The organism is Vibrio sp. 14N.309.X.WAT.E.F5 (assembly GCF_030397615.1).
In the GTDB taxonomy this organism is placed as follows: domain Bacteria; phylum Pseudomonadota; class Gammaproteobacteria; order Enterobacterales; family Vibrionaceae; genus Vibrio; species Vibrio lentus.
The window spans coordinates 57,672-115,342 of record NZ_JAPNXR010000014.1; the positions used below are offsets into that span (position 1 = coordinate 57,672).

At 44.4% G+C, this 57,671-nt stretch carries 45 protein-coding genes and 2 tRNA genes; 35 read left to right on the forward strand and 12 right to left on the reverse strand.

The window, feature by feature from the left end:
• Nucleotides 1-164: 164 nt before the first annotated feature.
• The 5 genes from OW495_RS15625 to hemL form a co-directional block, all read right to left on the reverse strand.
• Nucleotides 165-1,847, reverse strand: a complete 1,683-nt coding sequence (locus OW495_RS15625; protein ID WP_017106921.1) for an ABC transporter substrate-binding protein — start codon at nt 1,845-1,847, stop codon at nt 165-167.
• A gap of 708 nt (nt 1,848-2,555) precedes the next feature.
• Nucleotides 2,556-5,945: a response regulator gene (locus tag OW495_RS15630; protein WP_102513043.1), complete on the reverse strand. Its 3,390-nt coding sequence runs from the start codon at nt 5,943-5,945 to the stop codon at nt 2,556-2,558.
• Nucleotides 5,946-6,161: 216 nt separating this feature from the next.
• The gene (rsmC, locus tag OW495_RS15635; RefSeq protein ID WP_102513044.1) at nt 6,162-7,184 is read right to left on the reverse strand and encodes a 16S rRNA (guanine(1207)-N(2))-methyltransferase RsmC; all 1,023 of its coding nucleotides are present in this window, start codon (nt 7,182-7,184) and stop codon (nt 6,162-6,164) included.
• Nucleotides 7,185-7,294: 110 nt separating this feature from the next.
• Nucleotides 7,295-8,380, reverse strand: a complete 1,086-nt coding sequence (locus OW495_RS15640; protein WP_017106924.1) for an AI-2E family transporter — start codon at nt 8,378-8,380, stop codon at nt 7,295-7,297.
• Between the two features lie 320 nt (nt 8,381-8,700).
• Complete coding sequence (hemL, locus tag OW495_RS15645) at nt 8,701-10,008, reverse strand: glutamate-1-semialdehyde 2,1-aminomutase (RefSeq protein WP_017106926.1); 1,308 nt, start codon at nt 10,006-10,008, stop codon at nt 8,701-8,703.
• Between the two features lie 296 nt (nt 10,009-10,304).
• Here hemL and erpA point away from each other — a divergent pair, with 296 nt between their 5' ends.
• The 3 genes from erpA to OW495_RS15660 all read left to right on the forward strand — a co-directional run bounded on the left by erpA (nt 10,305) and on the right by OW495_RS15660 (nt 15,239).
• On the forward strand, nt 10,305-10,646 hold the full coding sequence (gene erpA / locus OW495_RS15650; RefSeq protein WP_004734539.1) for an iron-sulfur cluster insertion protein ErpA: 342 nt from the start codon (nt 10,305-10,307) through the stop codon (nt 10,644-10,646).
• Between the two features lie 344 nt (nt 10,647-10,990).
• On the forward strand, nt 10,991-12,115 hold the full coding sequence (locus tag OW495_RS15655) for an efflux RND transporter periplasmic adaptor subunit (RefSeq protein WP_102513045.1): 1,125 nt from the start codon (nt 10,991-10,993) through the stop codon (nt 12,113-12,115).
• Nucleotides 12,116-12,125: 10 nt separating this feature from the next.
• Nucleotides 12,126-15,239, forward strand: a complete 3,114-nt coding sequence (locus OW495_RS15660; RefSeq protein WP_289887366.1) for an efflux RND transporter permease subunit — start codon at nt 12,126-12,128, stop codon at nt 15,237-15,239.
• Between the two features lie 89 nt (nt 15,240-15,328).
• Here OW495_RS15660 and OW495_RS15665 read toward each other — a convergent pair whose 3' ends face one another.
• Nucleotides 15,329-16,618, reverse strand: a complete 1,290-nt coding sequence (locus OW495_RS15665) for a peptidoglycan DD-metalloendopeptidase family protein (protein ID WP_065110830.1) — start codon at nt 16,616-16,618, stop codon at nt 15,329-15,331.
• A gap of 129 nt (nt 16,619-16,747) precedes the next feature.
• Here OW495_RS15665 and tyrS point away from each other — a divergent pair, with 129 nt between their 5' ends.
• Nucleotides 16,748-17,935 carry a tyrosine--tRNA ligase gene (gene tyrS / locus OW495_RS15670; RefSeq protein WP_102513047.1) on the forward strand — a complete coding sequence of 396 codons (1,188 nt, stop codon included), beginning with the start codon at nt 16,748-16,750 and terminating at the stop codon, nt 17,933-17,935.
• Between the two features lie 425 nt (nt 17,936-18,360).
• Nucleotides 18,361-19,206: a magnesium transporter gene (locus OW495_RS15675; protein WP_102279534.1), complete on the forward strand. Its 846-nt coding sequence runs from the start codon at nt 18,361-18,363 to the stop codon at nt 19,204-19,206.
• A gap of 112 nt (nt 19,207-19,318) precedes the next feature.
• On the opposite strand, the gene dacB is transcribed toward OW495_RS15675, so the two are convergent.
• Together dacB and OW495_RS15685 are read right to left on the reverse strand one after the other, a co-directional pair.
• Nucleotides 19,319-20,737, reverse strand: coding sequence for a serine-type D-Ala-D-Ala carboxypeptidase (dacB, locus tag OW495_RS15680; protein WP_102513048.1), 1,419 nt, complete (start codon nt 20,735-20,737; stop codon nt 19,319-19,321).
• A 260-nt stretch (nt 20,738-20,997) separates the two neighbouring features.
• Nucleotides 20,998-22,014 (reverse strand): porin, encoded by a 1,017-nt coding sequence (locus OW495_RS15685; protein WP_102382969.1) that lies wholly within the window; start codon nt 22,012-22,014, stop codon nt 20,998-21,000.
• A gap of 514 nt (nt 22,015-22,528) precedes the next feature.
• Here OW495_RS15685 and greA point away from each other — a divergent pair.
• A complete protein-coding gene (gene greA / locus OW495_RS15690) occupies nt 22,529-23,002 on the forward strand; it encodes a transcription elongation factor GreA (protein ID WP_017084249.1) in 474 nt (157 codons plus the stop codon).
• Between the two features lie 125 nt (nt 23,003-23,127).
• On the opposite strand, the gene yhbY is transcribed toward greA, so the two are convergent.
• The gene (gene yhbY, locus OW495_RS15695; RefSeq protein WP_004738252.1) at nt 23,128-23,424 is read right to left on the reverse strand and encodes a ribosome assembly RNA-binding protein YhbY; all 297 of its coding nucleotides are present in this window, start codon (nt 23,422-23,424) and stop codon (nt 23,128-23,130) included.
• Between the two features lie 114 nt (nt 23,425-23,538).
• Here yhbY and rlmE point away from each other — a divergent pair, with 114 nt between their 5' ends.
• From rlmE to OW495_RS15780, 17 genes are all read left to right on the forward strand, one after another.
• The gene (gene rlmE, locus OW495_RS15700; protein ID WP_017106934.1) at nt 23,539-24,168 is read left to right on the forward strand and encodes a 23S rRNA (uridine(2552)-2'-O)-methyltransferase RlmE; all 630 of its coding nucleotides are present in this window, start codon (nt 23,539-23,541) and stop codon (nt 24,166-24,168) included.
• Nucleotides 24,169-24,275: 107 nt separating this feature from the next.
• Entirely contained in the window at nt 24,276-26,246 is a 1,971-nt protein-coding gene (gene ftsH, locus OW495_RS15705; protein WP_102513049.1) for an ATP-dependent zinc metalloprotease FtsH, read from the forward strand.
• Between the two features lie 89 nt (nt 26,247-26,335).
• Nucleotides 26,336-27,166 (forward strand): dihydropteroate synthase, encoded by an 831-nt coding sequence (gene folP / locus OW495_RS15710; RefSeq protein WP_102513050.1) that lies wholly within the window; start codon nt 26,336-26,338, stop codon nt 27,164-27,166.
• 22 nt (nt 27,167-27,188) lie between these two features.
• Nucleotides 27,189-28,529, forward strand: coding sequence for a phosphoglucosamine mutase (gene glmM / locus OW495_RS15715; RefSeq protein WP_289887368.1), 1,341 nt, complete (start codon nt 27,189-27,191; stop codon nt 28,527-28,529).
• 278 nt (nt 28,530-28,807) lie between these two features.
• Nucleotides 28,808-29,140 carry a preprotein translocase subunit SecG gene (secG, locus tag OW495_RS15720; RefSeq protein WP_029223252.1) on the forward strand — a complete coding sequence of 111 codons (333 nt, stop codon included), beginning with the start codon at nt 28,808-28,810 and terminating at the stop codon, nt 29,138-29,140.
• Between the two features lie 16 nt (nt 29,141-29,156).
• Nucleotides 29,157-29,241: transfer RNA gene (locus tag OW495_RS15725), tRNA-Leu, on the forward strand.
• Between the two features lie 53 nt (nt 29,242-29,294).
• Nucleotides 29,295-29,371 (forward strand) — tRNA-Met (locus OW495_RS15730).
• Nucleotides 29,372-29,606: 235 nt separating this feature from the next.
• On the forward strand, nt 29,607-30,062 hold the full coding sequence (rimP, locus tag OW495_RS15735) for a ribosome maturation factor RimP (protein ID WP_004734501.1): 456 nt from the start codon (nt 29,607-29,609) through the stop codon (nt 30,060-30,062).
• 35 nt (nt 30,063-30,097) lie between these two features.
• Nucleotides 30,098-31,585, forward strand: a complete 1,488-nt coding sequence (nusA, locus tag OW495_RS15740) for a transcription termination factor NusA (protein WP_065103003.1) — start codon at nt 30,098-30,100, stop codon at nt 31,583-31,585.
• 22 nt (nt 31,586-31,607) lie between these two features.
• Entirely contained in the window at nt 31,608-34,298 is a 2,691-nt protein-coding gene (gene infB, locus OW495_RS15745; protein WP_076672205.1) for a translation initiation factor IF-2, read from the forward strand.
• Between the two features lie 134 nt (nt 34,299-34,432).
• Nucleotides 34,433-34,846: a 30S ribosome-binding factor RbfA gene (gene rbfA, locus OW495_RS15750; RefSeq protein ID WP_017106942.1), complete on the forward strand. Its 414-nt coding sequence runs from the start codon at nt 34,433-34,435 to the stop codon at nt 34,844-34,846.
• Complete coding sequence (gene truB, locus OW495_RS15755; RefSeq protein ID WP_102513051.1) at nt 34,846-35,799, forward strand: tRNA pseudouridine(55) synthase TruB; 954 nt, start codon at nt 34,846-34,848, stop codon at nt 35,797-35,799. The genes rbfA and truB overlap by 1 nt, the downstream gene beginning before the upstream one ends.
• A 218-nt stretch (nt 35,800-36,017) precedes the next feature.
• Nucleotides 36,018-36,287, forward strand: a complete 270-nt coding sequence (rpsO, locus tag OW495_RS15760; protein WP_004734493.1) for a 30S ribosomal protein S15 — start codon at nt 36,018-36,020, stop codon at nt 36,285-36,287.
• A gap of 379 nt (nt 36,288-36,666) precedes the next feature.
• Nucleotides 36,667-38,787 (forward strand): polyribonucleotide nucleotidyltransferase, encoded by a 2,121-nt coding sequence (gene pnp / locus OW495_RS15765; protein WP_009847538.1) that lies wholly within the window; start codon nt 36,667-36,669, stop codon nt 38,785-38,787.
• A gap of 124 nt (nt 38,788-38,911) precedes the next feature.
• Nucleotides 38,912-39,835 carry a lipoprotein NlpI gene (nlpI, locus tag OW495_RS15770; protein WP_099165236.1) on the forward strand — a complete coding sequence of 308 codons (924 nt, stop codon included), beginning with the start codon at nt 38,912-38,914 and terminating at the stop codon, nt 39,833-39,835.
• A gap of 156 nt (nt 39,836-39,991) precedes the next feature.
• Nucleotides 39,992-40,399, forward strand: a complete 408-nt coding sequence (locus OW495_RS15775; protein ID WP_029223253.1) for a MarR family transcriptional regulator — start codon at nt 39,992-39,994, stop codon at nt 40,397-40,399.
• A 94-nt stretch (nt 40,400-40,493) separates the two neighbouring features.
• Nucleotides 40,494-41,831, forward strand: coding sequence for an MATE family efflux transporter (locus tag OW495_RS15780; RefSeq protein ID WP_102513052.1), 1,338 nt, complete (start codon nt 40,494-40,496; stop codon nt 41,829-41,831).
• 85 nt (nt 41,832-41,916) lie between these two features.
• Here the strand turns inward: OW495_RS15780 and OW495_RS15785 are convergent, their stop codons facing one another.
• The 3 genes from OW495_RS15785 to OW495_RS15795 all read right to left on the reverse strand — a co-directional run bounded on the left by OW495_RS15785 (nt 41,917) and on the right by OW495_RS15795 (nt 46,045).
• Nucleotides 41,917-42,795: a U32 family peptidase gene (locus OW495_RS15785; RefSeq protein ID WP_198593171.1), complete on the reverse strand. Its 879-nt coding sequence runs from the start codon at nt 42,793-42,795 to the stop codon at nt 41,917-41,919.
• Nucleotides 42,796-42,813: 18 nt separating this feature from the next.
• Nucleotides 42,814-43,827 (reverse strand): peptidase U32 family protein, encoded by a 1,014-nt coding sequence (locus OW495_RS15790; protein ID WP_016784927.1) that lies wholly within the window; start codon nt 43,825-43,827, stop codon nt 42,814-42,816.
• Between the two features lie 178 nt (nt 43,828-44,005).
• Nucleotides 44,006-46,045 carry a bifunctional diguanylate cyclase/phosphodiesterase gene (locus tag OW495_RS15795; protein ID WP_017108765.1) on the reverse strand — a complete coding sequence of 680 codons (2,040 nt, stop codon included), beginning with the start codon at nt 46,043-46,045 and terminating at the stop codon, nt 44,006-44,008.
• A 215-nt stretch (nt 46,046-46,260) separates the two neighbouring features.
• Between OW495_RS15795 and OW495_RS15800 the strand changes: the two genes are divergently transcribed.
• The 12 genes from OW495_RS15800 to deoD all read left to right on the forward strand — a co-directional run bounded on the left by OW495_RS15800 (nt 46,261) and on the right by deoD (nt 57,529).
• Nucleotides 46,261-46,830, forward strand: a complete 570-nt coding sequence (locus OW495_RS15800) for an SCP2 domain-containing protein (RefSeq protein ID WP_102306421.1) — start codon at nt 46,261-46,263, stop codon at nt 46,828-46,830.
• A complete protein-coding gene (locus OW495_RS15805; protein WP_017106950.1) occupies nt 46,814-47,317 on the forward strand; it encodes an N-acetyltransferase in 504 nt (167 codons plus the stop codon). The genes OW495_RS15800 and OW495_RS15805 overlap by 17 nt, the downstream gene beginning before the upstream one ends.
• 155 nt (nt 47,318-47,472) lie before the next feature.
• The gene (locus OW495_RS15810; RefSeq protein ID WP_102513076.1) at nt 47,473-47,871 is read left to right on the forward strand and encodes a DNA polymerase III subunit psi; all 399 of its coding nucleotides are present in this window, start codon (nt 47,473-47,475) and stop codon (nt 47,869-47,871) included.
• Nucleotides 47,864-48,319, forward strand: coding sequence for a ribosomal protein S18-alanine N-acetyltransferase (gene rimI, locus OW495_RS15815; protein WP_076672201.1), 456 nt, complete (start codon nt 47,864-47,866; stop codon nt 48,317-48,319). Before OW495_RS15810 ends, rimI begins: the two co-directional genes overlap by 8 nt.
• 172 nt (nt 48,320-48,491) lie before the next feature.
• The gene (gene prfC, locus OW495_RS15820; protein ID WP_012604694.1) at nt 48,492-50,072 is read left to right on the forward strand and encodes a peptide chain release factor 3; all 1,581 of its coding nucleotides are present in this window, start codon (nt 48,492-48,494) and stop codon (nt 50,070-50,072) included.
• 98 nt (nt 50,073-50,170) lie between these two features.
• Nucleotides 50,171-50,326, forward strand: a complete 156-nt coding sequence (locus OW495_RS15825; protein WP_009847525.1) for a DUF5363 family protein — start codon at nt 50,171-50,173, stop codon at nt 50,324-50,326.
• Entirely contained in the window at nt 50,307-51,119 is an 813-nt protein-coding gene (locus OW495_RS15830) for a TatD family hydrolase (protein ID WP_102513053.1), read from the forward strand. Before OW495_RS15825 ends, OW495_RS15830 begins: the two co-directional genes overlap by 20 nt.
• Nucleotides 51,120-51,323: 204 nt before the next feature.
• Nucleotides 51,324-52,586, forward strand: coding sequence for a NupC/NupG family nucleoside CNT transporter (locus OW495_RS15835; protein WP_017108773.1), 1,263 nt, complete (start codon nt 51,324-51,326; stop codon nt 52,584-52,586).
• A 519-nt stretch (nt 52,587-53,105) separates the two neighbouring features.
• Nucleotides 53,106-53,882, forward strand: coding sequence for a deoxyribose-phosphate aldolase (gene deoC, locus OW495_RS15840; RefSeq protein ID WP_099165247.1), 777 nt, complete (start codon nt 53,106-53,108; stop codon nt 53,880-53,882).
• A 238-nt stretch (nt 53,883-54,120) separates the two neighbouring features.
• Nucleotides 54,121-55,449, forward strand: a complete 1,329-nt coding sequence (deoA, locus tag OW495_RS15845) for a thymidine phosphorylase (RefSeq protein WP_029225893.1) — start codon at nt 54,121-54,123, stop codon at nt 55,447-55,449.
• 76 nt (nt 55,450-55,525) lie between these two features.
• The gene (locus OW495_RS15850) at nt 55,526-56,746 is read left to right on the forward strand and encodes a phosphopentomutase (protein ID WP_029223260.1); all 1,221 of its coding nucleotides are present in this window, start codon (nt 55,526-55,528) and stop codon (nt 56,744-56,746) included.
• Between the two features lie 63 nt (nt 56,747-56,809).
• Nucleotides 56,810-57,529 carry a purine-nucleoside phosphorylase gene (gene deoD, locus OW495_RS15855; protein WP_065103017.1) on the forward strand — a complete coding sequence of 240 codons (720 nt, stop codon included), beginning with the start codon at nt 56,810-56,812 and terminating at the stop codon, nt 57,527-57,529.
• Nucleotides 57,530-57,671: the final 142 nt, after the last annotated feature.

The following is a 57,671-nucleotide window of genomic DNA, read 5'->3' on the forward strand; positions in this document are numbered from 1 at the left end:
ACACCTTACTCACCCAGATTGTTTCCCTGTTTCTGGATTCAGGTCGCTCCTAGCGAAATTTGGAACGAAAAATCCCCTGACGACTAGCGCCATACTTTCAATAGATAGTGTGGGGATTTTTATAAGCGGCGTAAGAAGTTACGCCGCAAAGATTGAACGATTACTTATTTAACTGGTTTTAGGTCCAGTACATGAAGTAGACGCTCTGGAATACCAGCCCAAATGTTTGGACGGCCTTTTGGATTTTCTTCGTTCCACCAACCAGTAAAGCGAGTTGTGTTGTATTGGTACATGTAAGCACCTGACATCACAGGGATCGTTACTTGGTCTGCAGCGATGATTTGCTGAATACCGTGTGCGATATCTAGCTGTTCGTTCTTGTCAGCTGTTTTGTAGAAGCTGTTTAGAAGACCATCTAGCTTGTCGTTTTGGTAGAAGTGCATCGCGAAACGAGGCATACCATCACCAGATTGAAGTGATGAGTTGTAAGCACTGTTCCAGTACGTGTATGGATCCGCACCGTGGAAGTAGTTTGTGTAAGCTACGTCGTATGTACCTTCAAGCATTGCTTGGTTGTACACAGAGAAGTCTGGCGTACGAGCTTTCGCTTTAATGCCGATTTCGTTTAGCTGTTCTACCGCTAGTTGAACTGTGTTGTTGAAGTCAGTCCAGCCATTTGGCGATTGGATCATTAGTTCGAAAGACTTACCAGATGGAGTATCAACAAAACCATCTTTGTTTACATCTTTGAAGCCAGCGTCAGCAAGAAGCTTCTTCGCACCTTCAGCGTTGTAAGTATTGAAGCCTTTGTACTTATCGTGAGTTTTTTCATCAGACCAAGCTTCAAATGCGTAGCCAAGACCTGATGCGAAATCGTTCACAGTACCGCCACCGTAGAATGCGATGTCGATGATAGTTTGACGGTCAAGAGCCATAGAGAAAGCACGACGGAATTCAACGTTGCTCAATGCTTCATGCTTCGCAGCATCAGGGTGCTTGAAGTTAACGATGAATGCTTGTGTACCTGCTGGCGGGTACCAGTAGTGGTGTTTAGGGCTAGCTGCAGCGTATGTACGATCGATATCTGGAACGAAAGAAGACGTCCAGTCCATTTCACTGTTTACAACTTTACCTAGGAACTGGTCGTTGTTCGCAATTTGTGGAACACGCAGACAGTCAACATCTAGGTTGTCTGCATCCCAGTAGTTCGGGTTAGCACACTGGATGTATAGCTGAGCTGTAAACGTATCGATTTCTGTAAACGGACCAGAACCTACAGGGTTCTCATTGGTAAACGTTGATGGATCTTTAACGTCTTTCCAGATGTGCTTAGGTACTACTGGTACTTTAGCAATCTCGTAAGGTACGTTCGAGTTAGCTTCTGTTAGGCTGAACTTAACTTGGTAGTCGTTCAGTTTTTCTACAGAAGTTACCCAAGAGTTGATACCAGATTGGTCAAGCTCTGGCTTCTCTTTTACAAGGTTGAAAGAAAAAACAACATCATCAGCAGAGAAAGCTTCTCCGTCAGACCATTTAACACCCTTACGAATGTCGAAAACTACGCTCATCAGGTCATCTGACATTGTGAAGTTTTCAGCTAGACGGAACACTGGAGTGTTACCGTGCATTTCGTTAAATACTACTAGCGGCTCATAAAGGAAGTCGGTTGTAGTATGTAGGTTAGTAGCACCAAGGTACGGGTTAAAGTTACGTACGAAGGTAGTGTACTCTTTCGGGTGAATAGTCAACTCACTGCGTTCTGCAGCTGTTGCTACTGATGCAAAACCTGTTGTAGCAGTTGCAATAATTGCTGTTGCTATTGCTGTTTTTTTTATATTGGCAAGCATAGCTGTTCCTTACTATTTGCTTTCATTTCACTAATGGATTGAATGTTATCTGTCGCTAATTATTTAGTAGATACACACTCTAGTTAAAGGCCTACCTCTTCTTCGTTGCTCCAGATTTGTTGCTTCTTCTGAGAAGTGGTAAGAGTGGCCTGTAGGCCTTTGGCAGGAGTAAGAAAACACCTTATCGATGAATTAATCAAACTCGTTTCCCGTCAAAAACGTTAAAAACACATAACCACACGTCATTAACGTCAAAAATGGCTGGTTTGGTGGTTTTTTGCACGCAATTGTTAAGGTGATGTGACTCGCATTTGATTTTGCAATGATGCCTCATGGTTAGTGGTTACTTACATTTTTAGCTTTTTATTATAAGGCTTTAACGTGTGCTGGTGTAATTGTAGATCTCGGTCACTTGCCAGTTTTACGTTAAATTTCCCTAGAAAATTAAATCTGCCGTTCTGTTGTGACTCGCTTCTCAAACTGCAACAAAGAGTCAGAGGAATGTGAAATTCAGCCAAGAATAAGCTTTCAAATAGCGATTGAACTGATGATTGTTTAAGCTTGAGTAACGTGTCATTTTGCTTGTTTAACACAGTGAAATAAGTGTGTTTGAATAGACATTATTGTGCTTTGTTCGTGAATGATATTCACAAAAAAGCCCACACGAGGTGGGCTCCATTATTAAAGTATCGTGATGTTAGTTCAGGATTAGCTGGTCAGCAATTTCTGTAGTTTATCCCTTAGCATCTCGATATGAGTTCTTTCTGGTGTTTGTTCTTTACAGTGCTCTAGAATGAACTCAATAGAACTCAATACCGTTCGCCAGCGAGGCGTTTTAGGTAAGGTTTCAAAGCGTAGGTATTTATCTAAGGTGCGAGTTTGCAGCGTACTGCGATCTAAATAAACACGCCACAAGCCACTCTTCTCTGCGAAAGCAAACTTTGTTTCACCAGTGACTGACTCCCAATAAATGATCGCATTGGTCATCGCCTCAACTAATACTTCGCGCATTAGCTCTTGTTTGTTTTTACCTTCACCGGTTGCCTTATCAGCAAGGCGAGTAAATTCTCCACCGAGTTCTTTCAGTTGTTGCAGTTTATCTTTATCACCTTCAAAGGCGTAGCTTGAAAGCGCCTCAACCGCCGTTTCAAGGTTATTGATACGGTTTGAGTTAACGCCACCACCGACATTGAAGATATACATGGTATCGAGCCCTGAACCTTCAGGTAGTTTAAGAATATCACTTGGTATGCGCTGACGTGTGTCATCAATATAGATATCGATGTCACCACAGTAGTGTGCTTGCTCCACCTTAAGGTATTTAGGTGCAATGATTTCATCGGCCATTGAGCGCTTAAGTTGCTCTTGCCCGCGCCTAAAGAGCTTGGCAGCAGCTTCGTTGGCAAAGCGAATACGTTGGTCTTCTCGAATACAGATGATGGCTTCTGGTGCTGACTCTAATTGTTCTAGCAAGCGTCCTTGAGTTTCTAGTAAGTTCGCCTCAACCATAGCTCGGTGTTTGAGCTCCAGTTGCAGCTGGTCATTCTCAAGGCGTCTCTGCTCAGCTTTACTTGCGGACAAGTGCGCTGTGATTCGAGCCGCCAGTTCCTGTTTGTTAAACGGCTTGGACAAGTAGTCGTTGGCACCCGCTTCAAAGCCACGAACACGGTCTTCTGCTTGATTAAGAGCTGTGAGCATGATGATTGGTAATTGTGCATGATCGTATTGCTTACGCAGTGCTTCACACACTTGATAGCCGCTCATACCTGGCATCATGATGTCGAGCAGAAGTAATTCTGGTTTCTCTTTCTCAATCAACTCGATGGTTTCTGGGCCGTCACACGCGGTGCGAACTCGATAACCTTCCAATTTTAAGAAGCTGTCTAGCACGCGTAGGTTTACCGGCTCATCATCAGCAATGACTAACAGCGGGCCATTCGGGTCTTCACTGATAGCGCTATTTTCTTGCTGAGTGTTATCAATCAAATCCGGCGCTTGGAAGTGTGAGTAGCTCCCTGATTCATTGTAACTATCCAATTCTTCTTGAGTAGCTAAAGGTAATGTAAAGCTGAAGGTTGTTCCAAGCATAGGTTGGCTACTTACGTACAGTGAGCCACCCATTAGCTCAATCAGCTGGCGGCTAATGGACAACCCAAGCCCTGCACCTTGGCGATAGTTACTTGAGTCTTGTCCTGCTTGAATCAGTGGTTCAAATATGTGTTCTAGGTATTCTGCAGGGATACCTTGGCCGGTATCGACAACTTGTACTCGAATGTTGTCGTCGATAACGCTCGCAGAGATAACAATTTTACCTTCGGATGTGTACTTAATAGCATTGCCGACCAAGTTATACATCACTTGTTCAAGTCGTTGTGGATCAGATGAAACTAAACCTAAGTCACTTGGCACTTGGTTAATAATGCGGATTGGCTTGTTGCCTAGCAGGTGATGAGATAGCTCAAGCACTAAGCTGGTGGCCGCAGACAAATCCACGGCTGATTTCTTAATATCTAAGCTGCCATAACGCATCTTGTGGTAATCGAGTAGGTCATCAACCAAGGTTGCCAATCTCTGACCGCTATTGATGATGATATCCAACTGGTACTTCTGGTTGGCAGGAATAGGGCCGTTCGCACCAGATATTAGTGCCTCAGCAATACCAACCATGCCATGCAGTGGGGTTCTGAGTTCATGCGAAGTCGTCGCCAAGAATTCATCTTTCAGTTTATTGGCAAGCTGCAACTCTTCATTTTGTTTTTGAATTGTTTTGAGGTTGTCCTCTAACTCATCATTTTGACTTTTAATCAGCAGCATTTTTTCACGAATAGAACGCTGCATCCTTTCAAAGCTGACCGCTAGGCGACCTATTTCGTCTTTACGCTCGGTATTGATCATCGTTTCATCAAGATCGCCCGCGGAGACCTTCTCGGCAGCCCAAGTGAGTTTTAACAATGGCGAGGTGATGAAGTTCGATAAGTAGTGCGATGCAACGACCACAAGAATGATCGCCGTTAGCATCACAATCACGAAGATCTTTTCTAATTGATGAATACGAGCAAACGCCTCTTTTTCTGGAAGCTCAACGACGAGAGCCCAAGTTGCGTACTTCAATTCAATAGGGGTGTAAGCAGCGATGATCGCCTGATCGAGAGTGTTATCAAACGTGCCTACTGCTGTTTCGCCTGCCAGAGCTTTGTCGACAACATCTAAGCTCAGGTTAATCGATTCTTGAGAGTGAGCGAGGCTGCGAGGTAAGTGGTCACTACCAACAAGAAGTGTTTGAATATTTGAGCTCTTGTTTAGATCCGCAATAAGCTTGGTAATGCCGTTAATAGGCAGTCGAAACATGGCATAGCTGTGCAGATAGCCTTGTTGAACAATTGGCGCACCTAACCATGCCGTCTGTTTACCGTTCTCGTCTTTAAAGTCTGAAACGATAACTGGCGTATAGTCTTCATTAGATTTACGTTTTTCTCTTACGTCTTTTGCTAGTCGTTGAAAGGTAAGGCCTAGATTTGAATCTTTGTATTTACCTGTGACTAAGTTCGTACCGTAATCATCACGCTTAAACACGGAATAAGCGACGTTACCATTAATGTCGACCAGTAGAATGTCATCGAAATCTGAACGCTTAAGCAATTCTTGATATGAGTTATGGTAGCGCTTGTGAAGCAGTCGATAACGTTCGCTGCCAATGAAACTACTCGATTCAGGTAGGATAGATGTTTTGATTTGATCGCTTGAGCCTTGAATGTAGCGTTGTTGAGCATTGCTGCGCGCTTCATCAATATCTAAGCCGAGTCGTTGAAAGGCATTGATTAAACCGTAGAAACGTCCACCACTGGCATTGGCTAGCTCAGAGCGAACGAAGCCCATCACTTGCGACTCTTGCGCCTGTAGGTAATCGACGATTTGTTGCTGCTTAGTATCACGGACGGAAACAAGGTGCGAAGTACTTTGTTCCTGAAGATCCTGACTGTGCGATTGGAGGAAAAAGACCGCGATAAGTGTCACTGGGGTAATACTGAGGACGAGAAACGCCAACATTAAGGTATTTTGAAGGCGCTTAAACTTCTGCTTTCGATAGAATCTAAACATAAATTGGGTACTACTTTCCTTTGATGTACTGCTAAAAGGGGCGAAAACAAGTACAGAGAATAGAATTAATGGGTTCCAATTTAACGAAATTAACGAGTTTTTTTACTTTGACAAGTAAGTGGTATTTAAAGCGTGTGCAAAAGCTCATTTTTATAGGGTTTTGATAGAAATATGAACAGACAGCGCAGAATATGACCCTGCGCTGTGTTAGATAGGCTACTTGTTTGCGTGGTATATCGCGAATTTAGTGGTCTTATTTAGAGTCGCGCATTTTCCAAACGCTTGTTCAATAATAGGTATGTATTTTAAGAAGCTGTTTGCAACAATAATTATCTCACCAGAGCGCTTCAAGTGCTTTGGTGCTTGCGCTAGCAGAGTTTCCGTTGCGCTGTAGCTTGTGTCTAATCCTGAGTGGAAAGGCGGGTTACTGATGATGAACTGATAGTCTTTAGACGTATCAGAGTAAACATCAGAAGCGAAAACTTTGCCCGTTAGACCATTGGCTTCGAGGGTTGCTTGGCTTGATGCGACTGCGAACGCGCTGATATCACACATTTCTAGCTCGATATCAGGGTTACGAGATGCCATAACTGCACCTAACACGCCTGCACCACAACCAAAATCCAGTACTTTGCCTTTTAGTTTTGGCAGAGTATCTAGCAGAAGTTGACTACCGACATCGAATGCACCGTGGCTAAATACGCCAGGAAGGCTTTTAACGGTAAGTGATTGCTCGTCAATACTAACAGTGTAGGTTTTAAACCAATCTTGTAGGTTGAACGCTTGCGGTTGTTCGAAGCACTGACCCCAGTAGAAAGAACAACGGCGCGCTGAATCGTATTTTACGACCTTGCCATAAGGGGCAAACATCTTCTCAATGCTTTTCACGCCTGAGCGGTTTTCACCAACGACAACGATTTCAGTATCTTTACCTAATTTCGCAAACAGCATCGCGAGTAAGAACTCAGCTTCCGCTTTTGCTTTTGGCCAATACAGCATCACCAAGTCAGCTTTGGTTTCTTCGGTGAACTCAGCACCGTAAAAACGTTGAATAGAGCTGCAGTTATCCAATTGGCGGTAATAGCTGTAATTAGACGTATACACAGTGACAGATTCACAATGTTTGGCTAACTCAACAGGGAATAAGTCTTCTGCCTCACCAGCAACTAAAACATGTTTGCCTTCAAAGTAGGCGAGTTGACGCTGAGCAATCTGGCTTGGGGCAATGTAGGCGGACATAGGACACTCTATTGAATCGTTAGCAAAAAATGAGGGCGGATTTTCGCATAATCCGCCCAAAGCTTGAAGTGTTTAATACTCGTTCGCCAACCAAGTTGACGTTGAGTAGGTTAACTCTTGTCTTGCTGGTTCAAAAAGTCTTTAAACTCTTCATCGTAAATATTGAAAAGGACGATCGTAATAGCAAAGATCAGTGGGCCGTAGATCAGGCCGATTAAGCCAAACAATTGAATACCACCCAATAATGAGAAGAAGATCATAAGGGTGTTCATGCCAGCGCTGCCCTGCATTAATAGCGGGCGCAGTAGGTTATCAATCGAGCCCACAATCGCAATGCAGTATACCGTTAGGAAAATAGCCCAAGTGGTATCGCCTGTTAGGAATAAGTACGTGGCTGCTGGAATCCAGATAAGCGCAGTACCAACCACGGGAATGAAGGATGCGAAGCCCATCATCGTACCCCAGAATAGACCAGGGAAGCCCGCAATCCACATACCTAAACCGCCTGCAAAACCTTGCGCTATTGCGGTTAAAAATGAACCCATCACGGCTGATTTAGACACTTGCTCAATCTCGGTTAGCAGTTTGTCTTCTTGGCTGCGAGATAAAGGCAAAATATGACGAACAACGCTGATGATTTTGTCGTGATCTCTCAATAAGAAGAACAAGACAAACAGCATTAAGAAAAAGTCCATTAAGAAGTTAGTCGCATCACCGAGGATCTTCGCACTAATACCCACAAGTTTTGAACCAAAGCTGGTGGCAAATTCTGCGACTTTTTGGGCTATTGCTTTTGGTTCGATATTGTCAAAAGGTAGATAATTGTTCACGAACGATAAAGCTTTCACGACTAAAGGATGCTCAAACAAGGTTTGAATGCCGCCGTGTGTTACCCATTGATATGTATTTTGCGAGAATAACGAGCCTTGCTGCACGATGGCTGCAAATACCGCCAATAAAGGGATGACGATAATGAAAGTGAGGATGACACAAGAAAGTAGAGAGACTACGTTCTCTTTATTCGGTATCTTCTTTTCAAGCCATTCGTGAATTGGAAACATCAGCAACGAGATGATGAATGCCATTACTATGGAATTTACATAAGGCTCGATAAGTAAGAAACAAGCATAAGCCGCCGCGAGTAGGGCAATGATGATTACCCAGTGGCTTGTATTGATTTTGAGTTTTTCTGACACAGTAATGGTCTCTATATTAGCGTTCTGAGTTTATAATGGCTGCAAAACAGAGAGTTAGCAATGAGGAGTTTGCATTATGGGATGTTGTGGTAAAGATAAGAAATGCCAAGATGAAGAACAGCAAACAAAAAAAGAGATCCCTTGGTTTCGAATGTTCCTAGGCACCATTATGTTGCTGGTTTTTCTTTTTTGGGAACGTTAACGACTTTTTAGTATAGGGCTAGCTTGTGTCGTTGAGGTATTTACCTTAAATGCACTGAACCAAAGACTAAAAAGGGCCGCAGTAATGCAGCCCTAAATTCAAACGCTTAGCTAAAGTGTTAGCTGTTTGATTCGTTGCTTTCAGCAGCAATAATAGCGAAACAGCGATCGGCTGCTTCTAATGTTGCATCAATCTCTTTTGAACCGTGAGCAAGAGAGGTAAAGCTTGCTTCGAATGCTGATGGTGCAAGGTAAACACCGTGTTTTAGCATTAGGTGGAAGAAGCGCTTGAAGCGTTCTACATCACACTTGGTTACATCTTCGTAGCACGTTACTGTTTCTTGATCAGTAAAGAAGAAACCGAACATACCACCAACTTGGTGCACTAGCATTGGGATGCCGTGTTTGTCCGCTAGGTGTTTGAAACCGCTTGCTAGTTGTTTAGTTTTCGCAGCAAGACGCTTCTCGTTGCCTTCTTCTCTTAATAGCTTCAGACATGCGTAGCCAGCTGCCATTGCTACAGGGTTACCAGAAAGCGTACCTGCTTGGTAAACCGGACCGGTTGGTGCGATGTATTGCATCACATCTCTACGACCACCAAAAGCACCCACTGGCATACCGCCACCGATCACTTTACCAAGACACGTTAGGTCTGGCTTGATGTTGTAGTAAGCTTGAGCACAACCTTCAGCAACGCGGAAACCTGTCATTACTTCATCAAAGATCAGCAACGCGCCTTCTTGGTCACAGATTTCACGAAGACCTTCATGGAAGCCTTCTACTGGCGGGATGCAGTTCATGTTGCCTGCTACTGGCTCAACGATGATACATGCGATTTCGCCTTTATTTGCCGCGAAGATTTCACGTACAGAATCTAGGTTATTGAACGTTGCCGTTAGTGTCAGCTTCGCAAAATCAGCAGGAACACCTGGAGAGCTTGGTTGACCTAAAGTCAGTGCGCCAGAGCCTGCTTTTACAAGTAGGCTGTCTGCGTGACCGTGGTAACAGCCTTCAAACTTAAGGATTTTGTCACGACCAGTGAAGCCACGAGCTAGACGAATCGCACTCATTGTTGCTTCTGTACCTGAGCTAACCATACGCAGCTGTTCCATTGATGGAACCATTTCAGATACTAGCTCAGCCATTTTGATTTCAGTTTCAGTTGGAGCACCGAAACTCAGACCACGTTGCGCTGCATCAATAACAGCTTCACGGATAACCGCGTGGTTGTGACCTAGGATCATTGGACCCCAAGAGCCAACGTAATCGATATATGCTTTACCATCAGCATCAAAAAGAAGTGGGCCGTCAGCTCGCTCAACGAAGATTGGAGAACCACCTACACCGTTAAAAGCGCGCACTGGAGAGTTAACGCCACCTGGAATAGTTTGCTGTGCCTTTTGATACAGTTCTGCTGATTTGGTCATTGATATATCCTCTTTTGACTGTCGGACCAATTGGCTCGCATTGTACCTATCCCGAATCCAACTAGGAATGCTTTCGCCGATATAATCCCCCGAATCTGGTTGTTTTGTGTGGTTACACGTTTTAATTGTCAGATTCTGGCGAGTTTACAACAGTAAAAGGACCGATCCTGTGGTGAATACTTGAACGTTTCAGTCAGGTATTAGATAATCACCGGAATATAAGAAAATACTCAACAACTATGGTCTCGAATTAGATTTGTATCATGTTGTTTTTGACACAGGTAAGAGAGGTTGTCGTGAGCGAAGTAAACATCCCATTGTCTTTTTCTGATGCAGCAGCTACCCGCGTACAAACGCTAATTGCTGAAGAAGAAAATCCAGAACTAAAACTACGTGTATACATTACAGGTGGTGGTTGTAGTGGTTTCCAATACGGCTTCACATTTGATGAAAAAGTAAATGATGGCGACACTACCATTGTAAACAGCGGTGTAACGCTGGTTGTTGACCCAATGAGCCTACAGTACTTAATGGGCGGCATGGTTGATTACACTGAAGGCCTAGAAGGCGCACGCTTCTTTGTTAATAACCCGAACGCTACAACAACATGTGGCTGTGGTGCTTCATTCAGCGTATAGCATGAACTGAAAAAGCTAAAGCTACATTAGAAATACTGTAAACGCCGAACCTATGTTCGGCGTTTTTGTGTTTATAGACACCTCAAAAAACCGGAGTAAGCTAAGCCTCACGATCGACCGCTTGGCTTTTTCTCCGAAATCGGTACGTACCTCGATATTTAACCTATTATTTTTCAACGCATTCCCTTTATTTTTAGTACACGGCATATTTTTTAAACTGTCGATAGTGTCCAACTTCGTTTAGTTTTGGTCTGTTAAGGTTATCTCTGTGCATATGGAAGTTGCACATAACAGTGCTAAGCCAATTAGCGCGCCTCAAATTACATCGGATAAAAGGATTTGTTATGCCCACTCTATTTCCTAACTCACCACTTTTTCAGAAACTTAAGCAGCCGTGGCTGGTTTCGCTGATTTTAGTGATGTTGTTGTCTATCTGGCTTGGCTTAGGAGTGGGACAAGCGGAAGAGTCGCCTGAGAAAAAAGCGACAGAGATTCCATTGGCTAAGGTTTCCTTTCAAACATTCAGCTCATCACCCACCTTCAAAACAATTGACCTCTATGGACGAACGGCGCCCGACAGGCATGCCCGATTGGGAGCGGAAGTCGCGGGTAAGGTCGTCCGACTGAATGTTGTTAAGGGCGATGCTGTTAAAGCAGGACAAGCCATTGCTCAGATTGATAAAGGCGACTTAGAGATTCAGCTGGAGCGAGCATCTGCGTTATATCGTTTGAAGCAAAAAGAATTTAAAGCAGCGCAGTCTTTGAAGAAAAGAGGTTTGCAAGGCGAGATAGCCTATACCACCGCAGAGGCTTCACTAACGGAAGCAAAGGCCATGAAGCGAAATGCGGAATTGGCTCTAAAGAATACAGTGATTACCTCACCTTTCTCTGGTGTGGTTCAAGATTTGATGGTGGAACTGGGAGATTTCGTTGGTGTTGGCGATCCTGTTGCTGGTGTGATTGACCTCGATCCTTTGGTTATTGAGGCTGATGTCAGTGAGCGTCATATCCAGCATTTGTTAGTCAATCAATCCGCTTTGGTTCGCCTGTTAGGGAGAGAAGAAGCGGAAGGTCGGCTGCGTTACGTCTCTCGAATCTCTTCTGCCTCAACCAATACCTTCCCAATTGAGATTGAAATCGATAACTCAGATGGCCTGTTACCTGCTGGTGTCAGTGCCGAAGTAACCCTAAATCTAGAAACGAGAGACGCCATCAAGGTGACACCTGCCATGTTGGCACTAGATGAGGTGGGTAATCTTGGAGTCAAAACTTTGGTTTCAATTGATGACTCACCAATCGTGAAATTTGTCGGTATTCAACTGGTGAAAGCTGAGCAAGATGGAGTGTGGCTGACGGGGTTAGGTCAGCGTGTCGATATCATCACGGTGGGGCAAGGTTTTGTTCGTGATGGTGACTCGGTGATTGCTGTTGAGCAAGGCGCTGAACTCTCTAACGTAACTGCAGAGTAGGAGATAACCGATGTATTCAATTATTGATGCAGCCTTGTCTCGTGCTCGAACAATGCTCTCTCTGTTGGCGCTTATTCTAGTTGCAGGTGTGATTACCTATATCACGATACCCAAGGAATCGAGCCCAGATATCACCATTCCAATTATCTACGTTTCTGTAGGACACCAAGGGATCTCGCCAACCGATGCGGAACGTTTATTGGTACGACCTATCGAGCAAGAGCTTAGGTCAATTGAAGGTGTAAAAGAGATGACGGCAACTGCAGCAGAAGGTCATGCCTCTGTTGTGTTGGAGTTTAACGTTGGCGTTGATCTTACCAAAGCGATGGCGGATGTGCGTGACGCCGTTGATTTGGCCAAGCCAAAACTGCCTGAAGACAGTGATGAGCCGACCGTGAATGAAGTCACACTCGCTTCAGAGCAACCAGTACTTTCTGTTGTGCTATTCGGTACCGTTCCTGAGCGCACCATAGTGCAAATTGCTCGAGAACTTGGGGATAAGCTTGAAAGCTATCGCCAAATTCTAGAGGTCGATATTGCAGGCGATCGCGATGACATCGTTGAAATCATCGTTGATCCGTTATTGATGGAAAGCTACAGCCTAGATCAAGCGGATATCTATAACCTGATCGCCTTGAATAACCGAGTGGTAGCCGCAGGCTTTGTTGATACGGGTTATGGGCGTTTTTCTGTCAAAGTTCCTTCGGTGTTTAACTCTCTAAAAGATGTGCTTGAGCTGCCTATTAAAGTGGATGGTAAGCAGGTCGTGACCTTTGGTGATGTGGCCACGGTTCGTCGAGCGTTTCGAGATCCAGAGAGTTTTGCTCGTTTAGATGGTAAATCTGCGGTTGTCTTGGATATCAAAAAGCGTGCAGGTGAGAATATCATTGAAACCGTTGAGCTAGTCAAAGCCGTCATGGCTGGCGCTCAGCAGCAAGAGGAATGGCCAAATAACCTGTTGGTTAAATACACTTGGGATGAATCTAAAGATGTGAAGATCATGCTCAATGATCTTCAAAACAATATCTTGTCCGCCATTATTTTAGTGGTGATCGTGATCATCGCTATTCTTGGTGTGCGAACCGCATTATTGGTCGGAATTTCAATTCCAGGCTCATTCCTCACGGGGTTACTAGTTCTATCGGTATTTGGTTTAACCGTAAACATCGTAGTGCTGTTCTCGTTGATTATGGCGGTTGGGATGTTGGTTGATGGGGCGATTGTGGTCACCGAGTTTGCTGACCGGAGAATGCAAGAGGGTGAAGGAAGAAAAGCAGCTTACCAAGATGCCGCTAAGCGCATGGCATGGCCGATAACGGCATCTACTGCAACAACGTTGGCGGCATTTGCTCCGTTACTGTTTTGGCCAGATGTGACAGGCGAATTCATGAAGTTCCTGCCATTAACGTTGATTGCAACCTTAACCGCTTCATTGATTATGGCGTTGTTGTTTGTGCCTGTACTAGGTGGTTTGATTGGTAAACCTCAATACGTATCGCCCAAGAGCCAAGCGCGAATGGTGGCACTGCACAACGGTGATTTCTCACAGGCGACTGGCTTAACCAAGGCTTACTACCACACGCTTTCGCTTGCGATTAAACACCCATTTAAGATTCTCTTCAGTGCGATATTACTCGCGGTTGCAGTTGGTTTTACTTATTCAAAAGCGGGTCTAGGTGCTGAGTTCTTCCCAGAAGTTGATCCGCCATTCTTTAACGTCAAAGTTCGTTCTCATGGTGATCTTTCTATCCAAGAGAAAGATGTCATCATGCGCGATATTGAACAGATGATGCTAAATCATGATGAGTTCGATACTGTTTACACGCGAACGGGTGGGGACGACCAGATTGGTTTGATATCGTTCACCCCTGTGGATTGGCAATATCGTCGCAGTGTTAAAGCGATCATTGATGAGTTAAAGGTACAAACTGATCAATACGCTGGGGTCGAGATTGAATATAAGTTTCCAGATGCAGGGCCTCCGGTTGAAAATGACTTAGTGATTGAGCTATCTGCCAAAACGCCTGAGCAGCTCAATCAGGCGGCTAAGATCGTAAGAGGTTGGGCGGATGGTAATCAAGCACTGACTAATATCAGTGATACTGCAAGCAAAGACGGTATCGATTGGAAGGTGGATATTCGCCGAGACGATGCCGCGCGTTTTGCGGCTGATGCGACCTTGGTCGGCAATACCGTTCAATTTGTAACTAACGGACTAAAGATTGGTGACTACCTGCCAGATGACTCATCAGAAGAAGTCGACATCTTGGTACGCTACCCAAGCGATAAAAGAGATATCGGGCGCTTTGACCAGTTAAGAGTTAAAACACCAGCAGGCTTGGTGCCGATCACCAACTTTGCTCAGATTGTTCCTGACCATAAGCAAGATACCATTAAACGCCTCGATGGTAAGCGTGTGGTGAACATCATGGCGGATATGGAAGAGGGTTATAATCTTGCACTCGAGCTGCCAAAGATTGAGCAAGCGTTGAGTGAATTGGGGCTATCGAGTAGCGTTGAGTTTCGTATCCGTGGTCAGAATGAAGAACAAGAAAACTCTTCAGCCTTCTTACAAAGTGCATTTATGGTTGCTCTTGCGGTAATGGCGTTGATTCTGATTACTCAGTTCAATAGCTTCTATCAAGCGTTCTTGATTCTTAGTGCGGTGTTGTTTTCAACGGTTGGTGTGTTTGTCGGTTTACTTATCTTCCAACGTCCGTTTGGCATCGTGATGTCCGGTATCGGGGTGATAGCACTGGCTGGTATCGTCGTGAACAACAATATCGTGCTGATCGATACTTATAATCAGTTGATTAAACGAGGCTTGGATAAGCGAGATGCGATTCTAAGAACTGGTGTGCAACGTTTAAGACCAGTAATGCTGACTACTGTCACCACCATTTTAGGCTTGATGCCGATGGTGTTAGAGATGAACATCGATCTGATTAACCAGAAAATAGAGTTTGGTGCCCCGAGTACCCAATGGTGGTCGCAACTTGCTACAGCAATTGCGGGAGGGTTGGCATTTGCTACGGTACTAACCTTGGTGATGACGCCTTGTTTGCTGATGCTAGGGCGAGATAAGAAACCCGATATGATCCAAAGCAACGACGATGAACAATAAATACTAGTTCGACGGAAATAAAAAGAGCGCCTTGATGGGCGCTCTTTTTGTTGGCTGTTAGGGTTCTAGCCTAATTGGTTGCTAGCAATCTAATTAGTTGCTAACAACTGGCCGTATCGCTCAAGGTTATTCAATCGAATCTCAGAGTTAGCGATGAAGGTTGCTTTTGCTTTACCGGTTAACGACTTCGATTGCGGCAATTTCACGGTACGCGCATTCTTATGTACGCCATTAACCAAGAATTCATAATGCAAGTGCGGGCCAGTCACACGACCAGTACCACCCAAAGTACCAATGGTTTGGCCTTGTTTTACGCGCTGACCTGTTTTCACCATGCGTCGCTTCATATGCAGGTATTTGGTGATATAGGTGTTGCTATGGCGAATGAACACGTAATTACCATTGAATTGGTTGTAACCTGACTTCTGAACGATACCGTCACCTGCCGCCCAGATAGGTGTGCCAACAGGGGCAGCGTAGTCGGTGCCGCGGTGAGCTCTAACCTTGCCTGTCACTGGGTGTTTTCGGCGTGGGTTAAAGTTCGATGTCACACGACGGAAATCAATAGGAGAACGTAAGAAAGCTTTTTTCATCGCTCGGCCATTCTCATCGAAGTAATTACCGCTTCTATCATCCAATACCGCAGTAAACGAATCACCTTGGTTTTTAAACACAGCCGCCATGATCTTACCGCGGCCAATAACTTCGCCTTCAACCACTTTCTCTTGGTACAAGATTTTGAAGCTGTCGTTCTTACGAATATCCAGCGCAAAGTCGATATCCCAGCCGAAGATGCCAGCTAGTTCCATAATTTGGTTTGCGGTTAGGCCAGCGCTAACGCCTGCATTCCAGAAGTTTGAGGTGATGTTGGCTTCAGCGTAATTGTATTGGTAGGCAACTTCTTTTTTGTCGATGCTAGAGGTAAAAGAATCACCAGATTTAGTGATTTTGAAGCTTTCAAACGCACTAAGTTGTCGTTTTAGCTGAATAAGATCGTTGTTTTCATCAAAACCGAATTGTAATACATCGCCAGGTCTTAGATTAGACAGCTGCTTCTTAATATCGTTATTGGTATTGAGTAGCGTGATCAGCAAGCGGTATGAGAGGCCAATACGTTCGAATAAAACAGAGGTGCTTTCGCCAGAACGAACGGTGTATTTCTCCCAATTAAGCACTGCCGTCGGCGGTGCGTCACTTGAGCTAACAAGTGCAGATGCATTGATAGTCAGTGGGTAATGTTTCCCCACCACTAAAGCGCCCGTATCGTCACGTAAACTGCTGACATCGGGGAGTAAGAAGATCGCGACGAAAATTACGGCACTAAAAAATGCGATAAAAGCCCGGTGCAAAATAGGAAGGCGTGCAAAAATAGACAACATGTTCCGGTTCGTTCTGTAAATATTATGAAAATCGACGACGGAATAGTGTAACTGGTTTCAAAATACATCGCTATTCAAGTAAGATGTCTAATTATTATATTTTTGCCAAATCTGTGGGAGTGAACAAGAATGGCGAGTATTGAAGCTGCACTAGCCGAGATCAAACGTGGCGTAGAAGAACTGATTCCAGAAGACGAACTGATTGCTAAATTAAAAGAAGGTCGTCCTTTACGCATTAAGCTGGGTGCCGATCCAACAGCTCCAGATATCCACCTAGGCCATACGGTTATCTTTAACAAGCTTCGTGCTTTCCAAGAGCTTGGTCATGAAGTGACATTCCTTATTGGTGATTTCACTGCAATGGTTGGTGATCCATCAGGTAAGAACTCAACACGTCCACCGCTAAGCCGTAAAGACGTATTGAAGAATGCTGAGACTTACAAAGAGCAAGTATTCAAGATTCTCGATCCTGCGAAAACGCAAATTCGTTTCAACTCTGAGTGGTTATCTGAGCTTGGTGCTGAAGGCATGATTCGTCTTGCTTCTAACCAAACTGTTGCTCGTATGCTTGAGCGTGATGACTTTAAAAAGCGTTATGCTGGTGGTCAACCGATCGCAATCCACGAATTCATGTACCCACTTCTTCAAGGTCACGACTCTGTTGCACTCGAGAGCGATGTTGAGCTTGGTGGTACTGACCAGAAGTTTAACCTTCTAATGGGTCGTGAACTGCAAAAAGCTGCAGGTCAAAAACCACAAGCGGTACTAATGATGCCACTACTTGTTGGTCTAGACGGCGTTAAGAAGATGTCTAAGTCTGCGCACAACTACATCGGTATCAGCGAAGCACCAAGCGAGATGTTTGGTAAGATCATGTCTATCTCTGACGATCTAATGTGGAGCTACTACGAGCTACTGTCTTTCCGTCCACTTGAAGAAGTTGCGGAACTGAAAGCTGGCGTTGATGCAGGTAAGAACCCGCGTGACGTTAAAGTTCTACTGGCTAAAGAGATCATTGCTCGTTTCCACAGTGAAGCCGATGCTGAAGCAGCTGAGCAAGAGTTCGTTAACCGTTTTGCTAAGAACCAAGTGCCAGATAAAATGCCTGAATTCGAATTCGAAGCAGGTCTACCAATCGCTAACGTTCTAAAAGAAGCAGGTCTTGTAAACTCTACTTCTGATGCGATGCGTATGATCAAGCAAGGCGCGGCTAAGCTTGAAGGCGAGAAGATTGAAGACAGCAGATTCGTACCTGAAGCAGGTACTGCAGTTTACCAAGTAGGTAAACGTAAGTTTGCTCGTATTACTATTAAGTAATAACGCATATCAATAATTGAACAAAAGGCATCCACGGATGCCTTTTTTATTGACAGAAAGCTGACGAAGTTTTTGAACGTGCATTGCTACACTATGCGCGCTGTCATATTGACAGTAATTCTGGAGATTTTTATGAACAATACCGACCATCCTCCTAGTTTGAATGGAGAAGAATAACCTGTCTCGGTATTGATCTATTGTCCTGCCGTTCAGGTAGGGTATCTTTGTTTTTCCCCCTCATTCTTTTCCACACACTAGATTCTAACAAGTAGACACATTAGCGCTTTAAGCTATTGGTATACTAGCTTTAAGCTTTTAGTGCGCCTAGCTATACGCTCTTGATATACGAGTTATATGTTCTTGGTGTACTCGCTATAGGCTATTTGTTTTGATGGTCGTTACCTTTGCCAATCGGGAGATTCGCCATGACGGTAATGAACAACACTTTTTTATCTATTGAAGCTCTGTACTCAGAGAAAGACATCCAAGCTGTATCTAATGCCTTTCAACAGTACGGACGTGAGCAACAAATTAACCTTTTGAACCGTATGCCACTTGAAGATGCGGTGTTAGTACTTGGGCAATGTTCTCTTAGTACGATTCAGACTTTACTTAGTGAGCTAGAAGAGCAGGGCTTTGAGAAGCGCTCTCGACATCTAGCTCACCAACTAGGGCTGATCTACTCAGAGGTTGAACCGCAACAAGGTTACCTTTCGACTGGAGTGCTAAGCCATGTAAGGCAACGTATCGGTTGGATTATTGCCTTGGCGTTGCTTGGTATTGTCTCTGGGCTTATCATTGCTCAGTATGAAGACATTCTTAGCCAACTAGTACTTCTTGCGATTTATATGCCGGTAATCGCCGCTGCGGGTGGCAACACAGGAACACAAGCTGCGACTTTGGTCATCAGGGCCTTAGCCACGGGCGAGTTGAAGAAGCGCCAATGGGCCAACGTTTTATGGAAAGAACTTAGAGTTGCTATCTGTTTAGCTCTAGCGATCGCCTTAGTGATGATTGGCCGAATCTTACTGTTCAGTGACAATCAATCAACGGGTGGTTACGACATTAATATGATTGCTTACGCGATTGCTGTCGCTCTGTTTATTCAAGTGACAATATCAACTGTGCTAGGTGCTGGATTACCAATTGTTGCTCGGTTATTTAAGTTAGATCCTGCGGTGTTGGTGAGCCCTGTCCTCGCTTCGATAGTGGATATTTCAGGGATGTGGATTTATTTCACGGTAGTGAACTCATTCCTAGGAATCGCTTAAAAGCTTATAACAAATAACTAAAATACACCTGATAAACAAAAATGGCGCTGAAGATTTAAGATCTTCAGCGCCATTTTTATTGCTTAAGTAGAAGCTTACACAGAGCTGAACGTTACTTAGGTTTGCCTTGTGTTTGACTGAACTCGACTACATCTTTATAGAAAGCACGTTCAAACTGGGTAATTGGTGCTTCGACTGGTTTGTCTGCATCTGGCTTGTCAGGGAAATAATCACGTACAAACTGCACAAATAGAGAGTTTGGTCTTCCCGCCTTATCTAAACCAAAACCCGCCATGTTATAGCTACCGTATAGAGAGCCGCTTTTGGCAATGATGTTGCCTTGAATCGGTGTTTTTCGCATGCTTTGACGATACTTAAGCGTTCCATCAGTGCCTGACGTTGGCATCGCATCAATTAGGTTGAGTTGTTGATCGTTTTCCCAGATATAACGAAGCACCTGTGCCATGGTCTGCGATCTCATTCGGTTATTTCTAGATAACCCTGAACCATCGACTAATTGCGCTTTGCTGAGATCGATGTTGGCCTTAGTCAGTAAGATCTGCTTTATCGCTTCAGTGCCGTTATTGAAGCTGCCCGGTTGAACATAAAATGTCGCACCCAGCGTTTTAGTGAGATTATCTGCTATTAGATTGTCTGATTTCTTCAGCATGATATCGAGCAGTTCAGGAAGCTTTTCAGAATGGTGGCTCGCGACTAACGTCGTTTTGTCTGCTTTAGCTTTTTTACCAATAATTACATCACCTTTAACTTGGATTTTTAGCTCCTGAAGCATTGATGTCACGACTTGGTAGGTATAAAGCTCTGGATTTTGAATCGCGAATTTGAGCGGCAGTGGTTTCTTACGCTCAACTAAGCAACCAGAGAGCTTGTAAGCGTTGTCTGGAGTCGTTATGAGCTCTAAGTCGCATTGTGTTGCCTTCTGCCCTGAGCGAGTTACAGTGGCAGCTGTGGTTGTCACGTCTATTGGATAATGAGCTGGGATATATACCCGTGTCGAACCATTATCTTTTGTATAAATAGAGGCTTGTGCGCAGTTGCTGTCTAACGTCATCGCACTAGAAGGCGCGCTGTAACAAACCCCTAGAATGTCCCAAGGCCAACCAACTGCTCGTTGATAGCCTGTATAAGCCGAGTTATCGAGATATAAGTTGCCTTTGATGGATTTAGATTGTGACTTAGCGTATTGAGCTAAAAGGCTTTTTAGATGTTCTCGTTGTAGCGTTGGGTCACCGCTGAATGAGATCACCACATCTTCATTAGAACGGGCAATGCTGGTTGTGTAGTGAAAGTCATCTCCCAACTCCAACTTAGCCGCCAAAGCCGTAACCAGTTTTAAAGTGCTGGCTGGTGGATAAAAGCCATCACTGTTGGTATTCATTTCATTTGAATCGCCACTTAGTGACTGCAGTATTAAGCTTGTACTACTGCCATCGGGCAGTTTATTCAGCGGAGAATATGCAAGTACTGAGCAAGATATAAGGGACGCTGTAAGTAGATAAAGCTTGAACATGTTTGTTCCAATAGGAGAGTCGTTTTAAAACTATTGCCAAGTTATCTCACTATGACTCAAAGGTCACGTATGTGAGCTAAGTTTCAATGCAAAGGTAGAGCTACTTTTGATTATAGGTTTTAAAAATTGTGAGTTAAACAATCAATGCAGAGTACGAATTTTTTAGAGGTGTGTTAGAAACTGAGGAAGTAAAGGTGAAAAAGGTCTAGCGTTAGCTAGACCTTTGATTTCATATAACAAGCAAGGTGCTTGTTAACAGATTAGAAAGAGTATTTTAGACCTAGACGCATAGTATCTTCGCCTTCAATCTTAACACCTTGCGCGTTTGATACGCTATCAAGGTTGTTCAGTGCGTAAGCAACATAAGCATTTAGGTTGTTGTTGAATGCATAGTCACCAGTGATTTCGAAGAAATCACTTTTATCTTGAGATTTACCTAGTAGGTTATCTTCTTCAGTTTTTTGGTATGCACCCATTAGAGTGAAGCCGTTACCAAAGCCATAAGTAGCTGCGAATTCCATACCGCTGAAGTCAGAGTTGTATTTGTCGTCTGCTTCACCAGTAGTGTATGTACCAGCTAGGTATAGAGAGTCTAGTGTGTAGTTAACACCAGCGATGATAGCGTTACCAGTACCTGCGTTTTCACCATTGTCACCTGCTGAGTAACCAAGACCGAAGCCTAGACCCATAGGAAGAGTGTAGATAGCAGATACACCGTAAGCATCAGTGTCTTTATCTTCACCAGCAACCAAACTTGCTTTAACTGTTAGAGCATCAACAAAGTTACCAGTATAAAGGATTGTGTTGTTGATTTGCTCGTTACCAGCGTTGATGAATTCTTTTTGAGCACCGGTAAATGTCGTTACATCAGACATTTGAGAGATTTGTACTGCCGCTGTATCTTGACGACCGAATGATACAGCACCGAAATCACCTTGAAGACCTGCAAACATGTAACGTTGTTTGAAATCTGAGTTAGTGTCGTCTGAGTCTTGCTCGTTACCTGATGAGATAACTGTTTGCTCAGCTTCGTAGAAACCGAAACCACTTAGTGATTCGTTGATTTCTGTAGTACCACCAACGTTAAGACGGAAACGGCTGTTGTTAGCCATTGTGCCTTCAATTTCTTCACCACCGTTACCAATGAAATCACCACGGAATTCCGCGCGACCACCAACGTTTAGTTCTGTGCCATCTTGGCTGTATACGTTTGCTGCATTTGCGCCAGCTGATACTGTTGCCGCTACTGCTAGAGCGATCAGAGTCTTGTTATTCATGTTATTAATTCCTAATTACTGTCCATAAAGGTATTTATCAAGGATTTGAATCCTTTTGTGTATTGCTCGTATTAATCAAGCTTCATAATCATGCTTAGAACAAAAGCGTGAAACTTGCCAGAGCAATTCATGGGGTACTTTTTACCCCTAAAGTTCCATAGTCAGTTAGTAAAATGATCTCAATAAAAATTACGAACACTGTTTTATTACATTTCCTTTTGTTTAAGTGTTTGTTTTTATTTTATTTTTATAAAAGTGTGATCTGTGTTTATTTGCTTTGTTTTTTGTTTTTTTAGGTATTTATTGGGGGGTCTATTGGTTGGGGAAGTAATATTCATTTTTGTGATGTCTGTAATTTTGACCTAGATAAAGCTTTTATAATACAAAGTGGAATAAAGGTGATTTAGCCATCAAGTTTGTTTACACTAAGCCAAATCGTTTTGTTTCTATCACCCAATAACTATGTTGGGTGGATTTATGTTGGCCAAAGAAAGCTTTGGCATAGAGGTAAAAAATGGAAAAGGTTCCAATGACAGTGCGTGGCGCTCAGCAGCTACGTGACGAATTAGATCGCCTACTTAAGCTACGTCCTATTATTTCAGCAGCTATTGGTGAAGCACGTGAACTCGGTGACTTGAAAGAGAACGCTGAATATCACGCCGCTCGTGAAGAGCAGGGTATCTGTGAAGCTCAAATTCGAGATATCGAATACAAGCTATCACTAGCTCAGATCATCGACGTAACTCAAATGGATAACACAGGTAAGGTTATCTTTGGTACTACGGTTACTTTGATTGACGTAGATACTGATGAAGAGTTCCGTTACCAAATCGTTTCTGAAGATGAAGCTGAAATCAAAACGGGTCGCATTTCGGTGAAATCACCGATCGCTCGTGGTCTGATTGGTAAGATGGAAGGTGACGAGGTTATTATCTCTACACCTGGTGGCGATAAAGATTTCGAAATCGACAAAGTAGAATACATCTAATTGAATTTACTTTGGTTCTAATAAGTAAAAAGGTCGCTAATGCGACCTTTTTCGTTTCTCACGCTACACTAAAAGATAAGCACAGTGGCTTTCTGATTGCGGAGCTAGTTTGATGCCAAACTAACTTATTTGCGTGGAATCTCGATTTTACGTGCTTCAGACTGACGGAACAGTACAAGAACTTTACCGATAGTTTGTACTTTCTCAGCTTTAGTTTCACGTACAATTGCATCGATAATTAGTTGCTTAGTCTCACGGTCTTCTGATGCTACTTTAATCTTGATCAGTTCGTGGTGGTCTAGAGCTAATTCGATTTCCGCTAGAACAGCTTCAGTAAGTCCATTTGCGCCCATTAGCACTACAGGTTTTAAACTGTGAGCTAGGCCCTTTAGATGCTGCTTTTGTTTGGTACTTAGGTTCATTACGCGGCCAATTTTCTTTAGTATTAGGGTTGAAAAAACCTATTTTAACGCCATCTAATGCTGAAGACTATAATTTATTCAGCAATTAGTACTTTCCTCCAATTTAGGTATCCAATGAGTAAACAGAAACACTCGGCCAGTTCAGGTCGTTGGTTGAAGGAACACTTCGACGACAAGTACGCAAATGAGGCGAGAAAGAAAGGCTATCGTTCACGTGCTTATTTCAAAATGGAAGAGATTCAAGCGAAAGATAAATTGTTGTCTCCTGCGATGACTGTAGTGGATTTGGGCGCAGCTCCTGGCGGTTGGTCTCAATATGCTGCTAAGATTATTGGTGACAGTGGGCAAATCATTGCGTGTGATTTGTTACCTATGGACCCAATCGCTGGAGTGAGCTTTTTACAAGGTGATTTCCGCGAAGAAGCAGTATTGGAAGCGTTGTTAGATCGTATTCAACCTAATATGGTTGATGTGGTTATGTCTGACATGGCTCCTAACATTGCAGGAAATAACTCAGTAGACCAACCAAGAGCTATGTACTTGGTTGAATTAGCTTTGGATATGTGTCGACAAGTTCTAGCTACCAATGGTAGTTTTGTTGTTAAAGTATTCCAAGGCGAAGGGTTTGACCAATACGTTAAAGATGTCCGTGAGATGTTTAAGACGGTTAAGGTCAGAAAACCCGACTCTTCTCGAGCTCGTTCTCGTGAAGTGTTTATCGTAGCCACTGGTTACAAAGGTTAACGATTCTGTTCGATTTTGAACCGTTAACAATATAGCTACAGGTAACAAACTGTAGTACCCTACCTTTAATTACAATTAGTTATCGAGAGGCTGACACCTTGAGTGACATGGCAAAAAATTTAATTCTGTGGCTAGTTATCGCTGTAGTGCTTATGTCTGTATTCCAGAGCTTCGGCCCTGGTGAAAGTAATGGCAGAGCAGTTGATTACACCACGTTTGTACAGGAAGTTGGCCAAGGCCAGATTCAAGACGCACAGTTCAATAACAGTGAAATCTCTTTCACCCGTCGTGGTGGTGGTGCTAAGTATGTAACTTACATGCCTGTTTATGATCAGAAGCTACTTGATGACTTAATTAACCAAAACGTGAAAGTTCAGGGCACACCACCTGAAGAGCAGAGCCTGCTTGGCACTATCTTCATCTCTTGGTTCCCAATGATCTTACTGATTGGTGTGTGGATTTTCTTCATGCGTCAAATGCAAGGCGGCGGCGGCGGTAAAGGCGCAATGTCGTTTGGTAAGAGCAAAGCTCGAATGATGAGCGAAGAACAAATCAAAACGATGTTTGCTGATGTTGCTGGTTGTGACGAAGCAAAAGAAGACGTTAAAGAACTTGTTGACTACCTTCGCGACCCAAGTCGTTTCCAAAAGCTAGGTGGTAAGATCCCTACAGGTATCCTGTTAGTTGGTCCTCCTGGTACTGGTAAGACATTGCTTGCAAAAGCGATTGCGGGTGAAGCGAAAGTACCGTTCTTTACTATCTCTGGTTCTGACTTCGTAGAAATGTTCGTTGGTGTTGGTGCATCTCGTGTGCGTGACATGTTCGAACAAGCGAAGAAAGCCGCACCATGTATCATCTTTATCGATGAAATCGATGCAGTAGGTCGTCAACGTGGCGCTGGTGTTGGTGGTGGTCACGATGAACGTGAGCAAACACTGAACCAAATGCTGGTTGAGATGGATGGTTTCGAGGGTAACGAAGGTATTATCGTTATCGCTGCGACTAACCGTCCAGACGTACTTGACCCAGCACTACTTCGTCCTGGTCGTTTTGACCGTCAAGTTGTGGTTGGTCTGCCTGATGTACGCGGTCGTGAACAGATTCTTAAAGTACACATGCGTAAAGTTCCATTGTCAGGCGATGTTGAACCATCTCTGATTGCTCGTGGTACTCCAGGTTTCTCTGGTGCAGATCTTGCGAACCTTGTTAACGAAGCGGCTCTATTCGCTGCTCGCGGAAACAAACGCAATGTATCTATGGTTGAGTTTGAACTTGCGAAAGATAAGATCATGATGGGTGCAGAGCGCCGTTCAATGGTTATGTCTGAAGAAGTCAAAGAATCAACGGCTTATCACGAAGCGGGTCACGCGATTGTTGGTCGTTTGGTACCTGAACACGATCCAGTGTACAAAGTATCAATCATCCCTCGTGGTCGTGCACTTGGTGTGACTATGTATCTACCAGAGCAAGATCGCGTAAGCATGTCTCGCCAACATCTAGAGTCAATGATTTCTAGCTTGTACGGTGGTCGTCTTGCTGAAGAGCTTATCTACGGTAAAGATAATGTTTCGACTGGTGCGTCTAACGATATCGAACGTGCAACAGATATTGCTCGTAAGATGGTTACGCAATGGGGCTTCTCTGAGAAATTGGGTCCTCTTCTTTATGCTGAAGAAGAAGGCGAAGTTTTCCTAGGTCGCGGCATGAGCCAAGCGAAGCATGTTTCTGACGATACAACTCGACTTATCGATGAAGAAATTCGTATTCTTATCGACCGCAACTACGCTCGAGCTAAGCAAATCCTAGAAGATAATATGGATTTGATGCACTCGATGAAAGATGCGCTTATGAAGTACGAAACGATCGATGCAGGTCAGATTGATGACCTCATGGAACGTAAGACTGACATTCGTGAGCCAGCTGGTTGGGGTGATCAGGCAAAAGCGGAACCTGCAAAGGAAGAAACTAAGCCTGAAGCTGAGGAAAAATCTGAAGCTAAAGCCGAACCAAAAGCTGAAGAGTCGAAAGTTGAAGAAGCTAAATCTGAATCAGATGATGCCCAAAACAAAGATTCTTAATCGCTAAGCTATTAATTAAAACCCTGAGTACGCTCAGGGTTTTTCTGTTTATAGCGCAAAGTGTTTTAACCTTTTAAGACCTGCCTTCCATGATATTACAAGTAAACAACAAAACACTCCTTTTAGACCGTCCGCATGTGATGGGTATCCTCAATGTAACTCCCGACTCATTTTCTGATGGTGGTCAATTCAACTCATTAGAGAAAGCATTACAGCAAGCTGAACGCATGATCAAAGCTGGTGTCAGTATTATTGATATCGGTGGTGAATCTACCCGTCCGGGAGCGCCTGAAGTTACATTGGAAGATGAACTATCAAGGGTTATCCCCGCAATTAAAGCGATTCGAGCTAATTTTGATGTGTGGATTTCTATTGATACCAGCAAAGCGGAAGTGATGTGTCAAGCCGTTGAAGCGGGTGCTGACTTGATCAATGATGTGCGAGCTCTGCAAGAGCCGGGCGCTTTAGAAGCTGCCGCTCAAGCTCAGGTTCCAGTTTGTTTGATGCACATGAAAGGCCAGCCAAGAACCATGCAAGCTAACCCTACCTATGACGATGTTTTCACGGATGTTGAAGACTTTTTAAAAGAAAGGGTTGAGGCTTGTGAGTCCGTAGGTATACCTAAAGAGCAACTTATTTTAGATCCTGGCTTTGGCTTTGGTAAAACCATAGAGCATAATTACCACCTATTAGCGCACCTTGAAAAATTTCATACGCTTGGCTTGCCAATCTTAGCGGGTATCTCGAGAAAATCGATGATCTTTAAGCTGCTAGATAAATCACCAGCAGATTGCATGGTAGGAAGTGTTACTTGCGCCACCATTGCTGCGATGAAAGGTGCTCAAATTATTCGCGTTCACGATGTAGAAGATACATTGGAAGCGATGAAGATAATTGAAGTGATGAACAACAATCACTAAATAATAATTAAGGAAAATCAATATGTCTGATAAAAGACGTTACTTCGGAACAGATGGCGTACGTGGCAAAGTGGGTCAGTACCCAATTACACCTGATTTTGTTTTGAAGCTTGGCTGGGCTGCGGGTCGTGTTTTAGCAAAGCAGGGCACAAAGAAAGTGATTATCGGTAAAGATACTCGTATTTCTGGTTACATGCTTGAGTCTGCTTTAGAAGCTGGCTTAGCTGCAGCGGGCCTACAGGCAACGTTTACGGGGCCAATGCCGACACCGGCTGTTGCTTACCTAACACAAACTTTCCGTGCTGAGGCGGGGATTGTTATCTCTGCATCGCATAACCCATATTACGATAACGGTATTAAGTTCTTCTCTTCTGAAGGCACTAAGTTGTCAGACGAAATTGAGTTGGCTATCGAAGCTGAACTAGACAAAAATATCGAGTGCGTGGAATCTTCAGTACTAGGTAAAGCGGTACGCTTAAATGATGCCGCTGGTCGTTATATTGAATTTTGTAAAAGTACATTCCCACACAAAATGACATTAGCCGGAATGAAAATTGTGGTTGATTGCGCACACGGTGCTACTTACCACATCGCGCCTGCTGTGTTTAAAGAGTTGGGTGCTGAAGTCATTGCAATGGGCGTTGAGCCAAATGGTACCAACATTAACCATGAAGTGGGTGCGACGGATGTGCGTGCTCTACAAGCTAAAGTGGTTGAAGAGAAAGCAGCACTAGGCCTTGGCTTTGATGGTGACGGTGACCGTATCATTATGGTTGATGAGCTAGGCAACAAGGTTGATGGCGACCAAATCGCTTACATCATTGCTCGTGATGCGCTACGTCGTGGTGAACTAAAAGGCGGCGTTGTTGGTACATTGATGACGAACCTTGGTATGGAAAATGGACTTAAGCAATTAGGTATTCCATTTGTACGTGCTGCTGTAGGTGACCGTTATGTAATGGAGCAGCTTCTTGCTAAAGGTTGGAAGATTGGTGCAGAAAACTCTGGCCATGTGATTCTATTAGATAAAGTAACGACGGGTGATGCCATCGTTGCTGCACTGCAAGTATTGGCTTCAGTGGTTGATAGCGAAATGACACTGAATGAACTTTCTCAAGGTATGACGTTATACCCTCAGGTTCTAGAAAATGTTCGTTTCAGCGGCGACTCAAACCCATTAGAAGCAGAGGCGGTTAAAACGGCAGTTGTGGAAGTGGAAGCTGAACTTGGCGAGAAAGGCCGCGTATTGCTGCGTAAGTCAGGTACAGAGCCACTATTACGAGTGATGGTTGAAGGTGAAGATGCTGATCTTGTTCAGAAATCTGCACTTAAGATTGCTGATGCTGTAAAAGCGAATTGCTAGTTAAATAGTTTATCGCAATGGCGTGCATCATCATGCCCGTGATTAAGTTTGTTTAACTTGTGCCTTGATGAAAAGCGACACAAACGAGTTTTGTGTCGCTTTTGCCCTTTTTTTAACCACTCGCTTGTTAAAGGCTTATTTTTTAGCAAATTCCCCTTGTCAGTCATCGTCGCATTCGCTAGTATTGCTCGGCCTTCAGTTAGGAGGTCGCTAGCCTTGTTCTTGAAAATAGTTTTTTGAACGGCGCTGGCTCAACAATTAGGAACATAGGTGGAAAAATGTTTACAGTTCTACTTGTGATTTACCTGTTGGCAGCGCTTGGTGTAATTGGCCTAGTGTTGATTCAACAAGGTAAAGGCGCAGATATGGGAGCCTCATTCGGTGCTGGCGCTTCAAACACTGTGTTTGGTGCTGGTGGCTCAGGAAATTTCCTTACCCGAATGACTGCAATTTTTGCAACTACATTTTTTATCCTTAGCTTAGTGCTTGGTAATATGTCTACACATAAAACTGAGTCACAATGGATTAACCCGACTGAAGGTCAGGTAATTCAGCAAGCTGAAGATGCAGTGAGTGAAGTTCCGGCGCAAGGCGACGAGATTCCACAATAATCTGCAAAGATTTGATGCCGAGATGGTGAAATTGGTAGACACGCTAGCATGAGGTGCTAGTGCCTTAGGGTGTGAGGGTTCGAGTCCCTCTCTCGGCACCATGTTTACAAACTTGTAAAACATCTTGTTGGGCGTATAATGCTCACAAGTCGGACGCGGGATGGAGCAGTTTGGTAGCTCGTCGGGCTCATAACCCGAAGGTCGTCGGTTCAAATCCGGCTCCCGCAACCAATTTCAATGCTATTATATAGCATGTATTGGTAGCAAGTTTGCACAGTGTGAACCTCACTGTGAGTTAAGTGTAATATCAAATATGATGGCACTTAACATATAAGGGTCCAGCAACAAAAACCCCGGCTTATACGGGGTTTTTTGTTATCTAAGCATTTGTAAATGCAATTTAGATAATGTTTGCTTGGAATTTAAATTGGGCTTTGAGCCCTTTTTTTGTTTCTGGAGTGGTTAAATGACTGGTTTAGAAAGACAACTTACTGAAATGCTTGACGCTCCAGTAGCAGCATCAGGTTATGAGTTAGTTGGATTAGAATTTATTCGTGCTGGTGAGCACTCAACGCTACGTATTTACATCGATTCACCAAATGGTATCAATGTAGACGATTGCTCTGAAGTTAGTCACCAAGTAAGTGCCGTAATGGACGTTGAAGATCCAATTTCAGTGGCTTATAACCTTGAAGTTTCTTCACCAGGTTTAGAGAGACCACTGTTCAAAGCAGAGCATTACCAACAATTTATTGGTCACGAGGTAAGCATCGTTTTGAAAATGGCTGTCGGCAACCGTCGTAAATGGAAAGGTGATATCCAATCTATTGAAGGCGAGACAGTAAAAGTATTGGTTGAAGGACAAGAAGAAGAATTCGTCCTGAGCAATATTGCGAAAGCTAACCTGATCCCTAAATTTTAGTTCTCCTAGAGAGATGAGCTTAAGAGGCTAGATTAATGAACAAAGAAATTTTGGCGGTAGTAGAAGCTGTTTCTAATGAGAAAGCAGTTCCTCGTGAGCGTATTTTTGAAGCGCTTGAAATCGCGCTTGCAACGGCAACAAAAAAGAAAAGCGAACTAGAAATCGAAGTTCGTGTTGAAATTGACCGTAAAACGGGTAATTTCGAAACTTTCCGCCGTTGGGAAGCTGTTGAGGAAGTTGAATTCCCAACAAAAGAAATCTCTATTGAAGCTGCGAAGTACGATGACCCAGAGATCGAACTTGGCGGTTTCATTGAAGATGACATCGAATCAGTAACGTTTGACCGTATTACGACTCAAACGGCTAAGCAAGTTATCGTACAGAAAGTACGTGAAGCTGAACGTGCTCAAATCGTTGAGCAGTTCATCGATAACGAAGGTGAGCTAGTTACTGGTGTTGTTAAGAAAGTAAACCGTGACACTATTATCCTAGACCTAGGTAGCAACGCTGAAGCGGTAATCCTTCGTGATGACCAGCTTCCTCGTGAAAACTTCCGTCCAGGTGACCGTGTTCGTGGTCTTCTATACGCAGTTAAGCCAGAAGCTCGCGGCTTCCAGTTGTTCATTACTCGCTCTAAGCCTGAAATGCTAGCTGAACTATTCCGCGTTGAAGTGCCTGAGATTGGCGAAGAACTAATTGAACTTAAAGGTGCTGCACGTGACGCTGGTTCTCGTGCTAAAATCGCTGTTAAAACAAACGACAAACGTATTGACCCTGTTGGTGCGTGTGTTGGTATGCGTGGTGCACGTGTACAAGCTGTTTCTAACGACCTTGGCGGTGAGCGTATCGATATCGTGCTTTGGGACGATAACCCGGCGCAATTCGTAATCAACGCAATGGCTCCTGCTGATGTGGCTTCTATCATCGTTGATGAAGATACACATTCAATGGACATCGCGGTTGAAGCTGACAACCTAGCGCAAGCTATCGGTCGTAGCGGTCAAAACGTACGTCTAGCATCTCAACTAACTGGTTGGGAACTGAACGTAATGACTGTTGAAGATCTTCAGAAGAAGCACCAAGAAGAAGCCGTTGCTTCAATTGAAAACTTCATGAAGCACCTAGACATCGAAGAAGACTTTGCTCAAATGCTTGTTGAAGAAGGTTTCTCTACGCTTGAAGAAGTAGCATACGTTCCTGTAAACGAGCTTCTTGAAGTGGACGGTCTAGACGAAGGTATCGTCGAAGAACTACGTAACCGCGCAAAAGACGCACTGACTACTCTAGCGCTAGCGAAAGAAGAAACTTTCGACGGTGTTGAGCCTGCTGAAGACCTACTTGCACTTGAAGGTCTTGAGCGTGAAATGGCTTACAAGCTAGCTGCAAAAGGCGTTGCTACATTGGAAGACCTAGCTGACCAAGGCGTTGATGAACTAGAAGGCATCGAAGACCTAACTGCAGAACGTGCGGGCGAGCTGATTATGGCTGCGCGTAACATCTGTTGGTTCGGCGACGAAGAATAATTCAGCAAGGAGAGAGAGCGGTATGACACAATTAACAGTTAAAGCACTGAGTGAAGAGATTGGTACGCCAGTTGACCGCTTAATTGAACAACTTGCTGATGCAGGCATGAAGAAAGCAGGGTCGGATCAAGTGACTGATTCAGAGAAGCAAACATTGCTAACGCACCTTAAAAAGGAGCACGGCGATACTTCAGGTGAAACAGAACCGACTCGTTTAACTCTTCAACGCAAGACCCGCAGCACGCTAAGTGTTGCCGCTGGAGGCGGTAAGAGTAAGGATGTTCAAGTAGAGGTACGTAAAAAACGTACTTACGTGAAGCGCAGCGCTATTGAAGATGAAGCGAAACGTGAGGCTGAGGATGCAGCTAATCGTGAAGCGGAAGAGAAAGCACAACGCGATGCTGAAGAGCAAGCGAAACGTGATGCTGCAGAGAAAGCACAGCGCGAAGCCGAAGCAAAAGTAACACGTGAAGCGGATGCAAAACGTGAAGCTGAAGAGAAGGCTCAACGCGCACAAGCTGATAAGGCTAAAAAAGACATGAATTCAAAAAATGCAGACGCTAACGCACAAGCGAAAAAAGAAGCGGATGAACTAAAAGCTCGTCAAGAGCAAGAAGCAACTCGTAAAGCAGAAGCTGAAGCAGCTAAGCTTGTTGAAGAAGCTCGTAAGTTAGCAGAAGAAAACCAAGAACGTTGGTCTGAAGAAGAGAAGAAGAAGAAAGAGCAAGAGAAATCTGCGGATTACCATGTGACTACTTCTACTTATGCTCGTGAAGCAGAAGATGCGGCTGATAAAAAAGATGAGAAAGCTCCTCGTCGTCGCAAGAAGAAACCTGCTCCAGCAGCTCAACCTGGCAACAACCGTGGTGGTCGTAACCAACGTGGTCGTGGCGGTAAAGGTAAGCTAGCTAAACCAACTTCAATGCAACAAGGCTTCGATAAGTCAGCAACTGTTGCTAAATCTGATGTTGCTATCGGCGAAACTATCGTTGTTTCTGAACTGGCTAGCAAAATGTCAGTTAAAGCAACTGAAGTTATCAAAGTGATGATGAAGATGGGCGCTATGGCGACTATCAACCAAGTGATCGACCAAGAAACAGCACAACTTGTTGCTGAAGAAATGGGCCACAAGGTTATCCTTCGCAAAGAAAACGAATTAGAAGAAGCAGTGCTAGCTGACCGTGATAGCGATGCTATCGCAGAAGGTCGTGCTCCTGTTGTTACTATCATGGGTCACGTTGACCACGGTAAAACTTCTACACTTGATTACATTCGTAAAGCACACGTTGCTTCTGGCGAAGCTGGCGGTATCACGCAGCACATTGGTGCTTACCACGTAGATACTGACAACGGCATGATCACGTTCCTTGATACTCCTGGACACGCGGCGTTTACCGCTATGCGTGCTCGTGGTGCTCAAGCGACAGATATCGTTGTACTTGTAGTTGCAGCAGACGATGGCGTAATGCCACAAACAATCGAAGCAATCCAGCACGCGAAAGCGGCAGGCGTTCCTCTGATTGTTGCTGTGAACAAGATCGACAAAGAGGGTGCAAACCCAGACAACGTTAAGAATGAGCTAGCTCAATACGACGTTATCCCTGAAGAATGGGGCGGTGAGAACATCTTCGTTCACATCTCTGCAAAACAGGGTACAAACATCGATGGTCTTCTAGAAGCTATCCTTCTTCAGTCTGAAGTTCTTGAGCTTACAGCGGTTAAAGAAGGCATGGCATCTGGTGTTGTTGTTGAATCTCGTCTTGATAAAGGTCGTGGTCCAGTTGCAACAGTACTAGTACAGTCTGGTACTCTAAACAAAGGCGACATTGTTCTTTGTGGTCAAGAGTACGGCCGTGTTCGTGCAATGCGTGATGAAAACGGTAAAGACATCGAAACTGCAGGTCCATCTATCCCTGTAGAAATTCTAGGTCTTTCAGGCGTTCCTGCTTCAGGTGATGAAGCAACGGTTGTACGTGATGAGCGTAAAGCGCGTGAAGTTGCAAACTACCGTCAAGGTAAATTCCGTGATGTTAAACTAGCTCGCCAACAAAAAGCGAAACTAGAGAACATGTTCGCGAACATGACGGCTGGTGAAGTTGCTGAACTTAACGTTGTACTTAAAGCTGACGTTCAAGGTTCTGTTGAAGCGATTGCTGACTCTCTACTGAAACTGTCAACTGACGAAGTTAAAGTGAACATCGTAGGTTCTGGTGTTGGTGGTATTACTGAAACTGATGCAACGCTTGCAGCAGCTTCTAACGCTATCATCCTTGGTTTCAACGTACGTGCTGACGCAACTGCGCGTGGTACTGTTCAGAATGAAAACCTAGATCTACGTTACTACTCAATCATTTACCAACTGATCGACGAAGTTAAACAGGCAATGGGCGGTATGCTTGCTCCTGAATTCCGTCAAGAGATCATTGGTCTTGCTCAAGTTCGTGACGTATTTAAGTCGCCTAAACTTGGTGCAATCGCTGGTTGTATCGTTACTGAAGGTACTATTAAGCGTAGCAACCCAATCCGCGTACTTCGCGAAAACGTTGTTATCTACGAAGGTGAACTAGAGTCACTTCGTCGCTTTAAAGATGACGTTCAAGAAGTTAAAAATGGTTACGAGTGTGGTATCGGCGTTAAGAACTACAACGACGTTCGCGTTGGTGACCAGATCGAAGTATTCGAAATTGTTGAAGTTAAACGTACTCTAGACTAATCAGTCTGTACGACTCGACATATTGACTAAGGTTACTAACATTACTAGTAAAGGTAATAAGTAATCGGTTGTTGAATACACCATGGGGGGCTGGTAATTACCAAGCCCCCCATCTTTCTAAGTGAGAAAAGAAAATGTCAAAAGAATTTAGCCGCACACAACGTGTGTCTCAGCAGCTTCAAAAAGAGCTAGCACTTATCCTACAACGTGAAGTTCGTGACTCACGCATTGGTATGGTAACTATTTCAGATGTAGAAGTGTCTCGTGACCTTGCTTACGCAAAAGTGTTCGTGACTTTCCTATGTATCGGTGAGCAAACACCTGAATCATGTCTTGCTGCTCTTAAAGAGCATGAAGTGCCAGTTCGTATGGCTCTTGGTAAGCGTATTCGTCACCGTCTAACGCCTGAAGTTCGTTTTACTTACGACAACACTTTGGTTGAAGGCATGCGTATGTCTAACCTAGTAAGCGAAGTATTGAATGACGACAAGCGTAAGCAAGAAGAAGCAGGCCGTACTGAGGATACTCAGTCTAAGGACGAAGAGTAATGGCTCGCCGTCGTAAAGGTCGCCCTATAAACGGGGTAATTCTGTTAGATAAGCCGACAGGTATTTCATCTAATGATGCACTGCAAAAAGTAAAACGTATTTACTTTGCAGAGAAAGCAGGGCACACCGGTGCTCTGGATCCTCTTGCGACTGGCATGCTGCCAATTTGTCTTGGTGAAGCAACGAAGTTTTCTCAGTTTCTATTAGATTCTGATAAGCGCTACGTTGTTATCGCGAAGCTTGGTGAGCGTACCAATACCTCAGACTCTGATGGTGAAGTGGTTGAAACGCGTGATATCAACGTGACTCAAGAGCAACTTGAACGCTGCATTGCAAGTTTCAAAGGTGAAACCGACCAGATTCCATCAATGTTTTCAGCATTGAAGTATCAAGGTAAGCCTTTGTATGAATACGCACGTGCAGGTATCGAGGTTCCTCGTGAGTCTCGCAAGATCACTGTGTATTCTATTGAGCTACTTCGCTTTGAAGGCGATGAAGTTGAGATGGAAGTGCATTGTTCTAAAGGCACGTACATCCGTACGATCACCGACGATCTTGGTGAGATGCTAGGTTGTGGTGCTCACGTGACAATGCTTCGTCGTACTGGTGTTGCAAAGTACCCGTATGAACGCATGGTTACCTTGGAACAGCTGAACGAAATTCTAGAGCAAGCACAAGCGCAAGAAATTGCACCTAAAGAGTTGCTTGATCCATTGCTAATGCCAATGGACACGGCTGTAGAAGATTTACCTGAAGTTAACTTGAATGCGGAACTGACTGATCTTGTTCAGCACGGTATGCCCGTTCAAGTCGCAGGCGCTCCTGCTGAAGGTACCGTTCGCATGACAAGCGGTGAAGAGAAGCTGTTTGTTGGCGTTGCTCAGATTGGCGAAGATGGCCGAGTTGCACCGAAGCGTTTAGTTGTTTTCAGAGATGAAGAGCCACAAGCGTAGCGCTTACACAGAGTCGGATCTTAGCGCTGAGTCGTGAAAGGCGAGTAAATAATATAGAAAGCGAGCCCTTAATTTTAATGGTTCGCTTTTTTCGTTTTTCATCAGTTCGATTGTTATTGCACCAACTCGTAAACTTCCCTATAATCCTCGGCTCGCGTAGCGGCTGAATCAGAGATTGGCTGCTACAAATATAAACTTACTCTTATCAGGAGAGATTTATGTCTCTGAATGCAGAAACTAAAGCAGCAATCGTTGCAGAATACGCACAATCTGAAGGCGACACAGGTTCACCAGAAGTACAAGTAGCACTACTTACTGCTTCTATCAACCACCTACAAGGTCACTTCAAAGCGCACAAACACGATCACCACAGCCGTCGTGGTCTATTACGTATGGTTTCTAGCCGTCGTAAGCTTCTTGATTACTTGAAAGGCAAAAACCTTACTCGTTACCAAGACCTAATCAAGCGTCTAGGCCTACGTCGCTAATAGCGATGTCTGCAAAGACAGTTTGAAGAAAAGGAGCATTTATGCTCCTTTTTTTGTGCCTGTAAGAAAATGTTTGGCCGGATGCACAGAATATCATCTGGCTTTTTCTGATAGGAAATATCTCTCCTAATAAAAATAGTTTATACTACGCCCGCCTACGCGTTTTCGACGCTGGGCAATCAACCTCTCAAGACGTTACAGTCACAGATGTCGGCCAATAGGTCGCGACTATTCAAAGGCGGATTTGGTCTTAATTCGGCGTATGAACTCATACAAAGAAGCATCATTCCCAAGTCTCTTTTCACTAGTCGCGATTGGTAATATCTTGAGTCAATCTTCACTTAATCTAAAGTCATGACTTTAGAGCTAAGGATATACAATGTTTGAAAAACCAGTTGTAAAATCGTTCCAGTACGGTAACCACACCGTTACTCTAGAAACGGGCGTAATGGCACGTCAAGCTACTGCTGCTGTAATGGCGACTATGGACGATACATCAGTATTCGTTTCTGTTGTTGCTAAGAAAGAAGCTGTTGCAGGCCAAGATTTCTTCCCTCTAACAGTTAACTACCAAGAGCGTACATACGCTGCGGGTAAAATCCCTGGTGGTTTCTTCAAGCGTGAAGGTCGTCCTTCTGAAGGCGAAACGCTAACAGCTCGTCTGATTGACCGTCCAATTCGTCCACTTTTCCCAAGTGCGTTTAAAAACGAAGTTCAAGTTATCGCTACGGTTGTTTCTATCAACCCTGACGTAAACCCAGACATGATCACTATGATCGCAACGTCTGCTGCGCTTGCTATCTCTGGTGCTCCATTCAATGGTCCTATCGGTGCTGCACGTGTTGGTCACATCGACGGCGAACTTGTTCTTAACCCATCAAATACTGAGCTTGAAAACTCTAAACTAGACCTAGTTGTGTCTGGTACAGAAGGCGCAGTACTAATGGTTGAATCTGAAGCAGATAACCTATCTGAAGAAGAAATGCTTTCAGCTGTTGTTTACGGTCACGACCAACAACAAGTTGTAATCAAAGCGATCAACGAATTTGCAGCTGAAGTTGCAACTCCATCTTGGAACTGGGAAGCGCCAGCAGTTAACACTGAGCTTAAAGCTAAAGTTGCTGAGCAAGCTGAAACTCGTCTATCTGACGCGTACCAGATCACTGAGAAAATGGCTCGTTACGAGCAAGTTGGCGCAATCAAGAACGACACTGTTGAAGCTCTAATTGCACAAGACGAAAACCTAGATGAGCGCGAAATCCGCGGCATGCTTGGTTCTCTAGAGAAAAACGTAGTACGTAGCCGCATCATTGCTGGCAACCCACGTATCGATGGCCGTGAAAAAGACATGGTTCGTGCGCTAGACGTACGTACTGGTGTTCTTCCACGTACACACGGTTCTTCTCTATTCACTCGTGGTGAAACTCAAGCACTTGTTACTGCAACGCTTGGTACACAACGTGATGCACAAATCATCGACAGCCTAATGGGTGAGAAGAAAGACAACTTCCTTCTACACTACAACTTCCCTCCATACTGTGTAGGTGAGACTGGTTTCGTTGGTTCTCCTAAGCGTCGTGAAATTGGTCACGGTAAGCTTGCTAAACGTGGTATCCAAGCAGTAATGCCTTCTGTTGACGAATTCCCATACACAGTTCGTGTTGTATCGGAAATCACAGAATCTAACGGTTCTTCTTCAATGGCTTCTGTATGTGGTACATCTCTAGCACTTATGGATGCTGGTGTTCCAATCAAAGCTTCTGTTGCGGGTATCGCAATGGGTCTTGTTAAAGAAGGCGACGATTTCGTTGTTCTTTCTGACATCCTTGGCGACGAAGATCACCTAGGTGACATGGACTTTAAAGTAGCAGGTACTAACGCTGGTATTACTGCACTTCAAATGGACATCAAGATCGAAGGTATCACTAAAGAGATCATGCAAATTGCACTTAACCAAGCGCAAGGTGCACGTAAGCACATCCTTTCTGTAATGGATGAAGCTATCTCTGGTGCTCGTGAAGATATCTCTGAATTCGCTCCACGTATCCACACAATGAAAATCAGCTCTGATAAGATCAAAGATGTTATCGGTAAAGGCGGCGCAGTTATCCGTGCTCTTTGTGAAGAAACGGGTACTACAATCGAAATCGAAGACGATGGCACAATCAAGATTGCTGCTACTGAAGGCGCAGCTGCTAAAGAAGCTATCCGCCGTATCGAAGAGATCACTGCTGAAGTTGAAGTTGGCCGCATTTACCAAGGTAAAGTTGCTCGTCTAGCTGACTTCGGTGCATTCGTTACTATCCTTCCAGGTAAAGATGGTCTAGTACACATCTCTCAAATCGCTGACAAGCGTGTTGAGAAAGTGTCTGACTACCTAACTGAAGGTCAAGAAGTTCCTGTTAAGGTTCTTGAAATTGACCGTCAAGGCCGTGTACGTCTAAGCATGAAAGAAGCAGTTGAAACGCCAGCTGAAGGCGAAGCACCTGCTGCTGAGTAATTCTTAGCCTATTAATGGGATTATCGCTTTTTAGTGATTTCTAACCCATTGGTAAAAAAGCATGTTATAAAGGGGAGCATATCGCTCCCCTTTTTTATTGCGGTCATAACAGGAGTAATTATTTGTGAAATGGTTTCAAACCGCGAGTATGTGTTTACTGCTTGTACTAACTGGTTGTGCGACAACATCAGATAACACCTCACGTTGGGTTTATCCACCAATGGCTGTGCCGCTTCAACCAAGTGTTCAGCAAGAAGTGCAAATAGCGCGCCTTAGTCAGTTATTACAGCGCCCAGACTTGAACGATGAAGTTCGAGCTAAAATGTTGTTCGAGCGTGGTAACTACTACGACAGCGTTGGCCTGCGTGATTTAGCACGTCTTGATTTCAATCAGTCTCTTTCATTGAACCCCGCTCAACCTGATATCTTCAACCTTTTGGGTGTTTACTTTACGCAAGTAGGGGAGTTTGATGCCGCTTATGAATCTTTTGATTCGACGTTAGAGCTTGATCCTGCAAACTCATATGCAGAACGAAATCGCTCTATAGCACTCTACTATGGCGAGCGCTATGACTTAGCCAATGAAGAGATGATGAAGCACTACGCCGATGATCCTAGCGATCCGTTCCGCGCTCTGTGGCTTTACATCATTCAGCATGAACTCACGCCAGAACAAGCGAAGCTTGATTTGCAAAAGCGTTACGAGAGCCGTGACGAACAGTGGGGCTGGGTATTAGTTGCGATCATGCTTGACGATATTACTGAAGAGCAGGCGTTCAAAGCTATCCTGACAGGGACTCGTGACAACACGCTCCTAGCTCAACGCCTGACTGAAACGTATTTCTACCTTGCTAAGCGTTACCACATGAATGGTGATTACGCGAATGCTATCTCTTTGTACAAATTAGCGGTTTCTTTTAACGTGTATGAATACGTAGAACACCGTTACTCTTTCTTAGAGTTAAGCCGTATTTTTAGTACGCTTAAGGCTGAACATTTAGCGCAAGCTAAGTTGGCCGCTGCCGAAGAAGAAGCTAACGCTAAGTAAGCGATACATTTTGATTCCGAAAAGCCGCTGCCTGTCAGCGGTTTTTTTATGCTCCTTTTTTATAAAAGTGGGGCTCGTTTTTGATTGCTTTTTATTTAAACAACATTAAAATAGTTAGCCTTGCTAACTAAATGTAAATTCTGTGGTTGGAAATCTATGCTGGATCAGAATCTAGAAAAAATTGAACGCTTTGCTTCTAAGATATGGCGCACTCAAGTGAATGAAGATCCTATCTGCCAACTGAGCTTCAATGAGTACGATTATTTGAAGGTCATTCAAGCTTCACCAGAGCCTATTCGGCTAACAGATCTTGCTATTGAGATGCAGGTGACAAAACCTTCAGCCACGACTATGGTTCAAAGGCTAGAAAGAAAAGGACTCGTAGAACGCCAAGCCTCGCTTGAGGATGCACGCTCTAAATTGGTCATTTTAACCAAGAAAGCTGAAATTGGTTTGCAAGAAGAGAGCAAGATTTATCAGGTGATGGCACAAACGCTTGAGAGCCGTTTATCTGAGCAAGAATCCCAACTGTTGAATCAACTGTTAGATAAAGCGTTGAAGTAATTAGTTTAAATATTTAGTTAGTCTTGTTAACTAATTTTTAGAGTCGTATCTCATTTTAGTGCGGCTCAATAGATGAAAGAAAGTAGAGTAAGAAATGAGTAACTCAATTAGTCGTCAATTCTGGCGATACACAATTCCTACCGTAGCGGCTATGTTGGTGAACGGCCTTTACCAAGTGGTAGATGGCATTTTTATTGGCCGTTATGTCGGTGCTGATGGACTTGCGGGTATTAACGTCGCGTGGCCTGTTATTGGTTCGATTCTCGGCATTGGTATGCTAGTGGGCGTGGGTACGGGTGCTCTTGTCTCGATTCGCCAAGGTGAAAAAGACACCAAAGGTGCTAAGCAGATCTTAGCTACGGGTCTAACCTTGTTGTTGGCGATAACGCCAATTGTCTCTGGATTGTTGTTTCTGTTCGTTGATAACTTTCTGCTTTGGCAAGGTGCAGAAGGTCGAGTGTATGAGCTTGGCCTGCAATACTTACATATCCTAATTGGTGCAAGTGTCTTTACCTTAGGCTCTATTGCGATGCCATTTTTGCTGCGTAACGATGACAGTCCGAACTTAGCGACCATACTGATGATTGTTGGTGCGGTGATCAATATTATATTGGATTACCTGTTTATCGCTCAGTTTGGTTGGGAGTTAAAGGGGGCTGCATTGGCAACTGCAATGGCTCAGTTTGTGGTAACAGGTCTGGGTCTGGCTTACTTCTTTTCACGTCGAGCAAACTTGCGTTTACGTTGGAATGAACTGAGATTGAAGTTATCGGTAATTCCTGAAATCTTCGCTATCGGTACATCAAGCTTCTTTATGTATGCGTATGGTTCGATGATGGTGGCGCTGCACAATGCCTTGTTCTCTCAATATGGCGACCAGTTGATGATTGGTGCTTACGCTATTTTGGGCTACATCGTGACGGTTTATTACCTCACAGCGGAAGGCATCGCAAATGGTATGCAGCCTTTAGTGAGTTACAACCATGGTGCTCGCAATCAAGCGAATATTCGTAAGTTACTGAAGATTGCGATGGTGAGCTCTGTCTTGATTGGTGTGGCGTTTGTGTTGTTGCTGAACGCGTTCCCACGTGAGTTTGTTTCCGTCTTTAACTCGGATGAACCTCAGCTAGTTGAGTACACTGTGTTAGGTATTCGACTACACATGTTTGCATTGGCGCTTGATGGTTTCTTAGTGGTAGCGGGTGCTTACTATCAAGCGGTGAACAAGGGCAGTAAGGCGATGTTTGTGACGATAGGTAACATGCTTATCCAACTGCCTTTCTTGTACATTATGCCTAAGTTGTACGGTGTGCCGGGGATCTGGATAGCGTATCCATTGTCCAATATCGCGTTAAGCGTAGTTGTTATGATTATGCTCTACAAAGACGTAAAGAAGCTCGATGCTGCGCCGCTGGAAGCAGCGACGGCGTAGGTCGTTTTTATTGAGCTGAATGAAAAAGGTCTAGCGAATGCTAGACCTTTTTTGTATCTGTTACTGATTGATTCAACGAGAGGAGTTAGATGTTCTTAACTTCTAAACCTGCAAGTTGGTGCCAGTATCCGTTGCATTGACGGCTTTCAATGGTCATTGGCTTTTGACCATGCTCATTGGCTCTGAAGTTGTTGATCTCAGAGAAGGTATCGATACCTAACGGGCTCAAACGAACCACGTCGACCAAGTCATGCATGCTCGGCAGGTCATTGACTAGGTTATAGCAGTAACCCGATTGGGTTTGGATACCGTTAAGGTTAAAAACCGACTGACCTTCTTGGCTATCGACTTGGAGACCTGTAGGGTATTTGATGCAGCAGGTTTCGCAATCGTCTTTGGCTTTGTTTTCAGCGCGAGCGGTAAAGCAGCGTGCTGAGTAAGCAAGAGGCAAGTAGCCATGGCTAAACACTTCGACTTCGAACTTATTACGAATATTAAGCTCTTCGCATTGTGTCATTACGTTGCTCAGCCATTCACGAGAAAGCTCTACAGGCATACACCAGCGCGTCATACCTTGCTTCAAAAATAGGTTCAGCGTGCGTGCATTGTAGGTGTTAACCGCAGGGCCAACCACGAACGGTACTTTGCTTTCGCTGGCTAATTGAATGGCCGATACGTCGTTGGCTTCAATCGCAAAGTCACCATTGTCGATGTACTTCTTCATGATGTTGACTTCGCTTGGCGCTTCCAACAACGCCATCGTTGATAGCACCACTTGCTTACCTGAAGCAGACAGCTCTTTGGCAATGTCCATCCAGTGTTTGGCTTTCATCTCACGACGCTTTGAACACACGGCTTCACCAAGGTAGATGATGTCGGCAGAGCTAGACTTTGCTTGCTCATAGAAGCTTTCAACGTCTTGTTTTGGCCAAAAGTAGAGTAGAGGGCCTAATGCGTATTTCATTGAGTTCTCCATTTGGCGCTATTGCCATTTGCGGTGGTAAGCACCAAGAGTGGTTTGTGTGCCTTCAGATACATTCGCCAGTGTCGCATTCCAAGCTTGTTCTACTTGGTATTGTTCTGGATTCGCTAAGTAGCGATCAATGGCCGCACGCCACGTACGAGTCACTTGTTCTACATAAGCTGGGCTACGCTGACGACCTTCAATCTTCACTGAAGCAACATTTGCTGCGAATAGCTCTGGCAACATGGATAGTGTATTAAGGCTAGTTGGCTCTTCAAGTGCATGGTAGCGCTTGCGTTCACCATCGATGTCCGCTTCAAAGCGACCCTTACACAGTGTTGGGTAGCCCGCGTTTTCGCCTGCTACGTACTTATCAATCAAGATTTCATTCAAGCGCGACTCTAGGCCAGTTTCTGTTTCTTGCCAGCGAACATATTTCGCCGGAGAACAAGCGCCCACCGTGTTAGGGGATTCACCGGTCATGTATGAAGATAGGTAGCAACGGCCTTCAGCCATGATGCACAAACTACCGAAAGCGAATACTTCAAGGTCAACGTCAGAGGTGATGTTACGAGAAAGCTGTTTGACCTGATGAATCGACAATACGCGCGGCAATACCACACGCTTTACATTGAAGTTCTTGTGGTAGAAGTCGATCGCAGCTGCATTGGTCGCAGAAGCTTGTACTGATAGGTGCAGTTCTAGATCTGGGTATTTATTTGCTGCGTATTCAAGAACCGCAATATCCGCGATGATCAGCGCATCAACACCCAGTGCTGCCGCGTTGTCTACGGCATTGGTCCAACGTTCGAAGCCATTTGGGTGAGCAAAAGTGTTTAAGGCAACGTGAATTTTCTTGTTGCGGTCATGCACGTACTGCACGGCACGATCGAGCTTTTTACCCGCAAAGTTTAGGCCTGCAAAGTGTCGGGCATTGGTATCGTCTTTGAATCCGATATAGACAGCATCCGCACCGCAATCAATGGCGGTTTTCAAAGCAGGTAAGTTACCCGCTGGGCATAAGAGTTCCATTTGCTCACTACCAGTAGAATGAAATTGAAGCGAGCATTTTATGAAGAATTATGAATGACGGAATTGATGTAAGGCAGGTTTAGATGGATAAATCTGCTTTTACTCCGTTTGAGGTACTGACGAGTAGCCGTTTTATGTGTTGGTTTAGCTTTGAAGATGAGGTATTTGAAACGGTTAGCTAGTTCTTATGACGGCGGTTTTGTGCGAACAGTTCTTCGACGTCTTGTTTTGGTTGAGGACGATAGAAGTGGAAGCCTTGAATGGAACTACAGTTGAGGTTTGATAGAAGAGTCGCTTGCTCACTGGTTTCAACACCCTCTGCAACCACGGTTAAATCGAGAGACTTACCAAGGTTGATGATGTTTTCGATTACTGTAATTTGTTTCGGCAGAGTGTCGATATCAGAGATAAACGCACGGTCAATCTTAAGCTCATCAATAGGGAAGCGAGCTAGGTAAGACAGCGATGAATAGCCTGTACCAAAGTCATCAATGGACAAGGCGAATCCTAATTTCTTGATAGCGTTGAGCATTTGTAGCGTGTGTTCGCTGTCACTCATCACAGCACTTTCTGTCAGCTCAAACGTAATCGCGCTTGGGTCAAGCTCTGTTGAACGGAGTAGCTTTTCAACGTAATCAATCAGCTTTGGGTTACCAAACTGTTCTGGAGACAAGTTGATCGCCACTCGCCCAGGCAGGATACCTTGCATCTTCCAACGCTTAACCGTCGCAAATACTTCACGCATCACCACACGACCAAGCTGTTCGATAAGACCTGCACGTTCCGCTACTGGGATGAATGCGGCAGGGCTGATGTAGCCTTCAACTGGGTGCTTCCAACGAACCAGAGCTTCTGCGCCGTTGATGGTGAAATCACGGGCATTTACCTTTGGCTGATACCAAACCTCGAGTCCATTTTGTTGCAGTGCTTTTTGCAGCTCTATCTCAAGCCACAGTCGCATACGTGCTTCTTTGTTCATCTGTTCGTTGAACTTAATCAGACGATTACGACCACGATCTTTGGCTTCATACATCGCGGTATCAGCATTTTGCAGCAGGATACGTGCGTCTGTACCATCTTGAGGAAAGCTCACGCTGCCAATAGAACAAGCTAAGCGTTTACTGAAATGGTGAAGATCGAAGGGTTGATTGATCAGAGCGATGATCTTTTCAGATAAGGCTTCAGGTGTTCGTTGATGTTCCGGCTCGGGCAGGATGATACCAAACTCATCTCCGCCAAGGTGACCGACTACCGCTTGACGAGGAAGTAGGCGTTTTAGGCGAGATGCGACTTCTTTGATGACCTTATCACCGATGTGGTGACCCAGAGAGTCATTGATATTCTTGAAGTTATCAATGTCTAAGTAGAGCATCACAACGGGTGTATTGTTGTGAATGAATTGCTCAAGGCGCTTGGTAAATCCTACTCGATTGTAGAGTTTGGTGAGCGCATCAATATAGGCATCTTCACTGTTTGCCGGAGTAAACTGTTTTGCTGTTTCCTGTGCATCTTGGATAAGTACTAATTGTGTACTGTTTCCTAGCACCGCGGTCGAGTCGATATGAAGTTGAACCTTACGTTCAAAGCCACATCTAGCCCCTGTTAAACAAACCAAACCCGACTCGGAAATAATAGAACTCAGCCTATTGTTAAAGACAGTTTTGGTTTGTTCATCGATAAACAGACGACCCAGTTCTTCACCTAGCAACTCTGATGGTGAGTTGAAACCAAGTAATCTTGCTGCTGCAGGGTTAGATGACAAAATGTAGTCGTTCTCAACCAAAAGCAGCCCGTCTGGCAGCAGTTGAGAAAGCTTGTGGAACTTCGCTTCAGATTCTTCTAGAGAGCGAACGAGGACTTGATTTTCTGAGGTGTCAAAGGCATGAAATACGATGTAATCGGTTTTGTTGCCGTTAGTGAGGGGGGCAAGGCTGAAATGAAGGCTAGTATCTAGGTCGGTTTCGTTGAGAGTGACTTCCGCTTCGATCGCTTCACCATTGAATGCGCGCTCATAATACGGCTTTAGATGTTGGTAGAATTGCTCGCCTAAGGTTTGGCGATCATTCATGCCTGTAAGCTCAGTTTGAGTTAAACCAGCAATATCACAGTAACGCTCATTAACCATAAGGTAATTATGTTGAGCATCAAGAACTGCAAAAAAGAACGGACTGTTCGCAGTTAACTGAGTAAACCAATGTTGTAGTTGCTGGGGAGGCATCAAAGTACTACCAATTCTCCAAGAGCTTGAATATTCACTATAGATAAATACTTATTACTTGTGTGTAATTATTGGTATCTACCTGTGAGCGCAGCGATTCGCTGTAATTCTCATTACCTGAGTTACTATAACTGTGATTTTCAGGATATTAAAGGTCGAGTATCAAAGAGGAGTAAATTTGATACATAACAGTAACTGAGTTTTTAACATCATTTATGATGCATTCCATATTATTGACAAAGTTACGGATAAGTCACGTGATAAACAAGATTCGCACTCAACTAGTTCAAAATGCCGCATCAATTTTGCGATCTCCAGTCCAGTTATTGCCTAAAACAGTACAAAAAAGAGCCTTGTTGGAAGCGCTGAAAAGTGTATTCAAAGAAGCTCTAGAAGACGGTGACTTTGAGTTCCTTGAAGATAAGTGGCTTAAAGTTTCGATCAAGGATATGGGATTAAGTTGGTGTATTAGCTACCAAAATGAGCAACTAGTTGTAGCTGATAAAGAGGTTTCTGAAGATGTAAGCTTTAGCGGTAACCTTAATGATCTTGTGCTTATTGCAGGGCGTAAAGAAGACCCAGATACGCTTTTCTTCCAGCGTCGACTGTCGATTGAGGGTGATACTGAGCTCGGTTTAGAAGTCAAAAACTTGATGGATAGCGTAGATTTGGACTTATTGCCGACTCCGATGAAAACTTTGTTAAATCAATTAGCTGATTTTGTGCAGAAGGGAGTACAATCCCCAGATACACAAAGTGAGGTAATGAATGCTTATTCGAACTGAAGCACCGGCAGATATACTTGTCATTGATCGTTTATTGAAATCTGTTTTTGAAACGGATGCAGAAGCTAATTTGGTTATGAGCTTACGTGAGAATAGTCATTTAACCTTGTCGCTGGTGGCTTGTTCAGATGACGGTGAGGTGGTTGGTCACCTGATGTTTAGCCCTGTGACGCTTGATGGCGAAGACCATAACTGGCAAGGCCTGGCTCCTTTAGCGGTAAAAGCAGAGTGCAGAAACCAAGGCATCGCAAAATCTTTGGTTGAAGAAGCCTTCTCTACTTTGGTTGATTTTGGATACCCAGCCTGTGTTGTGCTCGGTGATCCTGCTTACTACGGTCGTTTTGGTTTTAAAGCCGCAAGTGAGTTTGGCTTTAGCTGCATTTGGGATGTGCCTGAAGGTGCCTTCCAAGCTATCGAGTTAGTCGACGGCGTACTTGCTGGCCATTCGGGTAAGATTGCTTATAGCCCTGAGTTTAACGACTTATAGGCCTTATTCACTAAGCAATATGATGCAAACTGATTTAGTCTAAATAAAGGAGCTTGATGCTCCTTTATTTTTTGTTAGTATCAGCCCCAATGAGCTTCTTTTCAGTTCGCTCTAACAAGACCAATACCAATAAACCTAAGGTTACACCGCTAGATATGTCACAAACACACGCACAATACCTGCAAGAGATGGGCATTAGCCAATGGGAGCTTAGTCATCCAGAGCGCTTGGCTGGCTACGAATCTGAATTGATTCCGCTATCGAGCGACTGCAAGTTACTATTGGTTTCTCCTGAAAAACCTCAGGAAGATCTCGCCGTGATGTTTGAACGCGTACTTAAAAGTATCAAGCTCGACTTATCTCAAGCTTTACACCTTCAACCGCAACACTTGTCTACTGTGGATTTAAGTTCGGTTGAATGGGTATGGTTTGCTGGTTGTGACTCTGCCCATGAACTGAAGGCAAAAACACTTCAATCTCCATTACTGTCTGACATTAACGGTAATAACCAACATCGCCGCGACTTATGGCAACAAATTTGTGCTTATGACTAATCAATTATTACCCACTTCAGAACAACACCTCGACGCTATTTGGCAGATTGAGCAGACCGCGCATTCTCATCCTTGGTCTGAAAACATGATTCGTGATCTTAATAGCCGTGGAGGCTGTCACCGTGTTTTAGAGGTGGACGGAGAGGTTGTCGGCTATTTTTATGCTCAGAACATTGTTGGTGAAGTGACTTTGCTTACGATAGCGGTTGACCCTAAGCAGCAAGGTAAAGGTTACGGCAAAGCTTTGGTTGAGCACTTTCTCGATATGTGTGAACAAGCTGACGCTGAGAGTGCTTGGCTGGAAGTTCGCGAAAGTAATGTGAATGCGTTTAATCTTTACGAGAAGGCTGGCTTTAATGAAGTTGACCGTCGTCGTAACTATTACCCAACCAAGCAAGGCAACGAAGATGCGATCATTATGAGCTATCTTTTCATGTCGTTTAGCTAGTCATGTTACGTTTTTTAGCCGACTAAATAACTAACCACAGAATTAGCCTCAAAATAGGGTGCAAACTGACCCTTTAGAAAGTGACACGCTTTCTGTATAATCCGCACACAGAATTCAAGGGCAAGTATTATCTACTTGCCCTTTTTACGCTTTAGATCAGCAAAGGGCGACTATGTCTTTCCAACAAGAAGTGAGCAAACGTAGAACGTTTGCAATTATCTCTCACCCGGATGCGGGTAAAACCACGATTACTGAAAAAGTTCTTTTATTCGGAAACGCGATTCAAAAAGCGGGTACCGTAAAAGGCCGTGGCTCTAACCAGCACGCTAAATCTGACTGGATGGAGATGGAAAAAGAACGTGGTATCTCGGTAACTACGTCTGTAATGCAATTCCCATACAACGATTGCCTAGTAAACCTACTCGATACTCCAGGACACGAAGATTTCTCGGAAGATACGTACCGTACACTAACAGCGGTTGACTCTTGTTTGATGGTTATCGATGCTGCAAAAGGTGTCGAAGATCGTACTCGTAAACTGATGGAAGTAACGCGTCTACGTGATACACCAATCGTAACGTTTATGAACAAACTTGACCGTGATGTTCGTGACCCAATGGAAGTGCTAGATGAAGTGGAAAGCGAGCTAGGTATGGCTTGTGCTCCAATCTCTTGGCCTATCGGTTGTGGTAAAGAGTTTAAAGGCGTTTACCACATTCACCGTGATGAAACGATTTTGTATGAATCTGGCCATGGCCATGAGATCCAAGAAGTTCGTATCATCAAAGGTCTAGATAACCCTGAACTAGACGAAGCTGTTGGCGAAGATCTGGCGAGCAGCGTTCGTGAAGAGCTTGAATTGGTTATTGGCGCATGTCCTGAGTTTGATCACGAACTGTTCCTTGCTGGCGAGTTGACTCCGGTTTACTTCGGTACTGCATTGGGTAACTTTGGTGTTGACCACATGCTTGATGGCCTAACTCGATGGGCTCCAGCACCTCAAACGCGTCAAGCGAATGAGCGTGATGTTGAAGCTACTGAAGAGAAGTTCTCTGGTTTCGTCTTTAAGATCCAAGCAAACATGGATCCAAAACACCGTGACCGTATCGCATTCATGCGTATCGTATCGGGTACTTACGACCAAGGTATGAAGATGAACCATGTTCGTACTGGTAAGAACGTGAGTATCTCAGATGCAGTAACCTTCATGGCGGGTGACCGTGCGCGTGCTGAAAAAGCATACGCTGGTGACATCATTGGTCTGCATAACCACGGCACAATCCAGATTGGCGATACCTTTACTCAAGGCGAAAGCTTGAAGTTCGCAGGTATTCCTAACTTTGCGCCTGAGCTATTCCGTCGTATCCGCTTGCGCGATCCACTGAAGCAGAAGCAACTTCTAAAAGGCTTGGTTCAGCTTTCTGAAGAGGGCGCGGTTCAAGTCTTCCGTCCTTTGCAAAATAACGATCTGATCGTTGGTGCGGTTGGTGTACTTCAGTTTGATGTGGTTGTAGCGCGCTTGAAAGCGGAATACAACGTTGAAGCGATTTACGAAGGTGTGAACGTTGCAACTGCACGTTGGGTTGAATGTGATGACGCTAAGAAACTAGAAGAGTTCAAACGTAAGAGCCAAGCTAACCTAGCGTTAGATGGTGGTGATAACCTGTCTTACATTGCACCGACTATGGTGAATTTGAACCTAGCTTCTGAACGTTTCCCAGAAGTTCAATTCCGAGCGACGCGCGAGCACTAATCGCTCTACGCTCTATTCGAGTTAAACAAAAACGTCTATTGTTCTGCAATAGGCGTTTTTTTATTCGTGTCATTTGAGGTTAGAGGCTTAAGGTAAGTATGTTCAGTTGGATAAAAGCTTGGATTAAGAAATACGATAAGTGGTGCGAAGAGCTTGGCTTAACGCCTGAAAATAAGCGCAGCTGCGTGGCTTATCGTCGTGATCCTCAAGGACAACAAACAGAGAGTAGGGAAGATGACACTAGAATTAAGTGAATTTCTGCTTTTTGATACTCATTGCCATGCGGATTTTGAGGCGTTTGAGCAAGGTTTTGCACTTGGTCAAAGTATTGATGGCTACCTTAAAGAGGCGGAACAAGCGCAAGTCGAAAAGTTAATCATCCCTTCTATTGGCCAAAGTAACTGGAGAAAGCTTGATGAAATCGCTCAATCTCACCCCAATATTTACTACGCATTAGGCTTCCATCCTTACTTTTTAGAGCAAGCGAAGGATGAGCAATTTTCGGAACTTCGCCAATTACTCTCTTCAAGAACGAGCCAATGTGTTGCGATAGGAGAGTGCGGACTCGACTTTTTTGTTGATGTAGATAGAGACAAGCAAGAGCGCTTTTTCATCCAACAAATGGAACTCGCGAAGGCATTTGAACTACCCTTAATCATCCATGAAAGGAACTCTTACAACCGAATTATTGAGCTAATAAAGCAGCACAAATTCACTTTGGGTGGCGTGATTCACGGCTTTTCGGGGAGTGAGCAGCAGGCTTTGGCGTGGATCAAGCTCGGTTTCTATATTGGCGTCGGTGGAACGATAACTTACCCAAGAGCGCAAAAAACGCGCACAACCATCGCTAAATTGCCCCTTGAATGCTTGGTGTTGGAAACGGATGCTCCCGACATGCCTGTGTACGGAAACCAAGGAAATGTTAACCATTCCAAATATTTAGTTACGATATTAAATGAACTTATTTTGCTTAGAAATGAGACAAAGCAATCGGTTGCAGCGCAAATATGGCAAAATAGCCATCGCGCATTCGGTATATGTGAATAAAATCGAGGGTTTTTGTTTATCGTTTGCGTAAATTGCATTGAGCTTGTGATTTGGCTCACATTTGCGTGTGAATGGTACATGAATCTTGTACGAAAGTGTGAGGATGGCATTACTTTATTAGTGGTCGCATGAGTATAATTGCCTCCGCTTTATAGCCCCATTTTGTAACACGCCAATAAATAACTAATAAGGAAGTCATAAACTATGAGCCTGTTTATGAGCCTCGTCGGAATGGTTGCACTGATTGCAATCGCAGTACTACTATCTGACAACCGCAAAGCTATTAATCTAAGAACAGTGGGTGGCGCTTTCGCTATCCAATTCGCACTTGGTGCATTCGTACTTTACATCCCTTGGGGTCGTGATCTACTTGCAGGTTTCTCTGCTGGTGTAGCAAACGTGATCGACTACGGTAAAGACGGTACTGGTTTCCTATTCGGCAGCCTAGTTAACTTCTCAGTTGACGGTATCGGTTTCATCTTTGCTTTCCAAGTACTACCAACTCTGATTTTCTTCTCTGCACTTATCTCTGTACTTTACTACATTGGTGTAATGCAAATTGTAATCAAAGTTCTTGGTGGTGGTCTTCAGAAAGCTCTAGGTACTTCTCGCGCCGAGTCTATGTCTGCAGCAGCAAACATTTTCGTTGGTCAAACAGAAGCACCTCTAGTTGTTCGTCCTTTTGTTCCTAAAATGACTAACTCTGAACTATTCGCAGTAATGTGTGGTGGTTTGGCTTCTGTAGCTGGTGGTGTACTAGCAGGTTACGCATCTATGGGTGTACCTCTAGAGTACCTAGTTGCAGCGTCATTCATGGCAGCACCTGGTGGTCTACTATTCGCTAAAATCATCAAGCCTGAAACAGATACGCCAGACGATAACATCGCTGACGAAATGGACGGTGGCGATGACAAACCAGCTAACGTTATCGACGCAGCAGCAGGTGGCGCATCAGTTGGTCTACAACTAGCTCTTAACGTTGGTGCAATGCTACTAGCATTCATCGGTCTAATTGCTCTAATCAACGGTATCCTTGGTGGCATCGGTGGTTGGTTCGGTATGGAACACCTAACTCTAGAACTTCTTCTAGGTTGGATCTTCGCACCGTTAGCATTCATCATTGGTGTTCCATGGGAAGAAGCAACTATCGCTGGTTCTTTCATTGGTCAGAAGACAGTTGTTAACGAATTCGTTGCATACCTAAACTTCGTACCATACATCGGTGAGAACGCTCAAATCGTTGAAGCGACTGGCCAAGTAATGTCTGTTAAGACTCAAGCAATTATCTCGTTCGCTCTATGTGGTTTCGCAAACCTTTCTTCAATTGCGATTCTTCTAGGTGGCCTAGGTGGTATTGCACCAAGCCGTCGCCACGACATCGCTCGTATGGGTGTTAAAGCGGTTATTGCTGGTACTCTATCTAACCTGATGGCAGCAACAATTGCTGGCTTCTTCCTGTCTTTCTAATTAGTTAGAAATCGATATATAGACGCCATAATAATATCGCCCCGTAGCAAGAAATTGCTGCGGGGCTTTTTTGTTTTTAGGCCCCATGATTTTTGCAAGAGCATGAACATATGCTCGGAGTCGAAAATGGGTCTAGAATGTTTTTTTGAGATACAAACCGTTTGCGTTCTAAGGAGCACTACAATTTATTGATGGATACCTATAATGTATAAGCTTAAGGGATAGGATATCTCTGTTGGCAAGAAAGTAACCGCTTGGATTTATCTAAGGTTATTCTTCTGGGATTAAGCCAAACTTAGCGATACGCTATAGATGTTAGACACAACATGACTGATTTGTTGTGCCATAGACCAAACTGGTACTGTGCGGTGACAAGGATTGCAATTGGTAGCGAAAGTTATCAAGTCTTCAGGGAACCAAGTCCGTTCATTTGTGGCTACTGAGCATTTTTAATTATCCATCTATACTGGATGGGTGGCGAAGTAGTTAACTATTTGAATATATTGATCGGAGATAGAAATGAGCGATTTAAAAGCAGCAGCTCTACGTGCACTTAAACTTATGGACCTAACGACGCTAAATGACGACGATACTACTGAGAAAGTAGTGGCGCTTTGTCATGACGCGAAGACTGCAGTTGGCAACACCGCTGCAATCTGTATTTACCCTCGCTTTATCCCAGCCGCTAAGAAAGCGTTGCGTGAGCAAGGTACTCCAGAAGTACGCATTGCGACTGTAACTAACTTCCCTCATGGTAATGACGACATCGAAATTGCTGTTGCAGAAACAAAAGCAGCGGTAGCGTACGGCGCAGACGAAGTTGACGTAGTATTCCCATACCGTGCTCTTATTGCTGGCAACGAAGAAGTTGGCTTTGAGCTAGTTAAACAATGTAAAGCAGCTTGTGGTGACATCACGCTTAAAGTGATCATCGAAACTGGTGAACTAAAAGAAGAAGCACTGATCAAGAAAGCTTCTCAAATCTGTATCGAAGCGGGTGCAAATTTCATCAAGACTTCAACAGGTAAAGTGCCAGTAAACGCAACTCCTGAGTTCGCGCGCATGATGCTTGAAGTTATTCGTGACATGGGCGTTGCTAAAACAGTTGGTTTCAAACCCGCTGGTGGCGTTCGTACAGCTGAAGATGCTCAAGCTTACCTAGCAATGGCTGATGAGCTACTAGGCGCTGAGTGGGCAGACAACATGCACTACCGTTTTGGTGCTTCAAGCCTACTGACTAACCTTCTTAATACATTAGAAGTGACAGACCAAACTGCTGATCCAGCAGCATACTAATTTACTCGTCATATTTGACGCCGCAGCGTTGTTGACTGCGTAAGTTCACCGGTTCGCCGGCCGTCCTAATCACATAGAGCCTCTATGTTCATAGGAATGAACTCACTGGCCGCCTAGCTGCAACGCCAAATATTTAGAGTACTGATAATAACAAGTCTGTTTGATGGAGTGGCGTTAAGTCACTCCATATTACCTCTTTATCCTACAACCATACTCGCTCAGAGTTTGGGAGGCACTAATGTATCTACCTCAAGAAATTATTCGCAGAAAACGTGATAACGAAGTACTGACCACAGAAGAAATTAACTTCTTCATCCAAGGTGTCGCTAAAAACACGGTTTCTGAAGGCCAAATTGCTGCATTCGCAATGGCTATCTTTTTTAATGAAATGACGATGCCAGAACGTATCGCACTAACATGTGCAATGCGCGATTCAGGCATGGTGATTGATTGGAGCCACATGAATTTTGATGGCCCAATCGTTGATAAACACTCTACTGGTGGTGTTGGTGATGTAACCTCTTTGATGCTTGGTCCTATGGTGGCAGCATGTGGCGGTTTCGTTCCAATGATCTCTGGTCGTGGTTTAGGCCACACTGGCGGTACGCTAGACAAGCTAGAATCTATCCCTGGTTACAACATTACACCCACCAACGATGTGTTTGGTGCAGTAACCAAAGAAGCTGGCGTGGCGATTATTGGCCAAACGGGCGACCTAGCACCGGCTGATAAGCGCGTTTACGCGACTCGTGATATCACAGCAACCGTAGATAACATCTCGCTAATCACTGCTTCAATCCTATCTAAGAAATTGGCTGCTGGCCTTGATTCTCTTGTGATGGACGTAAAAGTCGGTTCAGGCGCATTCATGCCAACGTATGAAGCCTCTGAAGAACTAGCGAAATCTATCGTTGCAGTAGCAAACGGTGCAGGCACTAAAACAACAGCAATCCTAACCGACATGAACCAAGTTCTGGCTTCTTCAGCGGGTAACGCAGTCGAAGTACGTGAAGCGGTTCAATTCCTAACTGGCGAATACCGCAACCCACGCTTGTTGGAAATCACGCTAGCGTCTTGCGCGGAAATGTTGGTGCTGGGTAACCTAGCAAAAGATTCAGATGAAGCGCGTGAAAAACTGATGGCAGTACTGGATAACGGTAAAGCAGCAGAGTGCTTCGGTAAGATGGTAGCGGGCCTTGGTGGTCCAGCAGATTTCGTAACGAACTACGATAACTACCTAGAAAAAGCAGAAATTGTTAAACCAGTGTACGCACTCGAAAGCGGTGTAGTATCAGCGATGGATACGCGTGCAATTGGTATGGCTGTCGTTGGTATGGGCGGTGGTCGCCGCGTAGCAACAGACAGCATTGATTACGCAGTCGGTTTTGATAGCTTCATTCGCCTTGGCGAAGTAGCAAGTGACGATAAACCATTAGCAATGATTCATGCTCGCAATGAACAACAGTGGCAAGAAGCTGCGACGGCATTACAAAATGCAATCACTGTGGGCGGAGAATATACAGCAACGCCAGACGTTTACCGTCAGATTCGTTCTGAAGACGTGTAAATAACAGATATCGGTATACCTCGTGTATACCGATAAACAGAGTTCTGGTGCAAAGAGCAATAAGTTGGTGAAGAAAATGAAAAGAGCATTTATTTTAGTTTTAGATTCATTCGGTATCGGTGAAACAGCAGATGCTGACACATTCGGCGATGTAGGTTCGGATACAATGGGTCACATTGCTGACCATTGTGATCAAGGTCTTGCAGATAACGCGGATCGAAAAGGTCCACTAACGCTGCCAAACCTGTCTAAGCTAGGTTTAGCGATGGCTCACAAAGAGTCTACAGGTCGCTTTGCTCCTGGTATGGATGCAGACGCTGAGATCATTGGCGCTTACGGTCACGCTGCTGAGCTGTCTTCTGGTAAAGACACGCCATCAGGTCACTGGGAAATCGCAGGTGTTCCTGTACTGTTTGACTGGGGCTACTTCACCGACAAAGAGAACAGCTTTCCAAAAGAACTGACTGACCGCATCCTTGAGCGTGCTGGTTTATCTGACTTCTTAGGTAACTGCCACTCATCGGGTACAGAAATCCTAGATAACCTAGGTGAAGAACATATGAAGACTGGCCTGCCAATCTTCTACACTTCTGCAGACTCTGTTTTCCAGATCGCTTGTCACGAAGAGACATTCGGCCTACAAAACCTATTAGACCTTTGTCAGATTGCTCGTGAAGAGCTAGCTGACTACAACATTGGTCGTGTTATCGCTCGTCCGTTTATTGGTGCTGGTAAAGGTCAATTCGAACGTACTGGTAACCGTCGCGATCTTTCTGTGGAGCCGCCAGCGGCAACTATTCTTCAGAAGCTGGTTGATGAGAAGGGCGGCAACGTTCACTCAATCGGTAAGATCTCTGATATCTACGCGGGTTGTGGTATCACTCAGAAAACCAAAGCAACAGGTATCCCTGCACTATTTGAAGCAACCAAAGAAGCGATCACTGAAGCGGGCGACAACACTATCGTGTTCACTAACTTCGTTGATTTCGACTCAGCATACGGCCACCGTCGTGATGTTGCCGGTTACGCAGCGGCACTTGAGTACTTCGATGGTCGCATCAATGAAATCATCGATATGATGAAAGAAGATGATGTGCTTATCCTAACGGCAGACCACGGTTGTGACCCAACATGGCCGGGTTCAGACCATACTCGTGAGCATATTCCAGTGATTGTTTACGGTAACAAGGTCCCAGCTGGCTCTCTAGGCCGTCGCGATACCTTCGCTGATATCGGTCAAAGCTTAGCGTCATACTTTGGCACATCGCCAATGGGATACGGTACAAGCTTTTTATAATAGTTAGCTAGAGAGAGGGAAACCTCTCTCTTCTTTTTTGTTTTGAGATTAAGGATATTTTCAATGGCTACTCCACATATTAATGCTGAAATGGGTGATTTCGCTGACGTAGTTCTAATGCCAGGCGATCCACTACGTGCTAAATACATTGCTGAAACCTTCTTAGAAGAAGTGGTTCAGGTGTGTGATGTTCGTAATATGTTTGGTTACACCGGTACTTATAAAGGTCGTAAGGTTTCGGTAATGGGACATGGTATGGGCATTCCATCTTGTTCTATTTACGCGACTGAACTGATCAAAGACTTTGGTGTAAAGAAGATCATTCGTGTCGGCAGTTGTGGTGCAGTGAGCGAAGATATCAAAGTGCGTGATGTGGTGATCGGCATGGGCGCATGTACTGACTCTAAAGTGAACCGTATTCGCTTTAAAGGTCATGACTTTGCGGCTATCGCAGATTACAAAATGGTGCGCGCAGCAGAAGATGCAGCCAAAGCTCGTGGTGTCGACGTCAAAGTTGGCAACCTTTTCTCTGCTGAACTGTTTTACACGCCAGATCCTGACATGTTCGAAGTGATGGACAAATACGGCATTGTTGGCGTAGAGATGGAAGCGGCAGGTATCTACGGTGTGTGTGCTGAATACGGCGCAAAAGCTCTGACGATTTGTACTGTTTCTGATCACATCAAAACCGGTGAGCAAACCACATCTGATGAACGTCAAACGACCTTCAATGACATGATGATTATTGCTCTCGACTCAGTGCTGCTTGGCGACCAAGAATAATTATTTTGCTATAGCTTGATAAGCTAACAGATAACAAAAAGCCCCGTCGCTGCCTGAGCGTCGGGGCTTTTTATTGGTAATGATTTATTACTGAGTGCTATTTCTTGATTTCTCGAAAGCTATGTGATTTCAATCGAAATAA

Excerpts from the sequence above, each read along its gene's own strand:
- pnp (WP_009847538.1), top strand. The coding sequence starts at position 36,667 with ATGTTTGAAAAACCAGTTGTAAAATCGTTCCAGTACGGTAACCACACC.
- rlmE (WP_017106934.1), top strand. The coding sequence starts at position 23,539 with ATGAGTAAACAGAAACACTCGGCCAGTTCAGGTCGTTGGTTGAAGGAA.
- rimP (WP_004734501.1), top strand. The coding sequence starts at position 29,607 with ATGACTGGTTTAGAAAGACAACTTACTGAAATGCTTGACGCTCCAGTA.
- OW495_RS15625 (WP_017106921.1), bottom strand. The coding sequence starts at position 1,847 with ATGCTTGCCAATATAAAAAAAACAGCAATAGCAACAGCAATTATTGCA.
- deoA (WP_029225893.1), top strand. The coding sequence starts at position 54,121 with ATGTATCTACCTCAAGAAATTATTCGCAGAAAACGTGATAACGAAGTA.
- ftsH (WP_102513049.1), top strand. The coding sequence starts at position 24,276 with ATGGCAAAAAATTTAATTCTGTGGCTAGTTATCGCTGTAGTGCTTATG.
- rimI (WP_076672201.1), top strand. The coding sequence starts at position 47,864 with ATGACTAATCAATTATTACCCACTTCAGAACAACACCTCGACGCTATT.
- OW495_RS15675 (WP_102279534.1), top strand. The coding sequence starts at position 18,361 with ATGACGGTAATGAACAACACTTTTTTATCTATTGAAGCTCTGTACTCA.
- yhbY (WP_004738252.1), bottom strand. The coding sequence starts at position 23,424 with ATGAACCTAAGTACCAAACAAAAGCAGCATCTAAAGGGCCTAGCTCAC.
- OW495_RS15835 (WP_017108773.1), top strand. The coding sequence starts at position 51,324 with ATGAGCCTGTTTATGAGCCTCGTCGGAATGGTTGCACTGATTGCAATC.
- OW495_RS15630 (WP_102513043.1), bottom strand. The coding sequence starts at position 5,945 with ATGTTTAGATTCTATCGAAAGCAGAAGTTTAAGCGCCTTCAAAATACC.
- OW495_RS15850 (WP_029223260.1), top strand. The coding sequence starts at position 55,526 with ATGAAAAGAGCATTTATTTTAGTTTTAGATTCATTCGGTATCGGTGAA.
- rbfA (WP_017106942.1), top strand. The coding sequence starts at position 34,433 with ATGTCAAAAGAATTTAGCCGCACACAACGTGTGTCTCAGCAGCTTCAA.
- OW495_RS15790 (WP_016784927.1), bottom strand. The coding sequence starts at position 43,827 with ATGGAACTCTTATGCCCAGCGGGTAACTTACCTGCTTTGAAAACCGCC.
- greA (WP_017084249.1), top strand. The coding sequence starts at position 22,529 with ATGGAAAAGGTTCCAATGACAGTGCGTGGCGCTCAGCAGCTACGTGAC.
- OW495_RS15775 (WP_029223253.1), top strand. The coding sequence starts at position 39,992 with ATGCTGGATCAGAATCTAGAAAAAATTGAACGCTTTGCTTCTAAGATA.
- OW495_RS15805 (WP_017106950.1), top strand. The coding sequence starts at position 46,814 with ATGCTTATTCGAACTGAAGCACCGGCAGATATACTTGTCATTGATCGT.
- infB (WP_076672205.1), top strand. The coding sequence starts at position 31,608 with ATGACACAATTAACAGTTAAAGCACTGAGTGAAGAGATTGGTACGCCA.
- OW495_RS15660 (WP_289887366.1), top strand. The coding sequence starts at position 12,126 with ATGTATTCAATTATTGATGCAGCCTTGTCTCGTGCTCGAACAATGCTC.
- OW495_RS15665 (WP_065110830.1), bottom strand. The coding sequence starts at position 16,618 with ATGTTGTCTATTTTTGCACGCCTTCCTATTTTGCACCGGGCTTTTATC.
- OW495_RS15655 (WP_102513045.1), top strand. The coding sequence starts at position 10,991 with ATGCCCACTCTATTTCCTAACTCACCACTTTTTCAGAAACTTAAGCAG.
- deoC (WP_099165247.1), top strand. The coding sequence starts at position 53,106 with ATGAGCGATTTAAAAGCAGCAGCTCTACGTGCACTTAAACTTATGGAC.
- truB (WP_102513051.1), top strand. The coding sequence starts at position 34,846 with ATGGCTCGCCGTCGTAAAGGTCGCCCTATAAACGGGGTAATTCTGTTA.
- glmM (WP_289887368.1), top strand. The coding sequence starts at position 27,189 with ATGTCTGATAAAAGACGTTACTTCGGAACAGATGGCGTACGTGGCAAA.
- prfC (WP_012604694.1), top strand. The coding sequence starts at position 48,492 with ATGTCTTTCCAACAAGAAGTGAGCAAACGTAGAACGTTTGCAATTATC.
- tyrS (WP_102513047.1), top strand. The coding sequence starts at position 16,748 with ATGGCGAGTATTGAAGCTGCACTAGCCGAGATCAAACGTGGCGTAGAA.
- OW495_RS15685 (WP_102382969.1), bottom strand. The coding sequence starts at position 22,014 with ATGAATAACAAGACTCTGATCGCTCTAGCAGTAGCGGCAACAGTATCA.
- OW495_RS15780 (WP_102513052.1), top strand. The coding sequence starts at position 40,494 with ATGAGTAACTCAATTAGTCGTCAATTCTGGCGATACACAATTCCTACC.
- secG (WP_029223252.1), top strand. The coding sequence starts at position 28,808 with ATGTTTACAGTTCTACTTGTGATTTACCTGTTGGCAGCGCTTGGTGTA.
- OW495_RS15800 (WP_102306421.1), top strand. The coding sequence starts at position 46,261 with ATGATGCATTCCATATTATTGACAAAGTTACGGATAAGTCACGTGATA.
- nusA (WP_065103003.1), top strand. The coding sequence starts at position 30,098 with ATGAACAAAGAAATTTTGGCGGTAGTAGAAGCTGTTTCTAATGAGAAA.
- OW495_RS15810 (WP_102513076.1), top strand. The coding sequence starts at position 47,473 with ATGTCACAAACACACGCACAATACCTGCAAGAGATGGGCATTAGCCAA.
- deoD (WP_065103017.1), top strand. The coding sequence starts at position 56,810 with ATGGCTACTCCACATATTAATGCTGAAATGGGTGATTTCGCTGACGTA.
- hemL (WP_017106926.1), bottom strand. The coding sequence starts at position 10,008 with ATGACCAAATCAGCAGAACTGTATCAAAAGGCACAGCAAACTATTCCA.
- OW495_RS15830 (WP_102513053.1), top strand. The coding sequence starts at position 50,307 with ATGACACTAGAATTAAGTGAATTTCTGCTTTTTGATACTCATTGCCAT.
- OW495_RS15795 (WP_017108765.1), bottom strand. The coding sequence starts at position 46,045 with ATGCCTCCCCAGCAACTACAACATTGGTTTACTCAGTTAACTGCGAAC.
- folP (WP_102513050.1), top strand. The coding sequence starts at position 26,336 with ATGATATTACAAGTAAACAACAAAACACTCCTTTTAGACCGTCCGCAT.
- OW495_RS15825 (WP_009847525.1), top strand. The coding sequence starts at position 50,171 with ATGTTCAGTTGGATAAAAGCTTGGATTAAGAAATACGATAAGTGGTGC.
- OW495_RS15785 (WP_198593171.1), bottom strand. The coding sequence starts at position 42,795 with ATGAAATACGCATTAGGCCCTCTACTCTACTTTTGGCCAAAACAAGAC.
- rpsO (WP_004734493.1), top strand. The coding sequence starts at position 36,018 with ATGTCTCTGAATGCAGAAACTAAAGCAGCAATCGTTGCAGAATACGCA.
- dacB (WP_102513048.1), bottom strand. The coding sequence starts at position 20,737 with ATGTTCAAGCTTTATCTACTTACAGCGTCCCTTATATCTTGCTCAGTA.
- rsmC (WP_102513044.1), bottom strand. The coding sequence starts at position 7,184 with ATGTCCGCCTACATTGCCCCAAGCCAGATTGCTCAGCGTCAACTCGCC.